Origin of the sequence: Microbacterium sp. A20 (genome assembly GCF_004794515.1) — a bacterium.
Lineage (GTDB): Bacteria > Actinomycetota > Actinomycetes > Actinomycetales > Microbacteriaceae > Microbacterium.
In genome coordinates this window covers 1-45,227 of record NZ_SSDF01000063.1, presented here as the reverse complement: position 1 = coordinate 45,227, position 45,227 = coordinate 1, and the positions used below count along the sequence as shown (strand labels likewise).

The window sequence follows — 45,227 nt, the reverse complement described above, 5'->3', positions numbered from 1 at the left end:
GTCGCGCTGCCGCGCTCCGCGCTGCCGCGCGTCGCGCTGCCGCGCTCCGCGCTGCCGCGCGCGTCGGTCCGGGTCGCGTCTAGGGTGTCGAGTGCACGGGTTCGTGTCGAGTGCATGGGTTTCCTGCGTCGACAAGCCGTGCGCTCGGCACCAAGCCGTGCACTCGGCATGGACAGAGCAGCGGTGGCGGCGGCGAGGGGGGCGGGGCGGATGCTTCCGCGTCGCGCTGCGTCTCCGCGCGTCGCGTCTCTCCGTGCGCATCGCATCTCGCCGAGTGCACGGGTTCTTGTCGAGTGCACGGCTTCCCTGCGCGGACAAGCCGTGCACTCGACGACAAGCCGTGCACTCGGCAGCGGGGTGGATGCCGGGGAACAGGGGGCGGGGCATACCCCCAGGACACTCGCGTAAAATCGGCACAATGACCGACGCCCCCTCCGACGCAGCACCCGACCTCGGACCGGGCGTCGACCCCGACGATCTCGCCACGACTCTTCGCGTGCTGGCCGAGCTGCACCAGATCGACAACGAGCATCCGGACTTCGTCGCCGTGCGCCACGCGACCGCGGCGATGTTCAAGGCCGTCAAGCGCGTGCGGCGCAAGGAGATCCGCGACGCGATCGCCGAGGCCGACAAGGCCGTGGTCGCCCGCACGGCCACGGGAGCGCCCGACCGCATCGACGACGAGACCCGCGGCAACGACCTCGCCACCAGTGTCGTCGACGCCCCGATCGCGGGCGAGCTGCTCAAGCCCCGCAACTGCTACATCTGCAAGCAGCCGTACACGCAGGTGGATGCCTTCTACCACCAGCTCTGCCCGGACTGCGCGCGTTTCAGCCACGGCAAGCGCAACGCCCGCACCGACCTCACCGGCAAGCGTGCCCTGCTCACGGGCGGCCGCGCCAAGATCGGCATGCACATCGCGCTGCGGCTGCTGCGCGACGGAGCACACACGACCATCACGACCCGGTTCCCGCGCGATGCCGTGCGCCGCTTCGCTGCCCTTCCCGACTCGGCCGATTGGCTGCACCGTCTGCGCGTCGTCGGCATCGACCTGCGCGACCCCGCTCAGGTGATCGGGCTCGCCGACTCGGTCGCGGCTCAGGGCCCGCTCGACATCCTGATCAACAACGCCGCCCAGACCGTTCGCCGCTCGCCGGGTGCCTACTCGCTGCTGGCGGATGCCGAGCTGCAGCCGCTTCCCGACGGTCCGCTGCCCGAGATGGAGACGTTCGGGCACACCGCCGATCCGCACCCCCAGGCGCTGCAGGCATCGGTCGATGCGCATCCGCTGCTCTCGGTCGCGGCCCTCGGTGGCACGGTCGCCGAGCAGGGCGGCCAGGCGCTCACAGCCGAAGACCTCGCACGCCTCGCGATGGCTCCCGGATCGTCGTCGCTCGAGAAGCACGCCGACGGCACGGCCATCGACGCCGGCGGACTCGTTCCCGATGTGAACCGGGTCAACAGCTGGGTGCAGTCGATCGAGCAGGTCGATCCGCTGGAGATGCTCGAGGTGCAACTGGCCAACACGACCGCACCGTTCCTGCTGATCAGCCGGCTGCGCGCGTCGATGGCGGCATCCGACTCGCACCGCAAGTACGTGGTGAACGTGTCGGCCATGGAGGGGCAGTTCTCCCGCCGCTACAAGGGCCCCGGGCACCCGCACACGAACATGGCGAAGGCCGCGCTCAACATGCTCACCCGCACCAGCGCGGGCGAGATGCTCGAGAAAGACGGCATCCTGATGACCGCCGTCGACACCGGATGGATCACCGACGAGCGCCCGCACTACACGAAGGTGCGACTCGCTGAGGAGGGCTTCCACGCCCCGCTCGACCTGGTCGACGGCGCGGCTCGCGTGTACGACCCGATCGTGCGCGGCGAGGCCGGCGAAGACATCCACGGCGTGTTCCTGAAGGACTACGAGCCCAGCCCCTGGTGACGGCCTGTATGTCCTCCCCGCGGTTCATCCGTCGGGAGGATTCACGGATGTCGGGCGGGAACGCGGTTTCCTGACCCGCATCCGGGCGAACTCCCGACAAACGGCACAGCGACGGTGCCGCCGGGGGCGTCAGTGCGCGCGTGCGGCGAGGTTGGCGGAGGCCCAGCGGCCGAGGTCGTCGAGGATCGGCAGCAGCCCTTCGCCGCTGGCGGTGAGGGCGTAGGACACCGTGATCGGCGGGCCGGCGTCGACCGTGCGCGCGACGAGACCGGCATCGGCGAGTTCGGCCAGGCGGTCGGAGAGCACGGTGTCGCTGATTCCCGCGACCGCGCGGCGCAGCGCGACGAAGGTCGAAGGGCCACCGCCGAGCGTCGACACGATCATCCCGTTCCACCGCTTGCCGAGCACGCTGAAGGCCAGTGTGACGGCGGCGTCACACACCTGACGTTCTTCCTCGACCTCGGCCATGCACACATCCTACCCGTGCTACGTTAACCGGTGTTGCTAATAAAAACCTAGCGACTACGAAAACGAGAGGTAGGCCCATGTCCCTGTTCCGCCTGGATGCCAGCATCCTTCCCGCGTCGTCCGCCAGCCGCGCGCTCGCCGACCTCGTCGAGGCCGAGTGGACCGCGTCCCACCCCGACTCGACCGTCACCCGCCGCGACCTGGCGAGCGACCCCGTACCCGCGACCGCCTGGGCGGATGCCGTCACCGGCGGTTTCGTCGACGAGGCCCAGCGCACTCCCGCGCAGAACGACGCCCGCGCGCTCGCGACCTCGTTCGCCGATGAGCTGATCGGCGCCGATGCCCTGCTGTTCGCCGTGCCGCTGTACAACTACGGCGTCTCGCAGCACTTCAAGACCTGGTTCGACCTGGCATACACCGACCCGCGCATCGACCCGACCGGCACCGCGCTGAACGGCAAGCCCGCGACGCTCGTCACCGTGCTCGGCGGCAACTACGCGCCCGGCTCGCCCAAGGAGGGCTGGGACCACTCGACCGGCTGGCTGCGCCGCGTGCTCGAAGACGTCTGGGGCCTCGACCTGCGCGTCGTGCAGCGTCCCTTCACCCTGGTGGGCGTGAACCCGGCGCTCGACGCCTTCGCCGACACCGCACGCGAGCTCAAGGAGAACGCCGAGGCCGACGCCCGCACCTTCGGCCGCGAGCTCGCCGCGACGCGCGACCCCCGCGTGGCCTGAGCCGCGGCATCCGGGCCGGTTCACCTTGCCCGGGTCCGACTTGCCCGGGTCCACTTGTCGGGCTCCACTTGTCGGGAGAATGTCCGGATGTCGGACCGGAAACCGCGTTCCGGTCCGACATCCGTGAAAACCCCCGACAGGTGAACCTCGGGGCACCGGGCGGGACGGACCGCGACGGACGGATGCCGGACCGCCGGGAGTCAGGCGGGTACGGACGCCGGGTACGGATGCGGCAGCCACACCGTCACGATCAGGCCGCCGTCCGGGCGCGGGGTGAGCACCAGGGTGCCGCCGTGCGCCTGGGTGATGCGGTCGACGATCGCGAGGCCGAGGCCCGCCCCGGCATGATCGTCGTCGCGGGTGCGCTCGGCCCCGCGCTGGAACGGCTCGACGAGGGTCGCCACGAGAGGTGCCGGCAGCACCTCGCCGGTGTTCTCGACCACCAGCGCGACCGCCTCGGGCATCGCGTGCGTGCGCACGGCCACGGCCCCACCGGACGACAGGTTGTGCACGATCGCGTTGAGCACGAGGTTGGTGACCAGCTGCGGCAGCAGTGCCGCCGACCCGAGCACCGGCGCGGGCGCACCGCCCACCTCCACAGCCACGCCACGTCGGTCGGCGAGCGGCAGCAGTGCTTCCACCGCCCCCTCGGCGAGGAGGGAGAGGTCGACGATCTCGCGCGGGAACGTCCGGCGGTCGGCGCGGCTCAGCAGCAGCAGCGCCTCGGTGAGTTCGATCGCCCGGGTGTTCACCTCGCGCAGACGCGCGATCAGGGCGTCGACATCCCGGTCAGGATCGGCTTCGGCGACCTCGAGCAGGGTCTGCGAGATCGCGAGCGGGGTTCGCAGCTCGTGCGAGGCGTTCGCCGCGAACCGCTGCTGCTCGGCGACGTGCGCCTCGAGCTGCTCGAGCATCGAGTCGAAGACGTCGGCCAGATCGCGGAACTCGTCGCGGGGGCCCGCGAGCGCGACCCGGTGCGACAGCGACCCCTGCGCGGCGAGACGGGCCGCGTCTCCGATGCGGTCGAGCGGCGCCAGCATCCGTCCGGCGAGCAGCCAGCCTGCGCCGAGTCCGAACGCGAGCAGCACCAGCATGACCATCGAGGCCACCGGCACGAAGGCCCGACTGAGGTCGCCGCGATTGGGGAAGAAGTCGACGGTGTCCGGCACGTAGCGCAGCAGGAAGAGTCCGACCGCGGCGAGGAGCAGACCGCCGGACACCACCACGATCACCGCGTAGCTCAGCGTGAGTTTGAGGCGGGCGCTCATCCCGCGGCGCCTAGGCATCGGCATCCGTCCCGATCCGGTAGCCGACTCCGGGCACGGTCAGGATCAGCCACGGCTCGCCCAGGCGCTTGCGCAGCGACGACACCGTGATGCGCACGGCGTTCGTGAACGGGTCGGCGTTCTCGTCCCAGGCCCGCTCGAGCAGCTCCTCGGCACTGACCACCCCGCCCTCGGCGTCGACCAGCACCTCCAGCACGGCGAACTGCTTGCGGGTGAGGGCGACGTAGCGGTCGTCGCGGTACACCTCGCGGCGGAACGGGTCCAGGCGGAGCCCTGCGACCTCGAGCACCGGCGGTCTGCTGCGCTGTCGGCGGCGGTCGAGGGCGCGCAGTCGCAGCACCAGCTCGCGGAGTTCGAACGGCTTGGTCAGGTAGTCGTCGGCGCCGATCTCGAAGCCGCTCGCCTTGTCGTCGAGGCGGTCGGCGGCGGTCAGCATCAGGATCGGGATGCCGCTGCCGGAGGCGACGATCCACCGGGCGATGTCGTCGCCGGACGGGCCGGGCACATCGCGGTCGAGTACGGCGAGGTCGTAGGAGTTGATGCTCAGCAGCTCCAGGGCGGTGTCGCCGTCGCCGGCGATGTCGGCCGCGATCGCCTCCAGGCGCAGGCCGTCGCGGACCGCCTCGGCGAGGTAGGGCTCGTCCTCGACGATCAGCACACGCATGGGTCAGATCCTACGCAGTGCGACATATCGGGAGCATATGGAAAAGCGCATACGCCCTCGCAACCGGCGGGATCCTTCACTGGGAAGCATGAACACCCGCACCATCCCCCGCCTCCCGAGAGCGCGGCGCCGCCGTCGATTCGTCGTCGTGGCCGTCGCTCTCGCCCTCGCCGTGATCGTCGTGTTCGCGGTGCAGCAGTCGCTGTCCGTCGCGTTCGCCGACGCCGCACGCACCGGTCCGCTGCCGGGCCTCACGCCCGTGCCGAACGGAGGTGTCACCGGCTCGGTCATCGCGCCGAGCGAGGCCGACGGCGTGATCCGCGACGGCGACCAGCCGACCGTGTTCGACGTGGACAGGGTGGCGGTCGGCAACCTCGATCCCGACCTGCTCGCGGCTCTGCAGCGAGCGGCATCCGATGCCGAGGACGACGGCATCACGTTCCGTGTGAACAGCGGATGGCGCACGCCCGCCCTGCAGGAGCGGATGCTGCAGGACGCGATCGTGCAGTACGGATCGGAGGCCGAGGCCAGGCGCTGGGTGGCCACGCCCGAGACCTCGGAGCACGTGACGGGCGACGCCGTGGACCTGGGCCCGCTGCCCGCGCTCGACTGGCTCGCGCAGCGGGGGTGGCGCTACGGGCTCTGCCAGATCTACGCCAACGAGACCTGGCACTACGAACTGCGTCCGGATGCCGTCGACGAGGGCTGCCCCGAGATGCTCGCCGACCCGACCGCCGATCCGAGGACGAAGCGATGACCACTCTTCTCGCCCCCGAGCGTGTGACGCTCTCGCGCCTGCACGCACCGACCCTGCAGACGATCCCGGATGCCGTCGCCGAGAATCTGCGGCGGGTGCGGGCCGCGACGACCGCGCGCATCATGGCCGTGGTCAAGGCCGACGGCTACGGGCACGGTGCCGTCACCGTCGCGCGGGCCGCGGTCGACGCCGGCGCCGAGTGGCTCGGTGTCACGAATGTGGCCGAAGCCGTCGCGCTCCGCCAGGCCGGTCTCACGGTGCCGATCCTCTCCTGGTTGAACCCCTCTGGCGTGGATGCGGCCGCCGCAGCCGCGCACCGCGTGGACATCGCGGTCGGCTCGATCGAGGAGCTGCGTCAGCTGATCGCGGATGCCGCCGACCCGGTGCGCGTGCACCTGCAGCTCGACACGGGGATGGCCCGTGGTGGCGCACCGCTGGAGGAGTGGCCGGAACTGCTCCGGCTCGCGCGCACCGGTCGGGGGCGGGTGGACGTCGTCGGAGTGATGGGGCATCTGCCGCGGGCGGACGAGGCCGATCCCGCGGCGAACGCGGCGGCGGTGCGGGGCATGCGGCACGGGCGGGATGCGGTGCTGCGGGCGGGCTTCGGTCCGGTGCTCGTGCATCTCGCCGCGACGTCGGGGGCGCTGACGGATCCGGCGACGCACTTCGACCTGGTGCGGGTCGGAGCCGGTCTGGTGGGGATCGACCCCTCCGAGACGACCGTGCTCGCCGGGGCATCACGGTGGACCGCACCCGTGGTGCACAGCGCCCTCGTGCCGGCCGGGACCGCGGTCGGCTACGGCGGTGCGCACACGACCGACCGGGAGACGCACCTGAGCGTGGTCGGCGTCGGGTACGCCGACGGCATTCCGCGCGAGCTCTCCCCGGGCGCCGGGGTGGAGATCGGCGGGGTGCGGCATCCGATCGTGGGGAGGATCTCCATGGACCAGATCGTCGTCGACACCGGTTCCGCGCTGTTCCCGCGCGGTGCCGTCGCCACAGTGTTCGGGCCGGAGGGTGGGGCGGTGCCGTCGGTGCAGGAGTGGGCGCGGTGGGCGGGCACCATCCCGCACACCATCGTCACCGGCATCGGTGCACGAGTGCAGAGGAGTGTGGCATGACGACGAAGGTGCTGGTCATCGGGGGTGGGCAGAACGCCGAGCACGAGGTCTCCCTGGCATCCGCGGCGGCGGTGGCCGCGGCGCTGCGGATGGGCGATCACGACGTGACGACCGTGACGATCGACCGCGACGGGATCTGGCGCGTCGACGGGCGCCCGAACGGGGGATCGGCGGCCGAGTCGCTCGCGCTCGCGCTGCCGCTGCTCACCCGCACCGACGTGGTCTTCCCCGCGGTGCACGGTGCTCTGGGCGAAGACGGTGCCCTCGCGGCCCTGTGTGCGCTCGCCGGAGTGCGTGTGGTCGGGTCGGGGCTGCGGGCGGGAGCCATCGGCATGGACAAGTGGACGACCAAGCTCGTCGCGGATGCCGTGGGCCTCGGCACCGCCCGCGGTCGACTGGTCGCGGCCGACGACATCGGCGATGTGGAGTTCGAGGGGGAGGTCGTGGTCAAGCCCGTGTCGGCGGGGTCGAGTCACGGAGTGGGTCTCGTGACGGAGGAGGGGCAGCTGCTCGCGGCGCTGCGGGAGGCGGCGCGCTTCGATCGCCGCATCCTCGTCGAGGAGGTCGTGCGGGGGCGGGAGATCGACGTGGCGGTGCTGCGCGAGAAGGGCGGCATCCGGTGGGCGGCGCCGCCGCTGGAGATCCACGCGACCGGGCTCTTCGACACGGCCACCAAGTACGACGGCAGTGCGCGATTCACGGTGCCGGCGCAGCTGGAGGCCGCCGACGCGGGCGCGCTCAAACGGGCCGCGATCGCCGTGTTCGATGCGCTCGGGTGCGACGGCGTCGCGCGCATGGACTTCTTCCTCACCGACCGCGGTCCGGTGCTGAACGAGGTCAACACGATGCCGGGGCTCACCGCCGCCTCGCAGGTGCCGCGCATGTTCGACGCGGCGGGCGTGACGTACGTCGACCTGGTCTCGCGACTCGTGCGCGCGGCCTCGTGACCACGCCTGCGCCACGGGTCGGATGGCCGGATGTCGCGAAGGGCATCTGCATCCTGCTCGTCGTGCTCTGGCACGTGGTCACGAAGGTCGCGGTCGGCCTCCCCGGTGCGGGTCCGGTGACGGATGCCTGGGTGATGCTCAACGCCCAGCTGCTGCCGCTGCGTATCCCGCTGTTCTTCCTGGTCTCCGGGATGTTCGCGGCGCGGGCGGTGCTCGACGTGGACGGCGGCTCCTGGCGGCGACGGGCCGGGCGGCTCGCGCTGCTCTACCTGGTGTGGGTGCTCATCCAGACGGTCGTGCTCGCGCTGGCACCGGAGTTCGACACGGCTCGGGCGACCAGCGGGTGGGAGCTGCTCGCGCAGCTCACCATCAGTCCGACGAACCTCTGGTACCTGCTCGCGCTCGCCGTGTACCTCGCGGTCGGGCGGGCGGCGCGCGGGCTCCCGACCGCCGTGGTGCTGCCGGTCGCGTTCGTCATCGCGGCGGTCGCCGGTGCAGGCGTGCTCCCCGATCTCGGCAACCTGTGGCAGCTGGTGCAGAACCTGTTCTTCTTCCTCGTCGGGCTGCGACTGCGGGCTGTCGTCGAACGCTTCGCGATGGGGAGCGGGGTCGGGGTGCTGCTCGCGCTCGCCGCCGGGTACGCGGGAGCGCTCGCGGTGGTCTCGGTGCTCGGCATCCGCCTCGTGCCCGGCACATGGCCGCTGCTCTGCCTGGTCGCGGTGGCGTTCGGGGTGTCGCTCAGCGTGCTCCTCGACCGGCACGTCGGGGCCGTCGCGCGACCGCTGCGCTGGATCGGGCGGCGGACCCTGCCGATCTACGTGCTGCACATGATGCCCCTCGCGCTGATCGATGCGGGGCTGCACGCTGCCGGATGGCGGACGACGCCGGTGCTCGAGGCCGTCGTCCCGGTCGTGCTGACCGCGGTGGTGATCGCGATCTGTCTGGGGGTGCATGCGCTGCTCGTGCGCTGCGGCCTCGGAGTGCTGTTCGATCCGCTGCGTGCGACCGACCGGCTCACGGCCCGCATCCGTCGATGACCCCCTCGACAACCGCCGGGCGACGGCGGACCATGGAGTCATGGCGGCCTTCACAGCGGACAACGCATTCAGCGGATTCAGCGTCGACGACATCGACGCGGCGAAAGAGTTCTACGGCACGACCCTCGGCCTCGACGTCGAGGTCAACGCGATGGGGTTCCTCGACCTGCGGCTGCCCAGCGGCGGGTCGATCCTCGTGTACTCGAAGCCGAACCACACGCCGGCGAGCTTCACCATCCTGAACTTCCCGGTGGCGGATGTCGACGCCGCGGTGGACGAGCTCATCGCGCGGGGCGTGCAGACGAAGATCTACAGCGACGACGAGTTCCCCTCCGACTCCCGCGGCATCGTCCGCGGCAACGGGCAGGGGCCGGACATCGCGTGGTTCCGCGATCCCGCCGGGAATGTGCTCGCTGTCATGCAGGCGTGATCCGGGGCTGAAGGGCAACACCTCTGGGCGGAGAACTCCGCATCGGGAGGTGATCCTCCCGCGAAACATCCGCCCATGAGGGAGATGTCCGCCCACGCGGTGGTGGCGCTCCGGAGCGCTACAGCCGGTCCACGCCCGTCACGGTAACGACGGCCTGACCTGCTTCGTCGGAGGCAGCCAGGTCGATCGTCGCGGTGATGCCCCAGTCGTGGTCGCCGGCGGGGTCGTCGAAGATCTGTCGCGCGGTCCAGGCCGTGGCACCCTCGGTGAGGATGAGCAGCTTCGAGCTGCGGGCATCTCCGCCGGTGAGGATCTCGTCGTGGTCGGCGTAGTACCCGTCGAGCGCATCCGACCAGGCGTCGGCGCCGAAACCGGGGTCGAGCTCGGCCAGGGCGTCCACGTCTTCTCGCGCCGCGAGCTGCACCCGGCGGAACAGCTCGTTGCGCACCAGGATGCGGAAGGCGCGGATGTTGCTCGTGAGGCGCTTGGGGGCCGGGGGGACGATCGGCTCGTCAGGCGCGTGCGGATCGAAGCGGCCGTTGTCGACCCCGGCGATCAGCTCTTCCCACTCGTCGAGCAGGCTGGAGTCGACCTGGCGCACCAGCTCGCCGAGCCACTCGATGAGGTCGCGGAGGTCTTCGTCCTTGAACTCCTCCGGGATGGTCTGCGAGGCCGCGCGGTAGGCGTCGGAGAGGTAGCGCAGCACCACGCCTTCGGAGCGCGCGATCTTGTAGTAGGCGACATATTCCCCGAACGACATGGCCCGCTCGTACATGTCGCGCACGACCGACTTCGGGTGCAGCTCGAAGTCGCGGATCCACGGCTGCGCGGCGCTGAACGTCTCGAATGCCGCTGTCAGCAGCTCGTCGAGCGGTTTCGGGTACGTGATCTGCTCGAGCAGCTCCATCCGCTCGTCGTACTCGATACCCTCGGATTTCATCGCGGCGACCGCTTCGCCGCGGGCGAGGAACTCCTGCTGGCTGAGCACGGCACGAGGATCGTCGAGGGTCGACTCCACGATCGAGATCATGTCGAGGGCGTACGAACCGGTGCCAACCCCCTGGGTCGCTGAGCTGGTCGAAGCGTCGGGGTCGAGCAGCTCGAACGCGGCGAGGGCGAACGGCGACAGCGGCTGGTTGAGCGCGAAGTTCGGCTGCAGGTCGACCGTGAGGCGGATGTCGCCCTCCGGAGTCTTCTCGACGATGCCCGATTCGCGAAGCGTGCGGTAGATGCCGATGGCGCGGAGCGCGAGTTCGCGCTGCCGTTTCCGCGGCTCATGGTTGTCGTATACCAGCGAGCGCATATTCGCGAAGACATCGCCGCCGCGCGCGATCACGTTGAGCATCATGGCGCTCGTGATCTGCATGTGAGAGGTCAGCGTCTCGGGCACCGCGTCGATGAGCTTGCGGAACGACGGCTCGCCCCACGAGACGAAGCCGTCGGGCGCCTTCTTGCGGACGATCTTGCGCTTCTTCTTCGGGTCGTCGCCGGCCTTCTTCACCGCGGCGACGTTCTCGCTCTCGTGCTCCGGAGCCTGGGCGACGACCGTCCCGGCGGTGTCGTACCCCGCCCGCCCGGCGCGACCGGCGATCTGATGGAACTCGCGGGCGTTCAGCTGCCGCATCCGGGTGCCGTCGAACTTCGTCAGCGCGGTGAGCAGCACGGTGCGGATCGGCACGTTGATGCCGACGCCGAGGGTGTCGGTGCCGCAGATGACGCGCAGCAGTCCGCGCTGGGCGAGCTGCTCGACCAGACGACGGTACTTCGGCAGCATGCCGGCGTGGTGCACGCCGATCCCGGCGCGGAGGAAACGCGAGAGCGTCTTGCCGAACGCGGTCGTGAAGCGGAACTCGGCGATCAGTGCCGCGATCGCATCGCGCTGCTCACGGGTGGCGACCTTCGTGCTGGACAGCGCCTGCGCCCGCTCCATGGCCGCAGCCTGCGAGAAGTGCACGACGTAGATCGGCGCCTGCCCGGTGTTCAGCAGGTCGTCGATGGTCTCGTGGATCGGCGTGGTCTCGTAGAAGAAGTGCAGGGGGACGGGGCGCTCGACGCCGGTCACGGTCGCCGTCTCGCGGCCGGTGCGGCGGGTGAGGTCGGCGGCGAGCTCGGTCACGTCGCCGAGGGTCGCCGACATCAGGATGAACTGCGCCTGCGGCAGCTCGAGCAGCGGCACCTGCCAGGCCCACCCGCGGTCGGGGTCGGCGTAGAAGTGGAACTCGTCCATCACGACCTGGCCGACGTCGGCATCCGTGCCCTGGCGCAGCGAGAGGTTCGCGAGGATCTCGGCGGTGCAGCAGATGATCGGGGCATCGGCGTTGACCGAGGAGTCGCCCGTGACCATGCCGACGTTCTCGGCGCCGAAGACATCGACCAGCGCGAAGAACTTCTCGCTCACGAGCGCCTTGATCGGGGCGGTGTAGTAGCTGCGCCGGCCGGCGATGAGGGCGGCGAAGTGCGCGCCGATCGCGACGAGCGACTTCCCGGTCCCGGTGGGAGTGGAGAGGATCAGGTTGTTGCCGGAGACGATCTCGATGACCGCCTCGTCCTGCGCGGGGTAGAGGCTGATGCCGGTCGACTCCGCCCATTCGACGAAGGCGAGGTAGACGGCATCCGGATCCGCGGCGTCCGGAACGAGGGCGGGATCGAGCCGCGGTGGGGAAGTCATGGTCCTTCGATCATCCCCCATGCGCGTGCGCACTGCGTCTCACCCCTCCTGCGCCGGCCGCATCAGGCAATCGTGCGAGATCAGGAGGATATGCCGCTGGATTGCCTGATGCGGCGGTTTCGCCTGATCTCGCTGACCGGCCGAACGGCCAGGCGCGGCGAATCGCGCGGGGGAGGAACGGTGCCGCGCTCGGCGGGGGAGCAACGGATGCCGCGCTACGCGGTCGCGGCGCGCAGGGCGATGCGGATCATGTCGCCGAAGGTCTGCTCGCGCTCCTGCGCTGTGGTCTCCTCGCCCGTGACGATGTGGTCGCTGACCGTGCAGATCGCGAGGGCGCGCCGACCGTAGTACGCTGCGAGCGTGTAGAGCCCGGCCGCTTCCATCTCGACGCCGAGGATGCCGTGCTGCACGAACGGCTCCGTGAGCTCGGGACGGGTGCTGTAGAACTGGTCGCTCGAGAACAGCTGCCCGACATGCACGGTCGACTCGAGGCCTTCCGCCTCGCTCGCCTCCACGGCCGCGCGCAGGAGGCCGAAGTCCGCGACCGGCGCGTAGTCGAGCCCGTGGAAGCGCACGCGGTTGATGCCGGAATCCGTGGACGCGCCGTTGGCGATGATGATGTCGCGCACCTTGACGCGCTCGGTCAGCGCCCCGCACGACCCGACCCGCACGATCGTCTGCACGTCGTAGGAGTCGAACAGCTCGTTCGCGTAGATCGCCATAGACGGCTGGCCCATGCCCGAACCCTGCACCGAGATGCGGTGCCCCTCCCAGGTGCCGGTGAAACCCAGCATGCCCCGGGTCTCGGAGTACAGCTCGGCGTCGTCGAGGAACGTCTCGGCGATCCACTTCGCTCGCAGCGGGTCGCCGGGGAACAGGACGATGGGGGCGATCTGGCCGGGCTCTGCGGCGATGTGCGTGCTCATGGCCCCAGCGTAGCCAGCGACTGCAGGGCTAGCCGGGCACGCCGGCGAGCCCGAGGGCGGTGATGAGCTCGTAGGCCGCCGAGCGTGCCTGCACGATCACGGTGCCGACCTGGACTCCCGCTGCCGATACCGACAGGAGCAGTTGGCCGTAGGGTGCGAGGACGAAGCTGAGCAATGACAGCTGGCTCTGCCCGATCGACACCGAGACGACGGCTGACAGGCTCGGTTCCGTCCCGCCGGAGATGATCTCGGCCTCGGCCCTGGCGACGCCGAACAGCGAACCGTTGATCGCCGCCAGCCGCTCACCCGTCTCCTCTCGCGTGCCGACGGAGGCGATGTGCAGGCCGTCGGCGGTCGAGAGGACGGCCGTCGTCAGCTCGGGGAAGCGCTCCTGCAGATGGCGCAGTCGGGTGAGTGCAGCCTGGCTGACGACGCTCGACCAGAGCTCCCAGTGGGCCGCGATCTCCGGATGCATGAGCACGGGGTCGCCTCCGTGGGTCGCGTCGTCCCGGCGCGCGGCGTCGTTCGGGAGAGGGGGTTCGTCTGTTCGGATGTGTGTGTTCACGACTCTTCTTCCGGAAGGTCAAGGGCCACGCAGGCGACGCGCATCACGCTGTCGCGATCGCGGGCGTCGGCGGCATGAACGCGATTCGCGGGGATCCCGTATCGCGCCAGGACCTCGGTGAGTTCCTGGCGTACTGTGCCCATCGCCTCTTCTGCGCAGTGGCTGACGGCGATGACCATTCGCTGACCGTCGCCGGCGAACCGAGGAATCCACGCGGCGGCGTCGGCGGCGAGGTGCGACCGGTCGGCACGCAGCCAGAGAAGGATGCGCGTGTCTGCGGTCGAGGATCTTCGTCGGGCGGGAGCGAAACGGTCTTGCCCGGGAACCCCGATGAGGGTGACGGAGATCTCGGGCGTGGGTTTCCACGCGCCGTAGTCGAGGCCCACCGTGGTGGTGGTCTTCTCGCCGTCGCCGTACTCCGCCGATCCGGCCGAGATCGGAACGTCGGTGTCGACCGGAGGGACGTCGCTCAGTGCGCGGACGGCCGTCGTCTTCCCCGCGCCGACCGGCCCGGCGAAGATGAGCCGGTAGCGGTTCGGCAGATTCACGTGCCTCCAGCGTGCCCGCCGCATCGGCGTCTCCACCGACGCGGCACGCACCCACGAGATCTCCTCGAGGCCGTCGCTGCGCACGGCCTCGCCGGTCAAGCGTTCAGAGCCGCAAGATGGCGGTTCACTGCGGAGCGGAGAAGTGCGAGGTTCGTCGCCTGGCGATCCGCGGCGAGGTAGATGAACGTCTCATCGGTGATCATCTTGAGCAGGTGGAGCTGCGTGTCGAGGGTGAGCAGCATGTCTTCGAGGGTCGCGTCGAGACCGAGCGCCTCGATCGTACGCATCTTGTTCTTGACGATCTCACTGTTGTAGGCGCTGGCCACATCGAGGTCGAAGTCCGGTCGGACCGAGCTCGAGGCCAGTGGCATCCCGGATTCGAGATCGACGACGGAGGCGCCGATGAAACCGTTGATGTCGTGCGCGATGTCGGTGATGAGCGCGTTCAGTTCGTCTTGCGTAGCCATGATGCTCCCCAGGTCGTGTCGCACGCGCAGAGACCACCCTGTGCAGTCCCCCCAAAGCCCGCGCAACTCATAAAGTGTATAACGTTACTGGCTCATATGCGGAATCGCGTCGAGACACGCCTGTTGATCTCCCAGGCGGATGCCGCGCCCACCCGTTCCGAAGGAGATCTCACGAAATGAAGGAGCGGATCCCGGATGCTCTCCTTCAGAGCGTGAGATCTCCTTCGCGTCGTGTGCGCAGACGGCAGACCGGACGAGCGCTCAGCCCTCGCGGCGTCGCACGATCTCGCCGATCCACAGCGGTGCGAAGGGGGAGGTGCAGCCCGGTGCGGTCGGGTAGTCGGCGAGGACCTGGAGTCGCTCGCCGATCTCCAGCGCTCGCGCGCGGTACTCCGGGTGGTAGATGCCGATGTTCGCGAGAGTCTCGTTCATCGCCCACTGCAGACGCGATGGAGCATCCTTCAGATCGCGCTCGATGAGGTCGAGCAGGTGCGGCAGGTCCAGGCCCTCCGCGTCTTTCATCACCCGAACCGTCGTGAGCGACCAGGCGGCTGCGGCCACCGTGGGATCCGGGTCGTCGAACCAGCGCAGCCGCAGCTCTTCGGCGAGCGGCGACTTCTTGGCGACGTAGTTCACGAACCAGTCGTTGACCTTCGGCGGGCGGGTCTCGCGCAGCATGGCGTCGAGCTCGTCGGCGCGGAACTCGCGCGGGCGGCAGATCAGCAGGGCGAGGAGCCGCGCCGGGGTCTCACCGGTCGCCCAGAGCTCCTGCGCGAGCGGCTGGTCGGTCCTGATCCGCTTCGCGAGCGCGCGCATCCGGCTGAGGTTGATGCCGTGGTCGTCGCCGCGTTTCTCGTTGGCGGCGCGCATCTTCGGATCCTCCAGCGCGGCGAGCTCGCCCAGCGCCTCCGCGACGGTCATGTCGGACATGCCACCAGCGTAGGCGGAGTCGGTCAGTCTTCGTCGAGCAGCTCGCCCCGGATGCGGCGCAGATCCTCCATGAGCGAGCCGATCAGGATCCAGTGCTGCGACGCCGGCGGGCGGATCACGAGCGGTGCGGTGAGCGCGGGGATCGCGCTCGTCTCCGTGTCGGGCTCGGGCGACGCCTCGGCGACCTGTACGGCGAGGCGCACGTCGTGTCCGGCGCGACGCAGCTGCTCGGCGATCGCGGCCACTGCGGGCTCTTCGCCGATCGTGTCGTCGTAGTGGTCGAAGTACGCGCGGGTCATGCCGATCGTCTGGGTCACGATCGGTGACAGTCGCTCGAGCAGCTCCCGCAGCTCCTGCAGTTCGCTGCGATGATTCGAGCGCCGCGGGTTCAGGGTGAGCGACTCCTCACCGGCGGCGATGGATGCGTCGGCGGCATCCTTCATCGGACGCAGCAGCCGCACCTCGAGCATGAGCTCCTGCAGCTGGGCGGCCGTCTGCGGCTCCGGCAGCGCGACGGCCAGGCGGTCGAGGCTGGCGGCGAGCTCTCGCCCGAGCAGCCCGACGTCGCGCCGAGCGGGGGCGACCAGCACCGGCGGCACGATGAGCGCGTTCACGACGATGCCGATCACCACGCCGATCAGGGTCTCCACGATGCGCGCGAACGCGTATTCCGGGCTGGAGGATCCCAGTGCCAGCACGAGCATCGCCGAGATCGCGACCTGATTGCCGGTGCCGGGCGAGGCGCGGAAGATCCACGCCACGAGCATCGCGACGACGATCGCGAGCAGCACGATCCAGCTCGGCGAGCCCAGGAGCAGCCCGAGCGCGACGGCGATCACCACGCCGGCGATCACCCCGATGCTGCGCTCGAGCGCCTTCGACAGCGACTGGTTCACACTCGGCTGCACGACCAGGAGCGCGGCGATCGCGGCGAACACCGGCAGCTGCGCGGGGAACACCCATCCCGCGATGAGCCACGCCGCGATCGTCGCCGCGGCCGACTTCACGACCTGCAGCAGCGGAGAGCGCTGGGAGGCGCGGATCGCGGCGGGGATGCGCATGACCTCAACGGTAGCGCCGCGACGCCGCGGATGATCGACGTGCGATGACGCGGCTGTCAACCCCGTGGCCGATCCTCGCTGCTCCGGGCTGAATGGGATGACACGAACGACGAGAAGTGAGGAGCATCACATGGTGCAGATCATCGAGACCATCGACGTCGACGTCCCCGTCCGCACGGCGTACAACCAGTGGACGCAGTTCGAGAGCTTCCCGAAGTTCCTCGACGAAGTCGAGTCGATCACTCAGATCGACGACACCCACACGCACTGGAAGGTGAAGGTCGGCGGCGCGACCCGCGAGTTCGACGCCGAGATCACCGAGCAGCACCCGGATGAGCGCGTCGCGTGGAACAGCACCGGCGGCGAGACCGAGCACGCGGGTGTCGTGACGTTCCACAAGCTCGACGACACGTCCACGCGCGTGACCGTGCAGCTGGACTGGGCGCCCGAGGGGCTGCTCGAGAAGATCGGCTCCCTCGTGGGCGCCGGCGGGCACGCGGTGAAGAAGGACCTCCAGAACTTCAAGGAGTTCATCGAGGGCCGCGGCGTCGAGACCGGAGCCTGGCGCGGCGACGTCGACGCCTGACCTCGAACCCCAGGTGGCGAGGCCCGGATGCCGTTCAGGCGCCGGGCCTCGTCGCGTCGAGCGCTGTACGATCGCGCCATGACGAAGACCACATTCAAGCCGGGCGACGAAGTCATCACCCCGCGTTCACGCGGAAAGGTCATCGACATCTGCGCGACGCCCTCGGGGCAGTTCATCTTCGGCATCGAGGACGAGACCGGAGAGGTCACCTACTTCACCCCCAAGGCTCTGCAGCACGCCTGACGGGCGCATCCCGGACGACTCGAAGCGCGAGCGGAGCGGAGCGGGATCTTCCGCGCGTCCGGGGTGCGTGCTTGCATGGGCGCATGGAGCGGGACGAGAAGCTGCGCGGCGAGACGAGGGCCGTATGGGCGACCGCGGTCTGCTTCGTCGTCGGTGCCGTCGCGGGCATCCTGCTCCTTCGTGGTGACCCACGCCCGCTCACCGGTCCAGGATCGCTCGCGGTGCCGGTCGCGGCGGTCGCCGGCATCGTCGCCGCCGCCGCGTTCCTGACGAGCACGCTGATGCACCGTCGCGCGGAGACCGGGCCGATGCCGCGCTGGCAGGCCGTGGCCTCCGACCTCTCGACCGTCGCGCTCACCGTCGCTTTCGGAGCGGTCACCGTGATGGGTGTCCTGCTCACCGCCGAGATCCTCGCCGTCGGCCTCCAGGGTCTGCAGCTCGCGGCGGTCGGCGGAGGTCTGCTCGCGGGTGTCGCCTCGGCCGTCGGCGGCCGCTTCGCCTTCGGAGCCGGCATCGGACTGCGCACGGCCGACCTGTCTGCCCTCCTGTTCGGATTCCTCGTGATCGGCACGCTCTTCGCCATGGTCACGTCCGCCGACCCGCGCTGGTGGGAGGAGAACTTCTCGCAACTCGGATCCGGGTGGGCCTTCAACGGCACCCTCGTCGTGGCAGGGCTCCTGATCGCGACCGTCGGCTCGTACATCGGCCGCGACCTGCACCGGATGCTCGGCGACTCCGCTCTGCGGCGCATCGCCGCGGTGGTCGCGCTGTGGGCGGCGACCGGCGTCGCGCTCGCCGCCGTCGGCCTGCTGCCGCTGCACCGGGTGCCTCTCCCGCACGACATCGCCGCCTTCGCGACACTCGTCCTGTTCCTCGGTGCCGCGGCCGCCACCGTGGCCGCCATCCCCGGTCCTCCCCGCGCGTTGCTGATCACGTCGGTCGGCGTCGGACTACTCATCGTGGTGGCCGTCGTGCTGTGGGTGCCGTTCGGCCTGTACTCGGCCACGGCGGTCGAAGCCGTCGTCGTCGGGCTCGGACTGCTGTGGATGGCCACGCTCGTGCGGGTGATGGCGATCCTCGTGCCGGCGCGGTCGCGCCCCTCGGCCCGGCGGTCGCCGCTGCGCGCGGAGACGCCGCCCGCCTAGTCGTGGCCATCACCAGGCGGCACCCCTAGGCATCGGCACCGGAAAGATAGGGAATCCGTCCGATGTCGGCGAGGTACCTCAGAGCGGAGTGTAGGGATACACCACACCGACGAGGAGATCCCATGTTCGAGCACACGTTTTTCACCGAGCAGTACACCGGTTACCAGCACGAGGAGCTGGAGCGCGCAGCCGCGCGTCGGCGCATGCTCATCGAGCGCGCCGACCAGATCGTTCCTCGTTCCCCGGGGGCGGCGCGTCGGATGCTGCGCCGCATCTTCCGCCTGGACGCGGGGCGATCCGTCAGCAGCCAGACCGCGAAGACCCGACCCGTGACGTCCCGCGCCGCGACCGTGTCGACCTCGCATCCGGCCTCCGCCTGCGACCGGACGGCCTCCGTCGCACGGTGAGCGACGCGGCCGTTCGGACCGGATCGCGGTCCGCCCCGAATGTCGGCGGAGGGTGGGATCATGAACCCATGCCTTCCTCCGCACCGAGCACCGTGATGGTCGGTCGTGCGGCCGAGCTCGCCGAAGTGCGCCGGCTGTTCGACGACGTGCGTGAGGGGGTGCCGGCGGCGCTGCTCGTCGAGGGCGATGCGGGGATGGGCAAATCCCGGCTGCTGCGCGAGTTCACCGCCGAGATCGAGCACACCGCCGACGTCCATGTGGGGTGGTGCCTCGACCTCGGCGGTTCCCGCACGCCATACGGCCCGCTCACCGGCATCCTCCGCTCCATCGTCACGTGCATGGGCGTCGAGCGGGTGCGCGAGTCGGTCGGGGTGGGCGTCGAGGCCCTGGCCATGCTGCTGCCGGAGCTCGTGGATGCGCCGACCGACCGCGAGCGCACCAGCCCCGAGCGACTCCGCGACGCCATCGCCTCCCTGATCGAGGCAGCCGCCGAGCGGGCACCCCAGGTGCTCGTGGTCGAAGATCTGCACTGGGCCGATGATTCGACGCTCGCCATCCTGTCCTTCCTCCTGCGCGCGCTCGACCGTGGGCGCATCCTGCTGCTCCTCACCTGCCGGAGCGACGACGTGCGACGCGGAGACGCGGTGAGCCGTTTCATCGGCGAGGCCACGCGTGCGCGCCTGCTCGAGCGCCTCACGCTCGCCCGGCTCGACACAGCCGCGGTGCGGGAACTGGCCGAGCGGATCAGCGGCCGTCCACTCTCCGAGGCCGCCTTCGATCGCATGCAGGAGCGGGCCGAGGGCGTGCCGTTCTTCGTCGAAGAGATCGCGGGATGCGCGAACGGTCCCCTCCCCGACGGACTCCGCGACCTGCTGCTGGCCCGGTTCGACCGTCTCGGCGACGATGCGCAGCACGTCGTCAAAGTCGCCTCCGGTGCCGAGCGTCCGCTGTCGCATCCGCTGATCACCCGCCTCGCCGACCTTCCGGAGCAGCGGCTCGACGAGGCGATCCGCGAGGCGACGCGCAGCGGCATCCTGGTCGTGGCCGACGACGACTATCGGTTCCGGCATGCCCTCCTGCGCGAGGCCGTGCACGACGACCTGCTTCCCGGTGAACGTGCCCGCCTGCATCGCGCCTACGCCGAGGCCCTCGAGGCTGCGGCTTCGGGCAGCGACGGGGGCGACGACGCTGCCGCGCTCGCGTACCACTGGCAGCTCGCGCAAGACGATCGGAAGGCTCTCGTCGCCGCGGCCGATGCCATGCGCCACGCGAAGGCGCAGTATGCGTTCGCGACCGCCGCCCGCTTCGGCGAACTCGCGCTGGAGCTGTGGCCTCTCGTCCCCGATGCCGCCGATGCCGCGCGCCTCGATCGCCTCGATCTGCTTCTGGTGCTGGGGTCGATCCTGCGCAACGCCGGCGACGGCGAACGGGCGCTCGCTGTGGCGAACCTCGCGCTCGCCGAGGTCGACCCCGAGACCGTCGAGCCGCGTCTGCATGCGCGACTTCTGCGCAACAAGGCGCTGTACCTGGTCAACCTCGGCCGCCTCGGGGCGATCCCGCTGCTGCAACAGGCCCTGGCCATCGCCGAGGCGCATGTCGACGACGAGGTCTTCCGGGCCGAGCTGCTCAACCAGCTCGCGAGCCGGCGCATGATCGCGGGCGACCGTGAAGAGGCGATCCGGCTCGCGGATGAGGCCGAGCGTGGGGCCGCAGGGGCGCCGTCCACGGATCAGCTGTCGATCGCGGCGAATGTCCGCGGCGGCTCCCTCGCGCACCTGGGCGAGGTCGAGGCGGGCGTGCGCCAGTATGAACGCGCGCGCGACCTCGCGACGGGCTCGAATGCCGAGATGCGGTACCGCGTCAACTACTCCGACCTGCTGACCCTGCTCGGCCGCTACCGCGAGGCGGTCGAAGTCGCCGAAGAGGGCCTGCGCCGCGCGCGGGAGCTGCGCGTCGAGCGCACCTCGGGGTCGATCATGGCGCAGAACATGGTCGTTCCCCTACTCGAGCTCGGTGAGATCGACCGGGTGGAGGAGATGCTGTCGCGCGACATGATGCAGGGAACCCTGCGCGTGTTCCGCATGTACATGAGCATGACCCGGGTGCGGGTTCTCGCCTGGCGGGGCAGGACGGACGAGGCCGACGAGCTGCTGCAGGAATGGCTTCCGGCTTTCCACGAGACCGGCATCTCCGAGCGGCAGATCTGGTACGACCGGGTGATGATGACGGTCGCGGTGGCCGAGAGCGCGGGCGACCTCCGCGGAGCGCTCGACACCATCCTCGAGATGCTTCGGGACGAACGGCCGGCCCTGCTGCACCAACGGCGGCTCCTGCTGCAGGGCGGGGCGCTCATCGCCGAGCTGCGGGCAGAGGGCGCCGATGTTGCGGCCGCCGTCGACGCGATCCGCACCGCCTGGCTCGCGCAGCCCGCACAGCTGCAAGACGATGCCTGGTCGACCATCCTCGACGCCCTGCTCGAACCGCACCCCGACTCGCTCGACGCGGCACTGCTGTGCGCCGACGGGGAAGACGTGCCCGTCACCTTCCGCGTCGTGCTCCGGCTCGAGCAGGCGCGCATGCGGGTGCATGAGGGCGACCGACCGGCGGCGTCGGTCGTGCTCGCCGAGGCGGCGGAGATCGCGGAAGCTCTGGGGCATGCGCACCTGCAGGCCGCCGTCGCGCGGTTCGCCACCGACGCGGGGTTCGGGGTGCGCCTCGCGTCGGAGGCGTCCGCCGGCGCCGACCCGCTGACCGCGCGCGAGAAGCAGGTGCTCGAACTCATCGCCGAGGGCTTGAGCAACCGCCAGATCGGCGAGCGGCTCTTCATCAGCGTCAAGACCGTGAGCGTCCATGTATCGGCGGTGTTGCGCAAGCTCGGTGTGAGCACGCGCACCGAGGCGGCTCTTCTGCAACAGAATCCGACGTTCTCTGCTGCACGTCAGCCAGCCGTGGTACCTTGAGCAAGCGCGCGTGTCGGATGTTCCGATTCCGCGTAGGCCGTGCAAACGGCTAAGTCAAATAGAAAGTAGAAACACATGGCCACTGGCACTGTGAAATGGTTCAACGCGGAAAAGGGCTTCGGCTTCATCGCTCCCGATGACGGCTCGGACGACCTCTTCGCCCACTACTCGGCTATCGCCGGCTCCGGTTTCAAGGAGCTCCGCGAGAACCAGAAGGTCGAATTCGACGCTGAGCGTGGCCCCAAGGGCATGCAGGCGGCGAACATCCGCGCTCTCTGAGCGCGCGCTGACTTCCTGAAGCCGGCCGGATCCTCACGGATCCGGCCGGCTTTTTCTGTGCCCGCAGCATTCGAGTCGCGCGAATCGTCCGATTCGGCGGTGATCTGCACCATTCGCGCGATTCGAAACGAGGTCTGTGGTCAGGACTCGAAGTGAGGCGGACCTAACCTCCGTGTTAGATTAGGCCAGGCTTACCAAAGGCTGGGCGCATCTCTCGCGCCGCCCCCTCACCCCGAACCCCGAAGGGAACGCCTGTGCGCACCTCTCGAATCCTCGCCATCGGCGCGGCCGCTGCACTCGCCGTCGGACTGTCCGCCTGCGCCTCCTCCGCCCCGGAATCGACCGGGACCGCCGGCGGCAACCCGGCCTCGGCGGATGCCTTCCCCGTGACGGTGGAGCACGTCTACGGCGAGACCACCATCTCCGAGAAGCCCGAGCGCATCGCGACGGTCGCCTGGGCGAACCACGAGGTGCCGCTGGCCCTCGGCATCGTCCCGGTCGGTATGAGCAAGGTGAGCTGGGGCGACGACGACGGCAACGGCGTGCTGCCCTGGGTCGAGGAGAAGCTCGATGAGCTGGGGGCCGAGACGCCGGTGCTCTTCGACGAGACCGACGGAATCGACTACGAAGCTGTCGCCGACACCGAGCCCGATGTGATCCTCGCCTCGTACTCGGGTCTCACGCAGGAGGAGTACGACACCCTCTCCAAGATCGCACCGGTCATCGCCTACCCCGAGGTCGCCTGGGGCACCTCGGTCGACGACATGGTCGAGATGAACTCGAAGGCACTGGGTCTCGAGGATGAGGGTGAAGCACTGATCGAGGAGCTGCACGCCGAAGCGGAGGCCGCTCTCGAGGAGAACAGCATCCTGAAGGACAAGAAGGTCCTGTTCGCCTACCTCGACCCGACCGATCTGAGCCAGATCGGCTACTACACGGCGACGGACACCCGCCCCGGATACCTGCACGACAACCTCGGGCTGCCCTACCCGTCGCTCGTGGAGGACACGGCGGACACCGACAAGTTCGACCTGACGATCAGCGCCGAGGAAGTGGCGAAGTTCGCCGACGTCGACGTGTTCGTCACGTACGGCGACGACTCGCTGATCCCGCAGCTGCAGGCGGACCCGCTGCTGTCGAAGATCCCGGCGATCGCCGAGGGGCGCATCGCGATCCTCCCCAACGCGACGCCGATCGCGGCATCCGCGAACCCGTCGCCGCTGTCGATCCCGTGGGGACTCACCGACTACCTCGCGATGCTGGCCGCGCCGCTGTCGAAGTAATCGTTCGATCCGCATCGGCGGAGTGAATCCCCCGTGACCTCAGCAACCGTCATCGCACCCGCACCGGGCGCCGCAGACCTGCGACGCCCGGTGCTGGTGCGCACCCTCTGGCTGCTCATCGGGGTCGCGGTGCTCGTCATCCTCAGCATCCTGTCGATCTCGTTCGGCGTGCGCGCCGTCTCGTTCGACGACATCGTCGCGGCCCTCGGCGGCCACACCGACACGATCGCCCAGGCCGCGATCGTCAAACGCATCCCGCGCACCGTGCTCGCCCTCCTCATCGGCGCCGCCCTCGCGCTCTCCGGCGCGACCATGCAGGCCGTGACCCGCAACCCCATCGCCGACCCCGGCATCCTCGGCGTCTCGAACGGGGCTTCGCTCGCCGTCGTGTGCGGCATCGCGTTCTTCGGGCTCAGCAACCCGTATGGACAGATGGGGTTTGCCATCGCCGGAGCCGGGATCGCCGCCGTCTTCGTCTACACGGTCGGCTCGCTCGGACGCGGGGGCGCGACGCCGCTCAAGCTCGCGCTCGCCGGTGCCGCCACCTCAGCTGCCTTCGCGTCGCTCATCAGCGCGGTCATGCTGCCCCGCGTCGACCTGCTCCAGACGTTCCAGTCGTGGCAGATCGGCGGTGTCGGCGGGGCGGAGTGGCCGCGCATCGCCCTCACGGCACCGGTGCTGGCCGTCGGCGCCCTGATCTGCTTCCTCAGCGCGCGCGGCATGAACTCGCTTGCCCTCGGGGACGACATGGCCAAGGGCCTCGGCGAGCACGTGTTCCGCACGCGCATGGTCTCGGCGCTCGGTGCGGTGATCCTCGCCGGCGCGGCGACGGCGATCGCCGGACCCATCGGCTTCGTCGGCCTCATCGTGCCGCACATGTGCCGGATGCTGGTGGGCACCGACCACCGCTGGCTGCTGCCGTTCTCGGCCATCGCGGGCGCCGCGCTGCTGACCGCGAGCGACATCATCGGCCGCGTGATCTCGCCGTCGGCGGAGGAGATCCAGGTCGGGATCATCACCGCGATCATCGGCGCCCCCTTCTTCATCTGGATCGTCCGTCGGCAGAAGGTGCGTGAGCTGTGAGCACGACCGAGCACACCGAGCACACCCTCGACCGCGTCGACGAGCCGGCATCCGCCCGCATCGCCCGGATCGTCGCGGGCCGTCGCTCGCGCCACCGCCGGCACGCGATCGCGACGATCGTGCTCGGCATCCTGCTGCTCGTGCTCTTCACGGTCGCCCTCATGGTGGGCAACACCTTCTACTCGCTGGATGAGGTCGTCCGCGTGGTCCTCGGCGAGACCGTCCCGGGCGCCTCCTTCACCGTCGGCGACCTCCGACTGCCGCGCGCGGTGCTCGCGGTCCTCACCGGCATCGGCTTCGGCATGGCGGGCGTGTGCTTCCAGACGATGCTGCGCAACCCGCTCGCCTCGCCCGACATCATCGGCATCTCGAACGGCGCCGGGGCTGCCGCGGTGTTCGGCATCGTCGTGATGTCGGTGAACGGGCCGGTCGTGTCGCTGCTCGCCCTCGGCGGTGCCATCGTCACCGCTCTCGTGATCTACCTGCTCTCGATCAAGGGCGGCTTCGCGGGCACGCGCCTGATCCTGATCGGCATCGGCGTCGCCGCGATGCTGCAGAGCGTCATCTCGTACATGCTGTCGCGGGCGGCGAACTGGGACATCCAGACCGCGATGCAGTGGCTGACCGGAAGCCTCAACAACGCGTCGTGGGAGCGGGTGCTGCCGATGGCGATCGCCGCGGCGATCATCGTCCCGCTGATGCTGTCGCAGGGCCGTGCGCTCGGCGCCCTCCAGCTCGGCGACGACTCCGCGGCCGGCCTCGGGATCCGGGTCGATGCCACACGCCTGCTCCTCATCCTCGGCGCCGTCGCGCTGCTCGCGTTCGCCACGGCCGCGACCGGCCCCATCGCGTTCGTCGCGTTCATGGCCGGGCCCATAGCCGCGCGCATCACCGGGCCGGGAGCGAACCTGCTCCTGCCGTCGGCGTTCGTCGGGGCCGTGCTCGTGCTCGGCGGCGACCTGATCGGCCAGTTCGCCTTCGGCACCCGCTATCCGGTCGGCGTCATCACCGGCGTGGTCGGCGCTCCGTACCTGATCTACCTCCTCATCCGCACCAACCGCTCCGGGGGTTCGCTATGACCGTCTCGCACAGCCTGTCGGCCGAAGGGGTCACGCTCGCCTACGGCGACCGCACCGTCATCGACGGCCTCGACCTGCAGATCGCGCCCGGACGCATCACGACCATCGTGGGCGCGAACGGATGCGGCAAGTCGACGCTGCTGCGCTCGCTCGCCCGCCTGCTCTCGCCGACCGAGGGGCAGATCGTGCTCGACGGCAAGTCCGTGCACGCCCGCCCCACCAAAGAGGTCGCCCGCATCCTGGGCCTGCTGCCGCAGTCTCCGGTCGCGCCCGAGGGCATCGCGGTGGCGGATCTGGTGGGCCGCGGCCGGCACCCGCACCAGAAGATGCTCGCGCGCTGGAGCACCCACGACTATGAGGTGGTGGCCGATGCCCTCGACGCGACCGGCATCACCGACCTCGCCGACCGCAGCGTCGACGAGCTCTCCGGCGGGCAGCGGCAGCGCGTCTGGATCGCGATGGCCCTCGCGCAGGAGACCGACATCCTGCTGCTCGACGAGCCGACCACGTTCCTCGACGTCGCACACCAGGTCGAGGTGCTCGACCTGCTCACCGACCTGAGCGTCTCGCGCGGCACCACCATCGTCATGGTGCTGCACGACCTCAACCTCGCTGCCCGCTACGCCGACGAGCTGGTGGCCATGAAGGACGGGCGTGTGCACGCGACCGGCGCTCCGCAGGACGTCGTGACCGCCGAGCTCGTCGAAGAGGTCTTCGGCCTCGCCAATCAGATCACCATCGACCCGGTCTCCGGCAAGCCGATGGTCACACCCATCGGGAGGCACCATGTCCGCTGAGACGACCACGACCGAGCGTCCGACCTACATCCTCACCCGCGCCGAGGTGCGGGCCGTCGCTCGGGTCTCGCCCTCGTTCGTGCGGGTGACGTTCGGCGGCGACGATCTGTTCGAGTTCGGCACGCCCGGCGAGGTGTTCGACAGCCGCATCAAGCTGGTCTTCCCGCCGGCATCCGGGGTGCTGCCGGAACTCGACCGGGCCTCGGACAACTGGTGGCAGTCGTTCCTCGCGGTGCCGGAGGAGGAGCGCGGCTCGATGCGCACCTACTCCGTGCGCGAGCTGCGGGTCGACCCCGCCGCGGGCACCGAGGTCGACGTCGACTTCGTGCTGCACCTCGAGCCGGGACTCACCGGACCCGCGTCATTGTGGGCGAGCCAGGCCACTGTCGGGCAGGAGCTGTACCTCGTCGGGCCGCGTCGCGGAGTGGACGTGGATGCGCACGGCGGGGCCGAGTTCGCGCCGGGCACTGCGGCCTCGGTCGTGCTCGCCGGCGACGAGACGGCTGCTCCCGCCATCGCCCGCATCCTGGAGGACGCGCCCCGCGACCTGCGGGGAGTGGCCTTCATCGAGGTGCCGTCGCCCGCCGACATCCTGCGTATCGACGTGCCGGCCGGCGTCGAGGTGCACTGGCTGCCGCGCGACGCGGGCGACCCGCACGGCCTGCGCCTGATCCCCGCGGTGCTCGGCTACCTCGGCGACGCCGACGCGGCGGACGAGATCCGAGTGAAGGACATCGACGGCGAGGATCTGCTGTGGGAGACGCCGGACTACTCCGGTCTCGGGGAGGCGATCGACAGGGCGGATGCTCCGGCCGAGCGCTACTTCTGGATCGCGGGGGAGAGCGGCGTGGTGACCACCCTGCGCCGCCACCTCGTCAAGGACCTCGGCATCGACCGCGGGCAGGTCGCGTTCATGGGCTACTGGCGCCGCGGCGTCGCGATGCGGGGCTGACATGACGACGACAGCGCCCCACGCCCTGCAGGGCGAATCCCTCGTGCTCGGATACGGCCGCGCCCGGGTGGTGCACGACGTCTCGCTCCGCCTCGCACCCGGACGGGTGACGGCCCTCATCGGCCCCAACGGCAGCGGCAAGTCGACCGTGCTGCGCGCCCTCGCCCGCCTGCACCGCATCGAGGCGGGGAGTGTGCGCATCGGCGGAGACGAGACGCGCGACGCCACCGCCCTCTCGGCCAAGGAGTTCGCGAAGGCCGTCGCGATGCTCTCGCAGTCGCGGCCGCATCCCTCCGGCATCGAGGTGTCCGACGTCGTGGCCTACGGCCGTCACCCGCACCGGGGTCGCTTCTCCGGTGTCAGCGACGCCGACCGCGCCGCCGTCGCACGGGCGCTCGAGCTGACCGGGCTCGCCGCCATGGCCTCCCGCCCCGTCGACCAGCTCTCGGGCGGCGAACTGCAGCGCGTGTGGCTGGCGACCGCGCTGGCGCAGGAGACCGGCGTGCTGCTGCTCGACGAGCCGACGAACCACCTCGACCTGCGGTACCAGGTGGAGACGCTCGACCTGGTGCGCGAGCTCGCCGACGACCACGGCACCGCCCTCGGCGTCGTGCTGCACGACCTCGACCACGCGGCATCCGTCGCCGACGACGTGGTGCTGCTGCACGCCGGTCGGGTGCACGCGGCCGGCACCCCCGCCGAGGTGCTGACGGGCGAGAACCTCTCGCACGTCTACGGCCTGCGCATCGACACCGAGATCGACGAGGAGACCGGCCTCGTGCGGGTGCTCCCGCGCGGTCGGCACCACGGTCGGCATCGCACCGCTGCAGCATCCTGAACCCCCTCACCCCTCCCGGAGGAAGAACCGAATGAAGAAGAAGCCCCTCGCCCTGGTCGCCCTCGGCGGCGCACTCGTGATGGCCCTCGCGGGCTGCGGCACCACCCAGGCCCCCGCCGCCTCCGACTCCGATGCCTCGGCCTCGACGAGTGCGGGCTGCGGTGACGACACCACCGCGACCTCGACGGGCGCCGTCTCCGTCACGGACGACCTCGGCCGCACGGTCGAGCTCGACAAGCCCGCCGAGCGGATCGCGGTGCTGGAGTGGCAGCAGATCGAGGATGCGCTGTCGCTGTGCGTCACACCGGTCGCAGTCGCCGACGCCGAGGGCTACAGCACGTGGGTCACCGCGGAAGAGCTCCCGGAGGGCGTGACCGATGTGGGCACCCGCCAGGAGCCGAACCTCGAGACGCTGTTCGGCACCGAGCCCGACCTCGTGATCGTCGAGGTCAGCGCCGCGGACGACCCCATCGTCGCCCAGCTCGAGGCCTACGACGTGCCGGTGCTCGCGACCGTCGGTGCGGATGCCGCCGACCCCATCGCGAAGATGCTCGGCACGCTCGACCTCATCGCCCAGGTGACCGGCCGTGAGGAGCGGGCCGAGGTCGTCGCCGACGAGTTCCAGGCGCACCTCGACTCGGCCTCGGCCGAACTCGCCGATCTCGACCTGCCCACGAAGGAGTTCGTGTTCTTCGACGGCTGGGTCGACGGCGGCAACGTCGCGCTGCGTCCGTTCGGTCAGGGCTCGCTCGTCGGTGAGATCGGCGAGAAGCTCGGTCTCGAGAACGCCTGGACCGGCGAGGTCGACCCCACCTACGGCCTCGGCCAGACCGACGTCGAGGGCATGACGACGGTCGGCGACGCCAGCCTGTTCTACACGGGCACCGAGGACCCCGAGTCGGAGAGCTTCATCGACGCCCTGCAGGACAACCCGGCCTGGACCTCGCTGCCCGCCGTGGCCGATGACCGCCTGACGGCCTTCCCCGCCGGGATCTGGACGTTCGGCGGACCGCGTTCGACCCAGCAGATCATCGACGGCTACGTCGAGGTGCTCTCGAAGTGACGGGAGCCCTTCGCCTCGACGACGCGGCGGCCACGACGGAGCCGGCGCGCCCTGCTCCCGCCGTCGCGCCCGGCGAGGCGGAGGGACGCCGGCCGGGCACCCTGCTGACGGGCATCGGCGTGCTCGTGGCTCTGGCCGTGGTGCTCTTCGCCGTCGCCTGCTGGCATCTCACGCAGGGCACGAGCGGTGCCGTGTTCGCCGACACCGAGGTGCTGTGGGGGTCGCGGGTTCCGCGCCTCGCGGCAGGCATCGCCGTGGGCGTGGCGCTGGGCGTGGCCGGCATCCTCCTCCAGTCGCTCGCCCGCAACGCCCTGGCATCGCCCGACACGCTGGGCGTGACCGCCGGTTCCTACCTCGCGGTCACGGCGCTCGCGGCGTTCGGCATCGCGGTGCCGGTGTGGGCGTCGGGCGCTGTCGCGTTCGCCGGCGGCCTCATCGCCGCGGGGATCGTGCTCGGGCTCGCGGGCGGCGCGGGTTCGTCCACCACGCGGCTGATCCTCGCGGGCACGGCACTGGCCCTCGCGTTCCAGGCCGGCACATCGACCCTGCTGATCCTGTTCGACGAGGAGACCAAGGGCCTGCTCGCCTGGGGAAGCGGCAGCCTGTCGCAGCTCGGCCTGACCGCGTTCCTGCAGGCGGCCCCGGTCGTGGTCGTGGTGACCGCGGCGGCCCTGCTGCTCGCGCGACGGTTCGACATCCTGGCGCTCGGCGACGACACGGCATCGTCCCTGGGCGTGCCGATCCGCTCGACGCGGGCCATCGGCATCCTGCTCGCCGTCACGCTGACCGCGGTATCGGTGACGCTCGCGGGGCCGATGGGCTTCGTCGGACTGTGCGCACCCGTGCTCGCCCGCCTGCTGACGCGGGTGGTGCCGAGCCTGAACCGCCATCTGCTCTTGATCCCGGCCGCCGGGCTGCTCGGCGCGATCGTCGTGATCCTCTCGGATGCTCTGCTGCGGGCGATCATCGGGGCCGAGGCGGCGATCCTCATCCCGACCGGCGTCGCGACGACCCTCCTCGGAGCGATCGTGCTCGTGCTCATGGCGCGGCGCCTGCGTGACGCCGGTCCGACGCGAGAGCCTCCGCGGGTGCGCTTCGGCGTGCGCAGCCGCCTGCGGTTCCGCATCACCATGGTGGTCGTCGTGCTCGGCGTGATCGGGGTGCTGGTCCTCGGCCTGCTCGCCGGGCACACGTGGCTGCTCACCGGCGACATCGCGCTGTGGCTGCAGGGCGAGGCGCCGGCGGCGATCGCCTTCGCGCTGGACGAGCGCGCGCCGCGCATCGTGGCCGCTGTCGTCGCCGGTGGGGCGCTCGCGCTGTCGGGCGCCATCATCCAGGGGGTGAGCCGGAACCCGTTGGCCGACCCGAGCATCCTCGGCGTCACGGGCGGTGGCGGACTCGGTGCGGTGCTCGTGATCACGAGCGCCGTCTCGTCCACCGCGGGCATGATCGCGGGCGCCATCGCCGGGGCGCTGCTGGCCTTCGCGCTCGTGTACCTGCTGTCGTGGCGCGGCGGGTTGAACGCCGACCGGTTCCTGCTGATCGGCATCGGCGTCTCCTACTTCACGGTGTCGCTCACGACGTTCTTCCTGCTGAGGTCGAACCCCTGGGACACCCCGAAGATCTACACCTGGCTGTCGGGCACCACCTACGGCCGCGTGTGGGAGCAGGTGCTGCCGCTGGCGATCGCGCTGGCCATCGCGCTGCCGTTCGTGGTGATGAGCCGTCGCGAGCTCGATGTGCTGTCCCTCGATGAGGACACTCCACGGCTGGTCGGCATCCGGCTCGAGCCCGTGCGGCTGACGCTGCTGGTGGTGGCGGCGGTTCTCGCGGCGCTCAGCGTGACGGCGATCGGCGTGATCGGCTTCGTGGGGCTCGTCGCTCCGCACGCGGCACGGGCGCTCGTCGGTGCCAGGCACGCCAGGGTGATCCCGGTCGCGGTGCTGCTGGGCGGGCTGCTCGTCGGGGTCGCGGACACGATCGGCCGCACCGTCATCGCCCCGGCGCAGCTCCCGGCCGGACTCGTGGTGGCGCTGATCGGAGCCCCGTACTTCGTCTGGCTGCTCTGGCGCTCGCGCGACGCGTAGCCCGGGCGCAGCAGGGACGAGGCCCGGCATCCGTGTGGATGCCGGGCCTCGTCGTCACCGAGGGGTTACTTCGCGAGGAAGTCCTTCAGTGCGGCGTTGACCTCGTCGGCGTGCGTCCAGAGCAGGCCGTGCGGGGCGCCCTCGACCTCGACGTAGTCGGCATCCGGCACCGCCTGGTGGAAGCGGCGGGCGGTCGCATCGATCGGGAGGATGTTGTCCTTCGTGCCGTGCAGGATCAGGGTGGGCTTCGCCGCGGCACGGACGGCCTCGACGTCTCCACGGAAGTCCTCGATCCAGGCCGAGACGACCGCGTAGGCGGCGACGGGCGCGCTGCCGACGGCGACGTTCCAGCTGCCGGTCACGGCCTGCTCGCTGATGCGCGAGCCCAGGTTCTCGTCGAGGTTGTAGAAGTTCTTGTAGAAGTCGGTGAACCACGCGAAGCGGTCGCCCTTGGCGGCAGCCTCGATGCCGTCGAAGACCTCCTGCGGCACACCCTCGGGGTTGTCGTCGCGCTGCACCAGGAAGGGCTCGAGCGAGGCGAGGAAGGCGAGCTTCGCGACGCGGTCGTGGCCGTACTTGGCGACGTAGCGGGCGAGCTCTCCGGTGCCCATCGAGAAGCCGACGAGCACGACGTCGCGCAGGTCGAGGGTCTCGAGCACCGTGTTCAGGTCGGCGGCGAACGTGTCGTAGTCGTAGCCGGCGTTGACCTTGGAGGATCCGCCGAAGCCGCGGCGGTCGTAGGTGATGACGCGGTAGCCCTGGGCGAGGAGCTCGCGGGTCTGACGCTCCCAGCTGTGACCGTCGAGCGGGTAGCCGTGGATCAGGACGACGGGCTGACCCGATCCCTGGTCTTCGTAGTAGAGCTCGATCGGGGTGCTGTTCTCGTTTCCGACGGTGATGTAGCCCATGATCCTGGTCCTTTCGGTTGCGGTGAGAACGACCGTTCTCGCTCGATATGAACAATCTAGAGAACGTTCGTTCTCATGTCAAGTAAACTTCTGGGTATGACCGAAGACGAGGCTCGCGAGCGCATCCTGTCCGCCGCCGAAGAGCTCTACTACCGCAAGGGATACGCGGCCGTGGGCATGGACGAGCTGCGCGCCGCGGCCGGCGTGTCGCTGCGACGCCTCTACGCGCTGTTCCCCGCGAAGACCGACATCGTCACCGCCGTCCTCGCCCGCAAGCACGCCCAGTGGGAGTCCGGACTGTCGGGAGCCGTGACGGATGCCGGCGACGACCCGCGCACACGTCTCCTCACGGTCTACGGGTACCTCGAGAACTGGTTCTGCGCCGACGACTTCCGCGGGTGTGCATTCATCAATGCGTTCGGCGAGCTCGGGGGCACGAACCCCGAGGTCGCGGAGATCGTGCGCACGCACAAGGCGTCGTTCCAGGAGTACATGGCGGGGCTCGTCGCCGACACCGGTGCGCCCGCGGCACTCGCCGCACAGCTGTCGATCCTCGCCGAGGGGGCGCAGAGCACGGCCGCGATCTCGAAGGACCCTTCCGTGGCGGTGCAGGCGCGCGGCGCGGCGGAGGTCCTGATCGACGCGGCCTTCGCTCGGGCCTGAGTCCCGCCCGTCGCTCGGAGCCCGTGCATCCGTAGGACCAGCACGCCTGTCGGGAGGATTCGCGGGTGTCGGGGGATCTGACGGCGTTTCTCCCGACAGGTGTGCTTTCTCCCGACGGATGCATGCGTGCGTCCGGGCGGCGGTCGGGACAGTTTCCTAACTTAGTTAGCGAACCCCTCGGCCGGTGTCAACCCCGATGCATGGCGGCCTCCCGCGCCGTAGCGTCGCGACCATGGACTCACGTACGAAGGGCATCGGCCGGCAGACCCTGATCATCGCGGCGGCATCGTTCATGCTGCTCGCGGCCGCCGTGGGCGCCGGCGCCTTCGGCGGAGCATCCGTCGACGACCTGCAGGACGGCGCGCTCTCGGCGCAGGGCTCCTACCTCGCGCCCGCCGGCCCCGCATTCTCGATCTGGTCGCTGATCTACATCGGGCTCATCGCGTACACGGTGTGGCAGGCGCTTCCGGCGCAGCGGCAGGATGCTCGGCAGCAGGCAGTGGGCGGATGGATCGCCGCGTCGATGGTGCTGAACGGGCTCTGGCTCGTGACCGCGCGCTATCTGACGCTGTGGCTCACGGTCGTCGTGATCGCCCTGCTGCTGGCCGTGCTCGCACGGGTGATCGTCGTGCTCGGGCGCTTTCCGGCGCGCAACCTCGCCGACCGCATCCTCACCGACGGGGCGAACGGTCTGCACTTCGGCTGGGTGACGATCGCGACGGTCGCGAACACGGCCGCCTGGCTGACGCAGATCGCGCCCGAGAGCTGGGCGCAGGCGGCGGATGCCTGGGCGATCGCCGTGCTGGTGGTCGTGCTCGTGATCGGAGCCGCTGCCGCGTGGGCGACCGGCCGCATCGCCCCCGCACTCGCGACGGCCTGGGGTCTGGCCTGGCTCGCGGTCGGCCGACTCACCGGGGAGCCCGAGAGCACCCCGACGGCGATCACCGCGATCATCGTGGCCGTGCTGCTCGTCGTCGTCGGTGTCGTGGCGGTGCTGCGTCGCGGTGCTCGCACGGCTCAGAGCACGAGCCGGTAGCCCATGCCCGCCTCGGTGAGCAGATGCACCGGCGCCCCGGGCTCCTGCTCGAGCTTCTTGCGCAGCTGCGACATGTACAGCCGCAGGTAGCCCGAGTCGGACACCTGCTCGCTGCCCCAGATCTCCTTCAGCAGATCCTGTCGGGTGACCAGGGCTCCCGGATGCCGTGACAGGTGCTCCAGCATCCGCCACTCGGTCGGCGTCAGGTGCACGCGCGTCCCGGCGCGGGTGACGGTCTTCGTCGCGAGGTCGACCACGACATCGCCGAACGCCACGGTCGACTCCCCGTTCGCCGGCATCGAGCGGCGGGAGAGCGCCCGCAGCCGCGCGAGCAGTTCGTCGACCTGGAAGGGCTTCGTCACGAAGTCGTCCGCTCCGGCATCCAGAGCTTCGACCTTGTCGGCCGACCCGGTGCGCCCGGAGACCACGATGATCGGCACGTTCGTCCACCCGCGCAGGGCCTGGATGACCTCGATGCCGTCGAGACGCGGCATCCCCAGGTCGAGCATGATGAGGTCGGGATGCGTCTGCGCGGCGGCGGCGATCGCGGCGGCGCCGTCGGCCGCCACGACGACCTCGTATCCGTGGGCGGCGAGCGTGATCCGCAGCGCCCGCACCATCTGCGGGTCGTCGTCGGCGATGAGGAGCTTCACTCCGTGCCCTCCGTGTCGGGAAGCCCTGCGCCGAGCGGCAGGGAGATGACCATGGTGAGGCCTCCGCCCGGGGTGTCCTCGGGTGTCAGGGTACCGCCCATGCCCTCGGTGAACCCGCGCGACAGGGCGAGTCCGAGCCCGAGCCCTGTGGTGTTGTCGGTGTCGCCGAAGCGCTGGAACGGCTGGAAGATGCGGTCCCGTCGCTCGGGGGAGATACCGTCGCCGCGGTCGATCACCCGGATCTCGGCGCGATCGCCGAGTGTGCTGGTCGACACGATCACCCGGCTGCCCTCGGGCGCGTGGCGGTGCGCGTTGGCGAGCACGTTCACCAGCACCCGCTGCAGCAGCACCGGGTCGGCGAACACCGGCGGCAGCTCGGGGTCGAGGGCGAGTTCGACGTCGGCCGGGCCCAGCCCGAGCTCGTCGATGGCCGCGAGCACCGTGCCGGCGGCATCCATCCGCGAGGAGGAGACCGCGAGAACGCCGGCCTGCACGCGGCTGACGTCGAGCAGGTCGGTGACCAGCGTCGACAGGGTGGCGAGGCTCTCGTCGGCGGTCGCGAGCAGCTCCTGACGATCGGATGCCGACAGCTCGTGCGCACCGCGGAGTCCGCCGATCGCGGCGACCGCCGAGGCCAGCGGGCGCCGCAGATCATGACTCACCGCCGACAGCAGCGCGCTGCGCACCTGGTCGGTCTCGGCCAGCGCTTCCGCTTCGCTCGCGGTCGCCCGCAGGTCGGTGTGCTCGATCGCGGCCGACAGCTGCGCCACGATCGCGTCGAGCAGCCGACGTTCCGGCCCCGCCAGCGGCTCGCCGTTCAGCTCGAGCACCGCGCGCGGGCCGCCCCCGGGGCGGACGCCGACCGGGATGTTCGTGGCGCGGCCGTCGGCGACCGGCTCCCCGTCGCTCGCGAGCACCTCGCCGTCGGGGGAGAGCACGCGCACGCCGCTGAGCCCGAACGCCTCCCTGGTGCGGCTGACCAGGGCCAGCACGGCGTTGTCCCCCCGCAGCACGTTGCCGGCGACCGCGGCGAGCAGCTCGGCCTCGGCGGTGGCGCGCTGCGCGGTGCGGGCGCGTCGGGCGGCCTGGTCGACGATGATGCTCACCAGGATCGCGATGAGCACGTACAGCGCGAGGGCCAGCACATGCAGCGGATGCGCGATCGTGATGGTGAACAGCGGCGCGACGAAGAGGAAGTCGAGCGTGACCCCCGACAGCACCGCCGCGAACACCGCAGGGCGGATGCCGCCGATGAGCGCGACCACGACAACGAGCAGCTGGTACGCGAGCACTTCGGCGGTGATCGACTCGGGGCTGCGGAAGGTGAACATCAGCCACGACAGCAGCGGTCCGAACACGAGGGCGACCGCGAATCCGAGCAGCTGCCGCCGCCACCCCAGTGCCCCGCCGGTCATCCGCGGCAGGGCGAGCCGCCCTCCCGCCGCGGCGTGCGTCACGATGTGCACGTCGATGTCACCCGAGCGGCGGATCACCTCCGACCCGATGCCCGGACCGGTGAGAGCGGCGGCGAGTCGACTGCGACGGCTGACACCGATGACGAGCTGCGTGGCATCCACCCCCTGCGCGAACTCGACCAGGGTGGCCGGGATGTCGTCGCCGACGACCTGGTGGTAGCTGCCGCCGAGCGATTCCACGAGGGTGCGCTGCGCGGCGAGGGCCCCCGGAGTCTCGTTGCGGAGTCCGTCCTGGGCCGAGATGTGCACGGCCAGCAGTTCTCCGCCGGCCGAGCGGGCCGCGATCCGCGCACCGCGACGCAGCAGGGTCTCGCCTTCGGGACCGCCGGTGAGGGCGACGACGACCCGTTCCCTGGCCTGCCAGTTCCCTTCGATCCCCTGCTCGGCTCGGTAGCTGCGCAGGGCGCTGTCGACCTCATCGGCCAGCCAGAGCAGGGCGAGTTCGCGTAGGGCGGTGAGGTTGCCGAGGCGGAAGTAGTTCGACAGTGCGGCGTCGATCCGCTCGGCGGGGTACACCAGCCCCGCGGAGAGCCGGTCCCGTAGCGACTGGGGCGCGAGGTCGACGACCTCGATCTCGTCGGCGGCCCGCACCACGGCATCCGGAATGGTCTCCTGCTGAGCGATGCCGGTGATCTTCTCGACCACGGCGTTGAGCGACTCGATGTGCTGCACGTTGACGGTGGTCACCACGTCGATGCCGGCAGCCAGCAGGTCGTCCACGTCCTGCCAGCGCTTCGGATGCCGCGAGCCCGGGGTGTTCGTGTGTGCGAGCTCGTCGACGAGCGCGATCTCCGGGGCGCGGGCGAGCACCGCGTCGAGGTCGAGTTCGGTCAGGGTGACGCCGCGATGGTCCTCGACGCGGCGGGGCACCTCCGGCAGTCCGACGGTCTGCGCCAGGGTGGCCGCGCGCTCGTGGGTCTCGACGATGGCGATGACGACGTCGTGTCCCTCTTCGCGCAGGCGTCGCCCCTCGGCGAGCATCTCGAACGTCTTGCCGACACCGGGAGCGGCGCCCAGCAGCACGCGCAGGCGGCCGCGTCGGGGGTGTTCCGGTGCCGGGCGCTGCGTCCGATCTGCGCTCATTCGCCCTCCTGGCCGTCCAGCGCGAGGTTGAGTTCGGCGACGTTGATGCGCTCCTCGCCGAGGAATCCCAGATCCCGCCCTTGAATCCTAGACTCCACCAGGTCGCGCACCTCTTGTTCGGGCATGCCGCGTTCCTCGGCCACCCGCGGCACCTGCAGCAGGGCGTAGGCGACGCTGATGTGCGGGTCGAGTCCGGAGCCCGAGGCGGTGACAGCGTCGGCCGGCACCTCGGAGGCATCCACACCCTCGCGCTCCGCGATCGCGGCCTGGCGCTCCTCGATCGAGGCGACCAGGTCGGGGTTCTCCGGGCCGAGGTTGCTGCCGCTGGAGCCGGCCCCGTCGTAGCCGTCGCCGGCCGCGGAGGGGCGGGACTGGAAGTACTCCGGCAGGGCCTCGCCGTCGGCATCCGTGAAGGACTGACCGATCAGTGCGCTGCCCCTGTCGTCGGGAAGCGGGGAGCCGTTCGCCTGCCCGGGGAGTGCGAGCTGCCCGATGCCCGTGACGAGGAGCGTGTACCCGATGCCGAGGATCAGCGTGAGGACGAGCATCGCGCGGACGGCGACCCCGGTGGTGCGGAGGGCGGTGCGAGTGGAGGACATGAGTGGGTTCCTTTTCCGATCCGGGTCAGAAGCCCGGGATGAGGCTGACGACGAGGTCGATGAGCTTGATGCCGATGAACGGGGCGATCACACCGCCGAGTCCGTAGATCAGAAGGTTGCGCTGCAGGATTTGCGAGGCGCTCGCCGGGCGGTACTTCACTCCGCGCAGGGCCAGCGGGATCAGGAACACGATCACGATCGCGTTGAAGATGATCGCGCTGGTCACGGCGGATGCCGGCGAGTGCAGCTGCATGATGTTGAGCGCGGCGAGCCCGGGGAAGACCCCCATGAACATCGCCGGGATGATGGCGAAGTACTTGGCGACGTCGTTCGCGAGCGAGAACGTGGTGAGCGCGCCACGGGTGATCAGCAGCTGCTTGCCGATGCGCACGATGTCGATCAGTTTGGTCGGGTCGGAGTCGAGGTCGACCATGTTGCCGGCCTCCTTCGCGGCCGAGGTGCCGGTGTTCATCGCGACTCCGACGTCGGCCTGTGCGAGGGCGGGGGCGTCGTTCGTGCCGTCGCCGGTCATCGCGACCAGACGCCCACCCTCCTGCTCGCGCCGGATCAGGGCCAGTTTGTCCTCGGGCGTCGCCTCGGCGAGGAAGTCGTCGACCCCGGCCTCCGCGGCGATGGCCTGGGCGGTCAGCGGGTTGTCGCCCGTGATCATCACCGTGCGGATGCCCATGCTGCGCAGCTCGTCGAACCGCTCGCGCAGCCCGTCCTTGACGATGTCCTTGAGGTGCACGACGCCGAGGATGCGGCCTTCCGTGGCGGGTTCGCCGGACACCTGTCGGGAGTTCGCACGGATGTCGGTCCGTTCCGCGGCGTGTCCGCCGACATCCGTCCGTTCTCCCGACAGGTGGACGGATGGGGCGGGGGCGGATGCGGATGCGGGGGCGGGGGCGGATGCCGGGGCGGCGGGTGTCCGCACCGCGACCACGAGCGGGGTGCCGCCGCTTTCGGCCACGGAGTCGGTGCGGGCGGTGAGCTCCGCATCCTCGGCGTCGAGCCCGAGCCAGGCCCGCACCGCGGAGCCGGCGCCCTTGCGGATCTGCGTGCCGTCGGCGAGGTCGAGCCCCGACATGCGCGTCTGCGCGGTGAAGGGCACGACCACGGCATCCTCCGGAGCGGTCACCCGGATGCCGGCGGCGGCGGCGAGCTCGACGATCGAGGCACCCTCGGGGGTGGGGTCGGCGAGCGAGGACAGCGCCGCGACCCGCAGCAGCTCGTCGGCGTCGACGCCCGGGAGCGGCAGGACCTCGTGCGCACGGCGGTTGCCGTACGTGATGGTTCCGGTCTTGTCGAGCAACAGGGTCGTGACGTCGCCCGCGGCCTCGACCGCACGCCCCGACATGGCGAGCACGTTGCGCTGCACGAGACGGTCCATGCCGGCGATGCCGATGGCCGAGAGCAGCGCGCCGATGGTGGTCGGGATCAGGCAGACGAGCAGGGCGATGAGCACGGGGATGCTGACGGGCGACGCGGCGTAGGACGAGATCGGGTTGAGGGCCAGCACCACGACCACGAAGATGATCGACAGGCTCGCGAGCAGGATGTTCAGCGCGATCTCGTTCGGGGTGCGCTGGCGGCTGGCGCCCTCGACCAGGGCGATCATCCGGTCGACGAACGTCTCGCCCGGCTTCGAGGTGATGCGCACCACGATCCGGTCCGACAGCACGCGGGTGCCGCCGGTGACGGCGCTGCGGTCGCCGCCCGACTCGCGGATCACCGGGGCGCTCTCGCCCGTGATGGCCGACTCGTCGACCGTTGCGATGCCCGCGATGATGTCGCCGTCACCGGGGATCAGCTCACCGGCGGTCACGACCACGACGTCGTCGCGCTGCAGTTCGGCGGAGGAGACCTCAAGGGTCTCGGCGCGCTCGGCGGCGGCATCCGAAGCCGCGTCGTAGCCGACCACCCGGCGGGCCATCGTGCTGGTGCGGGTCTTGCGCAGGCTCGCGGCCTGGGCCTTTCCGCGGCCCTCGGCGACCGACTCGGCGACGTTCGCGAACAGCACGGTGAGCCAGAGCCACACCGCGATGCCCCAGGTGAACGGCGCGGGCACAGGGGTGCCGCCCGAGTCGGCCGGACCACCGAGGAACGGTTCGGCGATCGCCAGCACGGTCGCGAACGCGGCGCCGACCCACACCAAGAGCATCACGGGGTTGCGGACGAGGGCTGCGGGGTTCAGCTTGCGCAGGGCGCCGGGCAGGGCCGCCACGAGCTGCGACCAGCCGAAGGAGCGCGACGGCTGCGCGGGGGTGGATTGCCCGGCATCCTGCTGTTCCGACGGTGATTCGGAAGGGGTGGTGATGAGGGTCATGGTCAGACGAGTCCTTCGGCGAGGGGTCCCAGCGCGAGCACGGGGAAGTAGGTGAGGGCGGTCACGACGACCGTCACGGTGAGGAGGAGGCCGACGAACTGCGGCCGGTGGGTGGGCAGGGTGCCCGAGGTGGCGGGGACCCGTTCCTGCGCCGCGAACGATCCGGCGAGGGCCAGGACGAGCACGATGGGCAGGAATCGCCCGAGCAGCATCGCGATGCCGAGCGCGGTGTTGAACCACGGGGTGTTCGCGGTGAGTCCGGCGAAGGCGGAGCCGTTGTTGTTCGCGGCCGACGTGAACGCGTAGAGCACCTCGCTCATGCCGTGCACACCCGGGTTCAGGATGCTGGTGGACTCCACGTCCTCCCGGATGCCGGGGATCGCGAAGCTCAGGGCCGTGCCGCCGAGGACGAGCGCGGGAACCACGAGGATGTACAGGCTGGCGAGCTTGATCTCCCGCGGACCGATCCGCTTGCCGAGGTACTCGGGGGTGCGGCCGACGAGGAGTCCGCCGACGAACACCGCGATGATCGCGAGCACGAGCATGCCGTAGAGGCCCGAGCCGACGCCGCCGGGGGCGACCTCGCCGAGCATCATGTTCAGCATCGGCATCATGCCGCCCAGCGCCGTGTACGAGTCGTGCATCGAGTTGACGGCACCGGTCGAGGTGAGGGTGCTGGCGCTGCCGAACAGGGTGGATCCGAGGATGCCGAACCGCACCTCCTTGCCCTCCATCGCGGCTCCGGCGAGTTCGGGCGCGCTGCCGCGTCCGGCGAGTTCGAGTGCCGAGAGGGCGAAGGTCGAGATCAGGAAGATCGTGGCCATGACCGCGGCGATCGCGTAGCCCTGACGGTGGTCGCCGACCATGCGTCCGAACGTGCGGGGGAGGGCGAACGGGATCACGAGGATCAGCAGCACCTCCAGCAGGTTCGTGAAGCCGGTCGGGTTCTCGAACGGGTGCGCGGAGTTGGCGTTGAAGAAGCCGCCGCCGTTCGTGCCGAGGAGCTTGATCGCCTCCTGTGACGCGACGGGGCCGCCCGGGATGGTCTGGGTTCCGCCCGACACCGTGGTCACGTCGGTGAAGCCCGCGAAGTTCTGGATCACGCCGCCCGCGAGCAGCGCCACCGCGCCGATCACGGCGATCGGCAGGAGGATGCGGCCGACGCCGCGGATGAGGTCGACCCAGAAGTTCCCGATGGTCGCCGAGCCCCGGATGGCGAGGCCGCGGATCAGGGCGATCGCGATGGCGAGGCCGACCGCGGCCGACACGAAGTTCTGCACCGTGAGGCCCGCGAGCTGCACGGTGTAGCCCATGGTCTGCTCGGGCGAGTACGACTGCCAGTTGGTGTTCGCGACGAACGATGCCGCGGTGTTGAAGGCCAGTCCCTCGGGCACGGCGGGGAGACCGAGCGACTGCGGCAGGAATGCCTGGAGTCGCTGCAGCCCGTAGACGAGCAGGAGCCCGACGACCGAGAACGCGAGCACGCTGCGGGCGTAGGCGCGCCAGGTCTGCTCGGAGGAGGAGTCGACGCCGATGAGCCGGTAGACGCCGCGCTCGACGCGCAGGTCCTTCGCCGAGGTGTACACCCGGGCGATGTAGTCGCCGAGGGGGCGGTAGAGGAGGACGAGCACGACCACGACGGCCGTGACCTGCAGGATGCCGAACCAGATCGCCGCGCCCATCAGAACCGCTCCGGGGCGACGAGCGCGACCACGAGGTAGATGACGGCGGCGACGGCGAGGACGGCCGCGATGATCTCGAAGACGATCATGCGCGGTCCACCGCCTTGGCGACCAGGGACACGAGGGCGAACAGCGCGAGAGTCAGCGCGATGTAGATGATGTCGAGCACGGATCCGATCCAACTCCCGCGCGCGGGTGGATCCGTCGATCCTCACGGTTCCCGTACGCCCCCCGTGCGGATGCATGCGGGTTGCTCACGGCATCCGGGTCCCTGTTTCCTTCTCGTCGCACCTTCTGTCGCTTTCCCGCGGCGGGAGCGACAGAAAGTGCGACGGGGAAGGTGTCGGCAGGGGTCAGACCCGCCGCATCTCCGCCGCGAGTGCGCTGTTGGTCTCGGCGAACCGCGCGGTGATGTTCTCGCGCACCTCCGGCGGCTTGTTCTGGCTGAGCTTGGCGCGCGCGTCGAACCGGGTGACGCGCATCCGCAGGCCGACCGTCCCCTTCGCCGCTCGGCGGGTGCCCGGCTCGTCCTCCGACAGATGCCGGCCGTGCTCGCGCCCGTCCTCGAAGAGGTCGGTCAACCGCGTGAGCATGGCGTAGTTCTCCTCCTCGCCGAGGATCTCGGGGGTGCCGTAGAGGTGCGCGGTCACGTGGTTCCACGTCGGCACCAGATCGCCCGGCGCATACAGGCTCGGGGAGACGTAGTCGTGCGGCCCCTGGATGATCACGAGCACTTCGTGCCGACCGAGTTCGTGGAGCTGATCGTCGGGCCGGCCGAAGTGGCTGGCGATCACGATGTCGTCCTCGTCCTCGATCAGCAGGGCGGGGTAGTGCGAAGCGACGAGTCCGGTGCTCGCCGGAGAGACGAAGGTCGCCCAGGGGTTGCCGCGGATGAGGCGCTTGACCTCGTCGGGATCGGTCATCAGGTAGCGGGGTGTGTGGCGCATCAGGACTCCTCTTCTCGGGGCGGTCGGTCGGTTCTGGGGCGGTCTTTCAGGCGGGTGCGCACGGCGAGCGCGGCGCAGAGGATCACCGCGAATCCGCCGACGGCGGTGGCCCAGCCGATCGGCTCGCGGAGCAGGAGGGCGGCCCACGCGATGCTCATCACGGGCTGGACGAGCTGGATCTGGCTCACCTGCGCCATCGGTCCGATCGCGAGCCCGCGGTACCAGGCGAAGAATCCGAGGAACATGCTCACCGCGGCGAGGTAGCCGAAGGCGAGCCACTGCACCGGGCTCGCCGCGGGTGGCTGCTGGATCGCCGACACCACGGTGAGCACGGCCATGAGGGGAGCGGCGACAACGAGCGCCCACGACACGGTCTGCCAGGAGCCGAGTTCGCGGGCGAGCAGACCCCCCTCCGCGTAGCCGATCGCCGCGGCGAGGACAGCCCCGAACAGCAGCAGGTCGGCGGGGGTGAGGGAGCCGAGTCCGCCGTTCTGCAGAGCAGCGAACACGACGGCGGCGACGGCGCCGAGGATCGCGAAGACCCAGAAGGAGCGGTTCGGGCGCTCGCCGGTTCGGAGCACCACGGCGACGGCGGTCGCGGCGGGGAGCAGTCCGACCACGACGGCGCCGTGACTGGCCGGGGTCGTGGTCATCGCGAACGAGGTGAGCAGCGGGAATCCGGCCACGACCCCGCCGGCGACGACGGCCAGTCGCCCCCACTGCGCCCTGGTCGGGATGCGCTGCCGTGTCGCGGTCAGGGCGATGCCCGCGAGGAGGGCCGCGACGACCGCGCGCCCCGCGCCGATGAACAACGGCGAGAGGCCGTCGATGGCGATCCGCGTGAACGGGAGGGTGAACGAGAAGGCGACGACGCCGAGAAGCCCCCACCAGAGGCCGGCGCGCGTCGATAGCACTGTCGATCGCGGAGCGATAACGCTACTCTCTACTTTCATGAGTCAGGATAGCAGTGGCCGGATCGTCGCCGGTGTCCGTGCATGGATCACCTCCGCCTCCCCGGGCGCGCGGGTGCCGTCGAACCGTGCGCTGATGGCCGAGTACGGGGCGAGCCCGGTGACCGTGCAGAAGGCGATGCAGCAGCTCGTCCGGCTCGGGCTGGTGGAGTCGCGTCCGGGGGCCGGAACCTTCGTCCGCGCACTCCGCACCGTGCGATCGGCCGACTACGGCTGGCAGACCGCCGCGCTCGGCACGGCCCCGGCGGGACTCGTGGGCCTGTCGTCCACGCAGCGCACGGTCTCCCCCGATGCGATCGGACTCCACTCCGGCTACCCCGCGGTCGAACTGCTGCCGGAGCGGTTGGTGCGACAGGCGCTCGTGCGGGCCGCGCGCACCGACGCGGCACTGACCCGCTCGCCCGCCGCCGGCCTTCCCGATCTGCAGGCGTGGTTCGCCGGAGAGCTGGCATCCACCGCGCCCGCCGGGGTCACGCCAGCGTCGGCGCGCGATGCCCTCATCATCTCGGGCAGTCAGAGCGGGCTGAGCTCGATCTTCCGCGCGGTCGTGGGACCGGGGCAGCCGCTACTCGTCGAATCGCCGACGTACTGGGGCGCACTGCTCGCCGCCGCGCAGGCGGGTGTCGTGCTGGTGCCGATCCCCTCCGGGCCTCAGGGTCCCGATCCGGATGACGTGGAGCGGGCGTTCGCGCACACCGGCGCGCGGGCCTTCTACGCGCAGCCGACGTTCGCCAACCCGACCGGCGCGCAGTGGCCGATCGCGACCGGGGAGGCCGTGCTCGACACCGTCCGCCGACACGGCGCGTTCCTGATCGAGGACGACTGGGCGCACGACCTGGGGATCGATGCCGAGCCGCGCCCGGTCGCCGCATCCGACGACGACGGTCATGTCGTGTACCTGCGCTCACTCACCAAGAGCGCCTCCCCCGCACTGCGCGTCGCGGCCGTGATCGCGCGGGGGCCGGCGCGGGAGCGGATCCTGGCCGACCGCGCGGCCGAGTCCATGTACGTGAGCGGGTTGCTGCAGGCCGCCGCGCTCGACGTGGTCACGCAGCCCGGCTGGCGCACCCACCTGCGCGGGTTCCGCGAGCACCTGCGCGCGCGCCGCGACCTGCTGGTCTCGAGCCTGACCGAGCACGCCCCGTCTGCGCAGGTCGAGAGCGTTCCGGCGGGTGGCCTGAACCTGTGGGTGCGGCTGCCCGAGGGGACGGATGTCGTGCAGGTCGTCCGCGACTGCGAGGTGCGGGGCGTGATCATCTCCCCGGGATCCGAGTGGTTCCCCGCCGAACCCTCCGGCGCGTATGTGCGGCTCAACTACGCGAACGCCGACCCCGCGCGCTTCGCCGAGGCCGCCGGCATCCTCGGTTCGGTGCTCGACGGCTGACGGCTGACGGCTGACGGCTGACTCCGGTCGCACTTTATGTCGGAATTGCGGCGTCAATGCGACATAAAGTGCGACCGGAACGGAAGAGGCGCGGAACGGAGGAGGCGCCGGAACGGAGGAGGCGCCGGAACGGAGGAGGCGCCGGAACGG

General features: G+C 70.5%; 43 protein-coding genes. 24 read left to right on the top strand and 19 right to left on the bottom strand.

The window, feature by feature from the left end; translation table 11 throughout:
- The first annotated feature begins 418 nt into the window (after positions 1 to 418).
- Positions 419 to 1,939 (top strand): SDR family NAD(P)-dependent oxidoreductase, encoded by a 1,521-nt coding sequence (locus DW298_RS05325; RefSeq protein WP_136041419.1) that lies wholly within the window; start codon positions 419 to 421, stop codon positions 1,937 to 1,939.
- 129 nt (positions 1,940 to 2,068) lie between these two features.
- On the opposite strand, the gene DW298_RS05320 is transcribed toward DW298_RS05325, so the two are convergent.
- Complete coding sequence (locus DW298_RS05320; protein ID WP_136041418.1) at positions 2,069 to 2,407, bottom strand: helix-turn-helix domain-containing protein; 339 nt, start codon at positions 2,405 to 2,407, stop codon at positions 2,069 to 2,071.
- Between the two features lie 77 nt (positions 2,408 to 2,484).
- On the opposite strand from DW298_RS05320, the gene DW298_RS05315 reads away from it, so the two are divergent.
- Positions 2,485 to 3,141 carry an NAD(P)H-dependent oxidoreductase gene (locus tag DW298_RS05315; RefSeq protein WP_136041417.1) on the top strand — a complete coding sequence of 219 codons (657 nt, stop codon included), beginning with the start codon at positions 2,485 to 2,487 and terminating at the stop codon, positions 3,139 to 3,141.
- 200 nt (positions 3,142 to 3,341) lie between these two features.
- Here DW298_RS05315 and DW298_RS05310 read toward each other — a convergent pair whose 3' ends face one another.
- On the bottom strand, positions 3,342 to 4,409 hold the full coding sequence (locus DW298_RS05310) for a HAMP domain-containing sensor histidine kinase (protein ID WP_136041416.1): 1,068 nt from the start codon (positions 4,407 to 4,409) through the stop codon (positions 3,342 to 3,344).
- Positions 4,410 to 4,419: 10 nt separating this feature from the next.
- Positions 4,420 to 5,091, bottom strand: a complete 672-nt coding sequence (locus tag DW298_RS05305) for a response regulator transcription factor (RefSeq protein WP_136041415.1) — start codon at positions 5,089 to 5,091, stop codon at positions 4,420 to 4,422.
- 88 nt (positions 5,092 to 5,179) lie between these two features.
- Here DW298_RS05305 and DW298_RS05300 point away from each other — a divergent pair, with 88 nt between their 5' ends.
- From DW298_RS05300 to DW298_RS05280, 5 genes are read left to right on the top strand one after another with little or no spacing between them, the layout of a single operon-like run.
- Complete coding sequence (locus tag DW298_RS05300; protein WP_136041414.1) at positions 5,180 to 5,848, top strand: M15 family metallopeptidase; 669 nt, start codon at positions 5,180 to 5,182, stop codon at positions 5,846 to 5,848.
- Positions 5,845 to 6,969, top strand: a complete 1,125-nt coding sequence (alr, locus tag DW298_RS05295) for an alanine racemase (RefSeq protein ID WP_136041413.1) — start codon at positions 5,845 to 5,847, stop codon at positions 6,967 to 6,969. The genes DW298_RS05300 and alr overlap by 4 nt, the downstream gene beginning before the upstream one ends.
- The gene (locus DW298_RS05290; protein WP_136041412.1) at positions 6,966 to 7,916 is read left to right on the top strand and encodes a D-alanine--D-alanine ligase; all 951 of its coding nucleotides are present in this window, start codon (positions 6,966 to 6,968) and stop codon (positions 7,914 to 7,916) included. Before alr ends, DW298_RS05290 begins: the two co-directional genes overlap by 4 nt.
- Positions 7,913 to 8,953 carry an acyltransferase family protein gene (locus DW298_RS05285; RefSeq protein ID WP_136041411.1) on the top strand — a complete coding sequence of 347 codons (1,041 nt, stop codon included), beginning with the start codon at positions 7,913 to 7,915 and terminating at the stop codon, positions 8,951 to 8,953. Before DW298_RS05290 ends, DW298_RS05285 begins: the two co-directional genes overlap by 4 nt.
- A 40-nt stretch (positions 8,954 to 8,993) precedes the next feature.
- Complete coding sequence (locus tag DW298_RS05280; RefSeq protein ID WP_136041410.1) at positions 8,994 to 9,383, top strand: VOC family protein; 390 nt, start codon at positions 8,994 to 8,996, stop codon at positions 9,381 to 9,383.
- A 118-nt stretch (positions 9,384 to 9,501) separates the two neighbouring features.
- Here the strand turns inward: DW298_RS05280 and DW298_RS05275 are convergent, their stop codons facing one another.
- The 7 genes from DW298_RS05275 to DW298_RS05245 form a co-directional block, all read right to left on the bottom strand.
- Positions 9,502 to 12,051, bottom strand: a complete 2,550-nt coding sequence (locus DW298_RS05275; RefSeq protein WP_136041409.1) for a DEAD/DEAH box helicase — start codon at positions 12,049 to 12,051, stop codon at positions 9,502 to 9,504.
- A 215-nt stretch (positions 12,052 to 12,266) separates the two neighbouring features.
- Positions 12,267 to 12,977, bottom strand: coding sequence for a purine-nucleoside phosphorylase (gene deoD / locus DW298_RS05270; RefSeq protein ID WP_136041408.1), 711 nt, complete (start codon positions 12,975 to 12,977; stop codon positions 12,267 to 12,269).
- A 28-nt stretch (positions 12,978 to 13,005) separates the two neighbouring features.
- Complete coding sequence (locus DW298_RS05265; protein WP_136041407.1) at positions 13,006 to 13,542, bottom strand: hypothetical protein; 537 nt, start codon at positions 13,540 to 13,542, stop codon at positions 13,006 to 13,008.
- On the bottom strand, positions 13,539 to 14,189 hold the full coding sequence (locus DW298_RS05260) for a hypothetical protein (protein WP_136041406.1): 651 nt from the start codon (positions 14,187 to 14,189) through the stop codon (positions 13,539 to 13,541). The genes DW298_RS05265 and DW298_RS05260 overlap by 4 nt, the downstream gene beginning before the upstream one ends.
- Entirely contained in the window at positions 14,186 to 14,557 is a 372-nt protein-coding gene (locus DW298_RS05255; RefSeq protein ID WP_136041405.1) for a hypothetical protein, read from the bottom strand. Before DW298_RS05255 ends, DW298_RS05260 begins: the two co-directional genes overlap by 4 nt.
- 261 nt (positions 14,558 to 14,818) lie before the next feature.
- Entirely contained in the window at positions 14,819 to 15,487 is a 669-nt protein-coding gene (locus DW298_RS05250) for a DNA alkylation repair protein (protein ID WP_136041404.1), read from the bottom strand.
- Between the two features lie 23 nt (positions 15,488 to 15,510).
- Positions 15,511 to 16,548, bottom strand: a complete 1,038-nt coding sequence (locus DW298_RS05245; RefSeq protein ID WP_136041403.1) for an FUSC family protein — start codon at positions 16,546 to 16,548, stop codon at positions 15,511 to 15,513.
- Positions 16,549 to 16,678: 130 nt separating this feature from the next.
- Here DW298_RS05245 and DW298_RS05240 point away from each other — a divergent pair, with 130 nt between their 5' ends.
- The 14 genes from DW298_RS05240 (at position 16,679) to DW298_RS05180 (ending at position 31,350) form a co-directional block, all read left to right on the top strand.
- The gene (locus DW298_RS05240; protein WP_136041402.1) at positions 16,679 to 17,134 is read left to right on the top strand and encodes an SRPBCC family protein; all 456 of its coding nucleotides are present in this window, start codon (positions 16,679 to 16,681) and stop codon (positions 17,132 to 17,134) included.
- A gap of 78 nt (positions 17,135 to 17,212) precedes the next feature.
- Positions 17,213 to 17,377, top strand: coding sequence for a hypothetical protein (locus tag DW298_RS19240; protein ID WP_168429539.1), 165 nt, complete (start codon positions 17,213 to 17,215; stop codon positions 17,375 to 17,377).
- An 83-nt stretch (positions 17,378 to 17,460) separates the two neighbouring features.
- The gene (locus DW298_RS05235; RefSeq protein ID WP_240745022.1) at positions 17,461 to 18,522 is read left to right on the top strand and encodes a DUF998 domain-containing protein; all 1,062 of its coding nucleotides are present in this window, start codon (positions 17,461 to 17,463) and stop codon (positions 18,520 to 18,522) included.
- A gap of 122 nt (positions 18,523 to 18,644) precedes the next feature.
- Positions 18,645 to 18,929: a hypothetical protein gene (locus DW298_RS05230; protein ID WP_136041401.1), complete on the top strand. Its 285-nt coding sequence runs from the start codon at positions 18,645 to 18,647 to the stop codon at positions 18,927 to 18,929.
- A gap of 68 nt (positions 18,930 to 18,997) precedes the next feature.
- Entirely contained in the window at positions 18,998 to 21,889 is a 2,892-nt protein-coding gene (locus DW298_RS19720) for a LuxR family transcriptional regulator (protein ID WP_136041400.1), read from the top strand.
- A 75-nt stretch (positions 21,890 to 21,964) separates the two neighbouring features.
- Positions 21,965 to 22,168 carry a cold-shock protein gene (locus DW298_RS05220; RefSeq protein ID WP_017831237.1) on the top strand — a complete coding sequence of 68 codons (204 nt, stop codon included), beginning with the start codon at positions 21,965 to 21,967 and terminating at the stop codon, positions 22,166 to 22,168.
- A 254-nt stretch (positions 22,169 to 22,422) separates the two neighbouring features.
- A complete protein-coding gene (locus DW298_RS05215; protein ID WP_136041399.1) occupies positions 22,423 to 23,451 on the top strand; it encodes an iron-siderophore ABC transporter substrate-binding protein in 1,029 nt (342 codons plus the stop codon).
- Positions 23,452 to 23,484: 33 nt separating this feature from the next.
- A complete protein-coding gene (locus DW298_RS05210; RefSeq protein WP_136041398.1) occupies positions 23,485 to 24,534 on the top strand; it encodes an iron ABC transporter permease in 1,050 nt (349 codons plus the stop codon).
- Entirely contained in the window at positions 24,531 to 25,613 is a 1,083-nt protein-coding gene (locus DW298_RS05205) for an iron chelate uptake ABC transporter family permease subunit (protein WP_136041397.1), read from the top strand. Before DW298_RS05210 ends, DW298_RS05205 begins: the two co-directional genes overlap by 4 nt.
- Positions 25,610 to 26,410 (top strand): ABC transporter ATP-binding protein, encoded by an 801-nt coding sequence (locus DW298_RS05200; protein ID WP_136041396.1) that lies wholly within the window; start codon positions 25,610 to 25,612, stop codon positions 26,408 to 26,410. Before DW298_RS05205 ends, DW298_RS05200 begins: the two co-directional genes overlap by 4 nt.
- The gene (locus DW298_RS05195) at positions 26,400 to 27,362 is read left to right on the top strand and encodes a siderophore-interacting protein (protein WP_136041395.1); all 963 of its coding nucleotides are present in this window, start codon (positions 26,400 to 26,402) and stop codon (positions 27,360 to 27,362) included. The genes DW298_RS05200 and DW298_RS05195 overlap by 11 nt, the downstream gene beginning before the upstream one ends.
- Position 27,363: 1 nt before the next feature.
- Positions 27,364 to 28,200: an ABC transporter ATP-binding protein gene (locus tag DW298_RS05190; protein ID WP_136041394.1), complete on the top strand. Its 837-nt coding sequence runs from the start codon at positions 27,364 to 27,366 to the stop codon at positions 28,198 to 28,200.
- 31 nt (positions 28,201 to 28,231) lie between these two features.
- Entirely contained in the window at positions 28,232 to 29,263 is a 1,032-nt protein-coding gene (locus DW298_RS05185; protein ID WP_136041393.1) for an iron-siderophore ABC transporter substrate-binding protein, read from the top strand.
- On the top strand, positions 29,260 to 31,350 hold the full coding sequence (locus DW298_RS05180; protein WP_136041392.1) for an iron ABC transporter permease: 2,091 nt from the start codon (positions 29,260 to 29,262) through the stop codon (positions 31,348 to 31,350). The genes DW298_RS05185 and DW298_RS05180 overlap by 4 nt, the downstream gene beginning before the upstream one ends.
- Before the next feature lie 65 nt (positions 31,351 to 31,415).
- On the opposite strand, the gene DW298_RS05175 is transcribed toward DW298_RS05180, so the two are convergent.
- Entirely contained in the window at positions 31,416 to 32,258 is an 843-nt protein-coding gene (locus DW298_RS05175) for an alpha/beta hydrolase (protein ID WP_136041391.1), read from the bottom strand.
- A gap of 96 nt (positions 32,259 to 32,354) precedes the next feature.
- Here DW298_RS05175 and DW298_RS05170 point away from each other — a divergent pair, with 96 nt between their 5' ends.
- Positions 32,355 to 32,921 carry a TetR/AcrR family transcriptional regulator gene (locus DW298_RS05170; RefSeq protein ID WP_136041390.1) on the top strand — a complete coding sequence of 189 codons (567 nt, stop codon included), beginning with the start codon at positions 32,355 to 32,357 and terminating at the stop codon, positions 32,919 to 32,921.
- Positions 32,922 to 33,153: 232 nt separating this feature from the next.
- Complete coding sequence (locus DW298_RS05165) at positions 33,154 to 33,957, top strand: TspO/MBR family protein (RefSeq protein WP_136041389.1); 804 nt, start codon at positions 33,154 to 33,156, stop codon at positions 33,955 to 33,957.
- Here DW298_RS05165 and DW298_RS05160 read toward each other — a convergent pair.
- The 8 genes from DW298_RS05160 to DW298_RS05125 all read right to left on the bottom strand — a co-directional run bounded on the left by DW298_RS05160 (position 33,939) and on the right by DW298_RS05125 (position 43,675).
- Complete coding sequence (locus tag DW298_RS05160; RefSeq protein ID WP_136041388.1) at positions 33,939 to 34,610, bottom strand: response regulator; 672 nt, start codon at positions 34,608 to 34,610, stop codon at positions 33,939 to 33,941. The genes DW298_RS05165 and DW298_RS05160 overlap by 19 nt on opposite strands.
- A complete protein-coding gene (locus DW298_RS05155; protein ID WP_136041387.1) occupies positions 34,607 to 37,168 on the bottom strand; it encodes an ATP-binding protein in 2,562 nt (853 codons plus the stop codon). The genes DW298_RS05160 and DW298_RS05155 overlap by 4 nt, the downstream gene beginning before the upstream one ends.
- Entirely contained in the window at positions 37,165 to 37,767 is a 603-nt protein-coding gene (gene kdpC, locus DW298_RS05150) for a potassium-transporting ATPase subunit KdpC (RefSeq protein ID WP_136041386.1), read from the bottom strand. The genes DW298_RS05155 and kdpC overlap by 4 nt, the downstream gene beginning before the upstream one ends.
- A 25-nt stretch (positions 37,768 to 37,792) precedes the next feature.
- Positions 37,793 to 40,093, bottom strand: coding sequence for a potassium-transporting ATPase subunit KdpB (locus tag DW298_RS05145; protein WP_136041385.1), 2,301 nt, complete (start codon positions 40,091 to 40,093; stop codon positions 37,793 to 37,795).
- Positions 40,094 to 40,095: 2 nt separating this feature from the next.
- Positions 40,096 to 41,775, bottom strand: a complete 1,680-nt coding sequence (gene kdpA, locus DW298_RS05140) for a potassium-transporting ATPase subunit KdpA (RefSeq protein WP_136041384.1) — start codon at positions 41,773 to 41,775, stop codon at positions 40,096 to 40,098.
- Positions 41,775 to 41,864 (bottom strand): potassium-transporting ATPase subunit F, encoded by a 90-nt coding sequence (locus tag DW298_RS05135; protein WP_136041383.1) that lies wholly within the window; start codon positions 41,862 to 41,864, stop codon positions 41,775 to 41,777. The genes kdpA and DW298_RS05135 overlap by 1 nt, the downstream gene beginning before the upstream one ends.
- Before the next feature lie 264 nt (positions 41,865 to 42,128).
- Complete coding sequence (locus tag DW298_RS05130) at positions 42,129 to 42,722, bottom strand: FMN-binding negative transcriptional regulator (protein WP_136041382.1); 594 nt, start codon at positions 42,720 to 42,722, stop codon at positions 42,129 to 42,131.
- Complete coding sequence (locus DW298_RS05125) at positions 42,722 to 43,675, bottom strand: DMT family transporter (RefSeq protein WP_136041381.1); 954 nt, start codon at positions 43,673 to 43,675, stop codon at positions 42,722 to 42,724. Before DW298_RS05125 ends, DW298_RS05130 begins: the two co-directional genes overlap by 1 nt.
- On the opposite strand from DW298_RS05125, the gene DW298_RS05120 reads away from it, so the two are divergent.
- Complete coding sequence (locus DW298_RS05120; RefSeq protein WP_136041380.1) at positions 43,674 to 45,077, top strand: PLP-dependent aminotransferase family protein; 1,404 nt, start codon at positions 43,674 to 43,676, stop codon at positions 45,075 to 45,077. The genes DW298_RS05125 and DW298_RS05120 overlap by 2 nt on opposite strands.
- Positions 45,078 to 45,227 lie beyond the last annotated feature (150 nt).

What these genes read in the sequence shown, in the direction of transcription:
- DW298_RS05325 (WP_136041419.1), top strand. Translation starts at nt 419, where the DNA reads ATGACCGACGCCCCCTCCGACGCAGCACCCGACCTCGGACCGGGCGTC.
- DW298_RS05320 (WP_136041418.1), bottom strand. Translation starts at nt 2,407, where the DNA reads ATGGCCGAGGTCGAGGAAGAACGTCAGGTGTGTGACGCCGCCGTCACA.
- DW298_RS05315 (WP_136041417.1), top strand. Translation starts at nt 2,485, where the DNA reads ATGTCCCTGTTCCGCCTGGATGCCAGCATCCTTCCCGCGTCGTCCGCC.
- DW298_RS05310 (WP_136041416.1), bottom strand. Translation starts at nt 4,409, where the DNA reads ATGAGCGCCCGCCTCAAACTCACGCTGAGCTACGCGGTGATCGTGGTG.
- DW298_RS05305 (WP_136041415.1), bottom strand. Translation starts at nt 5,091, where the DNA reads ATGCGTGTGCTGATCGTCGAGGACGAGCCCTACCTCGCCGAGGCGGTC.
- DW298_RS05300 (WP_136041414.1), top strand. Translation starts at nt 5,180, where the DNA reads ATGAACACCCGCACCATCCCCCGCCTCCCGAGAGCGCGGCGCCGCCGT.
- alr (WP_136041413.1), top strand. Translation starts at nt 5,845, where the DNA reads ATGACCACTCTTCTCGCCCCCGAGCGTGTGACGCTCTCGCGCCTGCAC.
- DW298_RS05290 (WP_136041412.1), top strand. Translation starts at nt 6,966, where the DNA reads ATGACGACGAAGGTGCTGGTCATCGGGGGTGGGCAGAACGCCGAGCAC.
- DW298_RS05280 (WP_136041410.1), top strand. Translation starts at nt 8,994, where the DNA reads ATGGCGGCCTTCACAGCGGACAACGCATTCAGCGGATTCAGCGTCGAC.
- DW298_RS05275 (WP_136041409.1), bottom strand. Translation starts at nt 12,051, where the DNA reads ATGACTTCCCCACCGCGGCTCGATCCCGCCCTCGTTCCGGACGCCGCG.
- deoD (WP_136041408.1), bottom strand. Translation starts at nt 12,977, where the DNA reads ATGAGCACGCACATCGCCGCAGAGCCCGGCCAGATCGCCCCCATCGTC.
- DW298_RS05255 (WP_136041405.1), bottom strand. Translation starts at nt 14,557, where the DNA reads ATGGCTACGCAAGACGAACTGAACGCGCTCATCACCGACATCGCGCAC.
- DW298_RS05250 (WP_136041404.1), bottom strand. Translation starts at nt 15,487, where the DNA reads ATGTCCGACATGACCGTCGCGGAGGCGCTGGGCGAGCTCGCCGCGCTG.
- DW298_RS05245 (WP_136041403.1), bottom strand. Translation starts at nt 16,548, where the DNA reads ATGCGCATCCCCGCCGCGATCCGCGCCTCCCAGCGCTCTCCGCTGCTG.
- DW298_RS05240 (WP_136041402.1), top strand. Translation starts at nt 16,679, where the DNA reads ATGGTGCAGATCATCGAGACCATCGACGTCGACGTCCCCGTCCGCACG.
- DW298_RS19240 (WP_168429539.1), top strand. Translation starts at nt 17,213, where the DNA reads ATGACGAAGACCACATTCAAGCCGGGCGACGAAGTCATCACCCCGCGT.
- DW298_RS05235 (WP_240745022.1), top strand. Translation starts at nt 17,461, where the DNA reads ATGGAGCGGGACGAGAAGCTGCGCGGCGAGACGAGGGCCGTATGGGCG.
- DW298_RS05230 (WP_136041401.1), top strand. Translation starts at nt 18,645, where the DNA reads ATGTTCGAGCACACGTTTTTCACCGAGCAGTACACCGGTTACCAGCAC.
- DW298_RS19720 (WP_136041400.1), top strand. Translation starts at nt 18,998, where the DNA reads ATGCCTTCCTCCGCACCGAGCACCGTGATGGTCGGTCGTGCGGCCGAG.
- DW298_RS05220 (WP_017831237.1), top strand. Translation starts at nt 21,965, where the DNA reads ATGGCCACTGGCACTGTGAAATGGTTCAACGCGGAAAAGGGCTTCGGC.
- DW298_RS05200 (WP_136041396.1), top strand. Translation starts at nt 25,610, where the DNA reads ATGACCGTCTCGCACAGCCTGTCGGCCGAAGGGGTCACGCTCGCCTAC.
- DW298_RS05195 (WP_136041395.1), top strand. Translation starts at nt 26,400, where the DNA reads ATGTCCGCTGAGACGACCACGACCGAGCGTCCGACCTACATCCTCACC.
- DW298_RS05190 (WP_136041394.1), top strand. Translation starts at nt 27,364, where the DNA reads ATGACGACGACAGCGCCCCACGCCCTGCAGGGCGAATCCCTCGTGCTC.
- DW298_RS05185 (WP_136041393.1), top strand. Translation starts at nt 28,232, where the DNA reads ATGAAGAAGAAGCCCCTCGCCCTGGTCGCCCTCGGCGGCGCACTCGTG.
- DW298_RS05175 (WP_136041391.1), bottom strand. Translation starts at nt 32,258, where the DNA reads ATGGGCTACATCACCGTCGGAAACGAGAACAGCACCCCGATCGAGCTC.
- DW298_RS05170 (WP_136041390.1), top strand. Translation starts at nt 32,355, where the DNA reads ATGACCGAAGACGAGGCTCGCGAGCGCATCCTGTCCGCCGCCGAAGAG.
- DW298_RS05165 (WP_136041389.1), top strand. Translation starts at nt 33,154, where the DNA reads ATGGACTCACGTACGAAGGGCATCGGCCGGCAGACCCTGATCATCGCG.
- DW298_RS05155 (WP_136041387.1), bottom strand. Translation starts at nt 37,168, where the DNA reads ATGAGCGCAGATCGGACGCAGCGCCCGGCACCGGAACACCCCCGACGC.
- kdpC (WP_136041386.1), bottom strand. Translation starts at nt 37,767, where the DNA reads ATGTCCTCCACTCGCACCGCCCTCCGCACCACCGGGGTCGCCGTCCGC.
- DW298_RS05145 (WP_136041385.1), bottom strand. Translation starts at nt 40,093, where the DNA reads ATGACCCTCATCACCACCCCTTCCGAATCACCGTCGGAACAGCAGGAT.
- kdpA (WP_136041384.1), bottom strand. Translation starts at nt 41,775, where the DNA reads ATGGGCGCGGCGATCTGGTTCGGCATCCTGCAGGTCACGGCCGTCGTG.
- DW298_RS05135 (WP_136041383.1), bottom strand. Translation starts at nt 41,864, where the DNA reads ATGATCGTCTTCGAGATCATCGCGGCCGTCCTCGCCGTCGCCGCCGTC.
- DW298_RS05130 (WP_136041382.1), bottom strand. Translation starts at nt 42,722, where the DNA reads ATGCGCCACACACCCCGCTACCTGATGACCGATCCCGACGAGGTCAAG.
- DW298_RS05120 (WP_136041380.1), top strand. Translation starts at nt 43,674, where the DNA reads ATGAGTCAGGATAGCAGTGGCCGGATCGTCGCCGGTGTCCGTGCATGG.
- DW298_RS05125 (WP_136041381.1), bottom strand. Translation starts at nt 43,675, where the DNA reads ATGAAAGTAGAGAGTAGCGTTATCGCTCCGCGATCGACAGTGCTATCG.